This is a genomic window from Chryseobacterium sp. CFS15 (genome assembly GCF_031118795.1).
In the GTDB taxonomy this organism is placed as follows: Bacteria; Bacteroidota; Bacteroidia; order Flavobacteriales; family Weeksellaceae; genus Chryseobacterium; species Chryseobacterium indoltheticum.
Window position 1 is genome coordinate 173,015 of the sequence record NZ_JAVHYL010000004.1, and the last position, 57,671, is coordinate 230,685.

Annotated in this window: 56 protein-coding genes (2 of these 56 running past the window's edge); 32 read left to right on the forward strand and 24 right to left on the reverse strand. The window is 33.0% G+C overall.

All coding sequences use genetic code 11. From position 1 onward, the window contains the following. The 3 genes from OH814_RS07825 to OH814_RS07835 form a co-directional block, all read right to left on the reverse strand. Positions 1 to 937, reverse strand: the 5' portion of a protein-coding gene (locus OH814_RS07825; protein ID WP_308827799.1) for a TonB-dependent receptor plug domain-containing protein. It extends 1,265 nt beyond the left edge of the window; the window shows 937 of its 2,202 coding nt (coding positions 1-937); the start codon lies at positions 935 to 937; its stop codon lies beyond the left edge, outside the window. A gap of 65 nt (positions 938 to 1,002) precedes the next feature. Next, a complete protein-coding gene (locus OH814_RS07830; protein ID WP_308827800.1) occupies positions 1,003 to 3,828 on the reverse strand; it encodes a T9SS type A sorting domain-containing protein in 2,826 nt (941 codons plus the stop codon). 39 nt (positions 3,829 to 3,867) lie between these two features. Further along, positions 3,868 to 4,320 (reverse strand): hypothetical protein, encoded by a 453-nt coding sequence (locus tag OH814_RS07835; RefSeq protein WP_308827801.1) that lies wholly within the window; start codon positions 4,318 to 4,320, stop codon positions 3,868 to 3,870. Positions 4,321 to 4,809: 489 nt separating this feature from the next. Between OH814_RS07835 and OH814_RS07840 the strand changes: the two genes are divergently transcribed. From OH814_RS07840 to OH814_RS07890, 11 genes are all read left to right on the forward strand, one after another. Further along, positions 4,810 to 5,832: a LysM peptidoglycan-binding domain-containing protein gene (locus OH814_RS07840; RefSeq protein WP_308827802.1), complete on the forward strand. Its 1,023-nt coding sequence runs from the start codon at positions 4,810 to 4,812 to the stop codon at positions 5,830 to 5,832. 1 nt (position 5,833) lies between these two features. Then, positions 5,834 to 6,661, forward strand: a complete 828-nt coding sequence (locus tag OH814_RS07845; RefSeq protein ID WP_308827803.1) for a DUF4280 domain-containing protein — start codon at positions 5,834 to 5,836, stop codon at positions 6,659 to 6,661. A gap of 13 nt (positions 6,662 to 6,674) precedes the next feature. Then, positions 6,675 to 8,975 carry a hypothetical protein gene (locus OH814_RS07850; protein WP_308827804.1) on the forward strand — a complete coding sequence of 767 codons (2,301 nt, stop codon included), beginning with the start codon at positions 6,675 to 6,677 and terminating at the stop codon, positions 8,973 to 8,975. 7 nt (positions 8,976 to 8,982) lie between these two features. Continuing rightward, on the forward strand, positions 8,983 to 9,723 hold the full coding sequence (locus OH814_RS07855; protein ID WP_308827805.1) for a hypothetical protein: 741 nt from the start codon (positions 8,983 to 8,985) through the stop codon (positions 9,721 to 9,723). A gap of 5 nt (positions 9,724 to 9,728) precedes the next feature. Beyond that, positions 9,729 to 10,172 (forward strand): hypothetical protein, encoded by a 444-nt coding sequence (locus tag OH814_RS07860; RefSeq protein ID WP_279194434.1) that lies wholly within the window; start codon positions 9,729 to 9,731, stop codon positions 10,170 to 10,172. 2 nt (positions 10,173 to 10,174) lie between these two features. Beyond that, positions 10,175 to 10,309, forward strand: coding sequence for a hypothetical protein (locus OH814_RS07865; RefSeq protein ID WP_279194435.1), 135 nt, complete (start codon positions 10,175 to 10,177; stop codon positions 10,307 to 10,309). 34 nt (positions 10,310 to 10,343) lie between these two features. After that, positions 10,344 to 10,634 carry a hypothetical protein gene (locus OH814_RS07870; protein ID WP_279194436.1) on the forward strand — a complete coding sequence of 97 codons (291 nt, stop codon included), beginning with the start codon at positions 10,344 to 10,346 and terminating at the stop codon, positions 10,632 to 10,634. A gap of 39 nt (positions 10,635 to 10,673) precedes the next feature. Further along, complete coding sequence (locus tag OH814_RS07875) at positions 10,674 to 11,492, forward strand: hypothetical protein (RefSeq protein WP_279194438.1); 819 nt, start codon at positions 10,674 to 10,676, stop codon at positions 11,490 to 11,492. A 214-nt stretch (positions 11,493 to 11,706) separates the two neighbouring features. Next, positions 11,707 to 12,774 (forward strand): hypothetical protein, encoded by a 1,068-nt coding sequence (locus tag OH814_RS07880; protein ID WP_308827806.1) that lies wholly within the window; start codon positions 11,707 to 11,709, stop codon positions 12,772 to 12,774. 96 nt (positions 12,775 to 12,870) lie between these two features. Next, positions 12,871 to 14,079, forward strand: coding sequence for a hypothetical protein (locus OH814_RS07885; protein ID WP_308827807.1), 1,209 nt, complete (start codon positions 12,871 to 12,873; stop codon positions 14,077 to 14,079). A gap of 352 nt (positions 14,080 to 14,431) precedes the next feature. Next, positions 14,432 to 16,735, forward strand: coding sequence for a GAF domain-containing protein (locus OH814_RS07890; protein WP_308827808.1), 2,304 nt, complete (start codon positions 14,432 to 14,434; stop codon positions 16,733 to 16,735). A 1-nt stretch (position 16,736) separates the two neighbouring features. On the opposite strand, the gene OH814_RS07895 is transcribed toward OH814_RS07890, so the two are convergent. Then, the gene (locus tag OH814_RS07895) at positions 16,737 to 17,651 is read right to left on the reverse strand and encodes a bestrophin family ion channel (RefSeq protein WP_308827809.1); all 915 of its coding nucleotides are present in this window, start codon (positions 17,649 to 17,651) and stop codon (positions 16,737 to 16,739) included. Between the two features lie 19 nt (positions 17,652 to 17,670). Next, positions 17,671 to 18,843 (reverse strand): Pycsar system effector family protein, encoded by a 1,173-nt coding sequence (locus OH814_RS07900; RefSeq protein WP_115620340.1) that lies wholly within the window; start codon positions 18,841 to 18,843, stop codon positions 17,671 to 17,673. A 26-nt stretch (positions 18,844 to 18,869) separates the two neighbouring features. Between OH814_RS07900 and OH814_RS07905 the strand changes: the two genes are divergently transcribed. Continuing rightward, entirely contained in the window at positions 18,870 to 22,583 is a 3,714-nt protein-coding gene (locus OH814_RS07905) for a metallophosphoesterase (RefSeq protein ID WP_308827810.1), read from the forward strand. 76 nt (positions 22,584 to 22,659) lie between these two features. Here OH814_RS07905 and OH814_RS07910 read toward each other — a convergent pair whose 3' ends face one another. The 7 genes from OH814_RS07910 to ruvX all read right to left on the reverse strand — a co-directional run bounded on the left by OH814_RS07910 (position 22,660) and on the right by ruvX (position 28,067). Then, entirely contained in the window at positions 22,660 to 23,442 is a 783-nt protein-coding gene (locus tag OH814_RS07910) for a hypothetical protein (RefSeq protein WP_308827811.1), read from the reverse strand. Positions 23,443 to 23,483: 41 nt separating this feature from the next. Then, entirely contained in the window at positions 23,484 to 24,353 is an 870-nt protein-coding gene (locus OH814_RS07915; protein WP_308827812.1) for a hypothetical protein, read from the reverse strand. A 4-nt stretch (positions 24,354 to 24,357) separates the two neighbouring features. After that, the gene (locus OH814_RS07920) at positions 24,358 to 25,437 is read right to left on the reverse strand and encodes an FUSC family protein (protein ID WP_308827813.1); all 1,080 of its coding nucleotides are present in this window, start codon (positions 25,435 to 25,437) and stop codon (positions 24,358 to 24,360) included. Continuing rightward, entirely contained in the window at positions 25,438 to 26,205 is a 768-nt protein-coding gene (mazG, locus tag OH814_RS07925; protein WP_308827814.1) for a nucleoside triphosphate pyrophosphohydrolase, read from the reverse strand. Positions 26,206 to 26,450: 245 nt separating this feature from the next. After that, on the reverse strand, positions 26,451 to 27,014 hold the full coding sequence (locus OH814_RS07930; protein ID WP_076557737.1) for a DUF5606 domain-containing protein: 564 nt from the start codon (positions 27,012 to 27,014) through the stop codon (positions 26,451 to 26,453). Positions 27,015 to 27,081: 67 nt separating this feature from the next. Further along, the gene (def, locus tag OH814_RS07935; RefSeq protein WP_076557734.1) at positions 27,082 to 27,654 is read right to left on the reverse strand and encodes a peptide deformylase; all 573 of its coding nucleotides are present in this window, start codon (positions 27,652 to 27,654) and stop codon (positions 27,082 to 27,084) included. Continuing rightward, a complete protein-coding gene (gene ruvX, locus OH814_RS07940) occupies positions 27,651 to 28,067 on the reverse strand; it encodes a Holliday junction resolvase RuvX (protein ID WP_076557732.1) in 417 nt (138 codons plus the stop codon). The genes def and ruvX overlap by 4 nt, the downstream gene beginning before the upstream one ends. A 115-nt stretch (positions 28,068 to 28,182) precedes the next feature. On the opposite strand from ruvX, the gene OH814_RS07945 reads away from it, so the two are divergent. Further along, positions 28,183 to 28,659 carry a histidine phosphatase family protein gene (locus tag OH814_RS07945; RefSeq protein WP_076557729.1) on the forward strand — a complete coding sequence of 159 codons (477 nt, stop codon included), beginning with the start codon at positions 28,183 to 28,185 and terminating at the stop codon, positions 28,657 to 28,659. Between the two features lie 176 nt (positions 28,660 to 28,835). Here OH814_RS07945 and OH814_RS07950 read toward each other — a convergent pair whose 3' ends face one another. Then, positions 28,836 to 30,377 carry a serine hydrolase gene (locus tag OH814_RS07950; protein WP_308827815.1) on the reverse strand — a complete coding sequence of 514 codons (1,542 nt, stop codon included), beginning with the start codon at positions 30,375 to 30,377 and terminating at the stop codon, positions 28,836 to 28,838. Between the two features lie 80 nt (positions 30,378 to 30,457). Here OH814_RS07950 and OH814_RS07955 point away from each other — a divergent pair, with 80 nt between their 5' ends. The 4 genes from OH814_RS07955 (at position 30,458) to OH814_RS07970 (ending at position 32,927) form a co-directional block, all read left to right on the forward strand. Then, a complete protein-coding gene (locus OH814_RS07955; protein WP_115620349.1) occupies positions 30,458 to 30,955 on the forward strand; it encodes a metallophosphoesterase in 498 nt (165 codons plus the stop codon). 70 nt (positions 30,956 to 31,025) lie between these two features. Continuing rightward, positions 31,026 to 31,520, forward strand: coding sequence for a Smr/MutS family protein (locus OH814_RS07960; RefSeq protein ID WP_308827816.1), 495 nt, complete (start codon positions 31,026 to 31,028; stop codon positions 31,518 to 31,520). A gap of 18 nt (positions 31,521 to 31,538) precedes the next feature. Then, positions 31,539 to 32,255 (forward strand): DUF3822 family protein, encoded by a 717-nt coding sequence (locus OH814_RS07965; RefSeq protein ID WP_076557721.1) that lies wholly within the window; start codon positions 31,539 to 31,541, stop codon positions 32,253 to 32,255. A 72-nt stretch (positions 32,256 to 32,327) separates the two neighbouring features. Beyond that, a complete protein-coding gene (locus tag OH814_RS07970; protein WP_076557719.1) occupies positions 32,328 to 32,927 on the forward strand; it encodes an RsmD family RNA methyltransferase in 600 nt (199 codons plus the stop codon). Positions 32,928 to 32,958: 31 nt separating this feature from the next. Here the strand turns inward: OH814_RS07970 and murI are convergent, their stop codons facing one another. The 6 genes from murI to OH814_RS08000 all read right to left on the reverse strand — a co-directional run bounded on the left by murI (position 32,959) and on the right by OH814_RS08000 (position 39,778). Continuing rightward, positions 32,959 to 33,789 carry a glutamate racemase gene (gene murI / locus OH814_RS07975; RefSeq protein ID WP_076557718.1) on the reverse strand — a complete coding sequence of 277 codons (831 nt, stop codon included), beginning with the start codon at positions 33,787 to 33,789 and terminating at the stop codon, positions 32,959 to 32,961. A gap of 108 nt (positions 33,790 to 33,897) precedes the next feature. Then, a complete protein-coding gene (gene hemW, locus OH814_RS07980; RefSeq protein ID WP_123886120.1) occupies positions 33,898 to 35,022 on the reverse strand; it encodes a radical SAM family heme chaperone HemW in 1,125 nt (374 codons plus the stop codon). Further along, a complete protein-coding gene (locus OH814_RS07985; protein ID WP_123886121.1) occupies positions 35,019 to 36,497 on the reverse strand; it encodes a rhomboid family intramembrane serine protease in 1,479 nt (492 codons plus the stop codon). Before OH814_RS07985 ends, hemW begins: the two co-directional genes overlap by 4 nt. Positions 36,498 to 36,598: 101 nt before the next feature. Beyond that, positions 36,599 to 37,549, reverse strand: coding sequence for a PorP/SprF family type IX secretion system membrane protein (locus OH814_RS07990; protein WP_076557714.1), 951 nt, complete (start codon positions 37,547 to 37,549; stop codon positions 36,599 to 36,601). A gap of 51 nt (positions 37,550 to 37,600) precedes the next feature. Further along, positions 37,601 to 38,668, reverse strand: a complete 1,068-nt coding sequence (locus OH814_RS07995; protein WP_115620356.1) for an RluA family pseudouridine synthase — start codon at positions 38,666 to 38,668, stop codon at positions 37,601 to 37,603. Between the two features lie 72 nt (positions 38,669 to 38,740). Then, positions 38,741 to 39,778: a PASTA domain-containing protein gene (locus tag OH814_RS08000; protein WP_308827817.1), complete on the reverse strand. Its 1,038-nt coding sequence runs from the start codon at positions 39,776 to 39,778 to the stop codon at positions 38,741 to 38,743. Between the two features lie 153 nt (positions 39,779 to 39,931). Between OH814_RS08000 and OH814_RS08005 the strand changes: the two genes are divergently transcribed. The 5 genes from OH814_RS08005 (at position 39,932) to OH814_RS08025 (ending at position 43,074) form a co-directional block, all read left to right on the forward strand. Continuing rightward, a complete protein-coding gene (locus tag OH814_RS08005; protein ID WP_308827818.1) occupies positions 39,932 to 40,921 on the forward strand; it encodes a D-alanine--D-alanine ligase in 990 nt (329 codons plus the stop codon). Positions 40,922 to 40,993: 72 nt separating this feature from the next. Continuing rightward, positions 40,994 to 41,461 (forward strand): pantetheine-phosphate adenylyltransferase, encoded by a 468-nt coding sequence (gene coaD, locus OH814_RS08010; protein WP_115620359.1) that lies wholly within the window; start codon positions 40,994 to 40,996, stop codon positions 41,459 to 41,461. Positions 41,462 to 41,502: 41 nt separating this feature from the next. After that, a complete protein-coding gene (locus OH814_RS08015) occupies positions 41,503 to 41,859 on the forward strand; it encodes a four helix bundle protein (RefSeq protein ID WP_308827819.1) in 357 nt (118 codons plus the stop codon). A 44-nt stretch (positions 41,860 to 41,903) separates the two neighbouring features. Beyond that, complete coding sequence (locus tag OH814_RS08020) at positions 41,904 to 42,536, forward strand: trimeric intracellular cation channel family protein (RefSeq protein WP_076557704.1); 633 nt, start codon at positions 41,904 to 41,906, stop codon at positions 42,534 to 42,536. Positions 42,537 to 42,540: 4 nt separating this feature from the next. Continuing rightward, positions 42,541 to 43,074, forward strand: a complete 534-nt coding sequence (locus tag OH814_RS08025) for a hypothetical protein (protein WP_308827820.1) — start codon at positions 42,541 to 42,543, stop codon at positions 43,072 to 43,074. Positions 43,075 to 43,124: 50 nt separating this feature from the next. Here the strand turns inward: OH814_RS08025 and OH814_RS08030 are convergent, their stop codons facing one another. Further along, the gene (locus tag OH814_RS08030) at positions 43,125 to 43,691 is read right to left on the reverse strand and encodes a hypothetical protein (RefSeq protein ID WP_074231089.1); all 567 of its coding nucleotides are present in this window, start codon (positions 43,689 to 43,691) and stop codon (positions 43,125 to 43,127) included. Between the two features lie 111 nt (positions 43,692 to 43,802). After that, entirely contained in the window at positions 43,803 to 44,294 is a 492-nt protein-coding gene (locus tag OH814_RS08035; RefSeq protein WP_076557698.1) for a dihydrofolate reductase, read from the reverse strand. Between the two features lie 74 nt (positions 44,295 to 44,368). Between OH814_RS08035 and OH814_RS08040 the strand changes: the two genes are divergently transcribed. The 5 genes from OH814_RS08040 to OH814_RS08060 all read left to right on the forward strand — a co-directional run bounded on the left by OH814_RS08040 (position 44,369) and on the right by OH814_RS08060 (position 48,775). After that, positions 44,369 to 44,977 (forward strand): LemA family protein, encoded by a 609-nt coding sequence (locus OH814_RS08040; RefSeq protein WP_076557696.1) that lies wholly within the window; start codon positions 44,369 to 44,371, stop codon positions 44,975 to 44,977. Further along, positions 44,977 to 45,405 (forward strand): TPM domain-containing protein, encoded by a 429-nt coding sequence (locus OH814_RS08045; protein ID WP_174565086.1) that lies wholly within the window; start codon positions 44,977 to 44,979, stop codon positions 45,403 to 45,405. Before OH814_RS08040 ends, OH814_RS08045 begins: the two co-directional genes overlap by 1 nt. Then, a complete protein-coding gene (locus OH814_RS08050) occupies positions 45,386 to 46,189 on the forward strand; it encodes a TPM domain-containing protein (RefSeq protein WP_308827821.1) in 804 nt (267 codons plus the stop codon). Before OH814_RS08045 ends, OH814_RS08050 begins: the two co-directional genes overlap by 20 nt. 179 nt (positions 46,190 to 46,368) lie before the next feature. Then, on the forward strand, positions 46,369 to 46,890 hold the full coding sequence (locus tag OH814_RS08055) for an NAD(P)H-dependent oxidoreductase (RefSeq protein WP_076557690.1): 522 nt from the start codon (positions 46,369 to 46,371) through the stop codon (positions 46,888 to 46,890). A 1-nt stretch (position 46,891) separates the two neighbouring features. Then, positions 46,892 to 48,775 (forward strand): monovalent cation:proton antiporter-2 (CPA2) family protein, encoded by a 1,884-nt coding sequence (locus OH814_RS08060; protein WP_076557688.1) that lies wholly within the window; start codon positions 46,892 to 46,894, stop codon positions 48,773 to 48,775. 1 nt (position 48,776) lies between these two features. Here OH814_RS08060 and OH814_RS08065 read toward each other — a convergent pair whose 3' ends face one another. Further along, the gene (locus OH814_RS08065) at positions 48,777 to 49,586 is read right to left on the reverse strand and encodes a head GIN domain-containing protein (RefSeq protein WP_308827822.1); all 810 of its coding nucleotides are present in this window, start codon (positions 49,584 to 49,586) and stop codon (positions 48,777 to 48,779) included. 144 nt (positions 49,587 to 49,730) lie between these two features. On the opposite strand from OH814_RS08065, the gene OH814_RS08070 reads away from it, so the two are divergent. Together OH814_RS08070 and OH814_RS08075 are read left to right on the forward strand one after the other, a co-directional pair. Then, positions 49,731 to 51,872: a M3 family metallopeptidase gene (locus OH814_RS08070; RefSeq protein WP_308827824.1), complete on the forward strand. Its 2,142-nt coding sequence runs from the start codon at positions 49,731 to 49,733 to the stop codon at positions 51,870 to 51,872. Between the two features lie 162 nt (positions 51,873 to 52,034). Beyond that, on the forward strand, positions 52,035 to 52,412 hold the full coding sequence (locus OH814_RS08075; protein ID WP_076557677.1) for a YchJ family protein: 378 nt from the start codon (positions 52,035 to 52,037) through the stop codon (positions 52,410 to 52,412). 92 nt (positions 52,413 to 52,504) lie between these two features. On the opposite strand, the gene OH814_RS08080 is transcribed toward OH814_RS08075, so the two are convergent. Both OH814_RS08080 and OH814_RS08085 read right to left on the reverse strand, forming a co-directional pair. Next, on the reverse strand, positions 52,505 to 53,005 hold the full coding sequence (locus OH814_RS08080) for a peptidylprolyl isomerase (RefSeq protein ID WP_076557675.1): 501 nt from the start codon (positions 53,003 to 53,005) through the stop codon (positions 52,505 to 52,507). 104 nt (positions 53,006 to 53,109) lie between these two features. Continuing rightward, entirely contained in the window at positions 53,110 to 53,361 is a 252-nt protein-coding gene (locus tag OH814_RS08085; RefSeq protein ID WP_076557673.1) for a VF530 family DNA-binding protein, read from the reverse strand. Positions 53,362 to 53,479: 118 nt separating this feature from the next. Between OH814_RS08085 and OH814_RS08090 the strand changes: the two genes are divergently transcribed. The 3 genes from OH814_RS08090 to OH814_RS08100 all read left to right on the forward strand — a co-directional run. Beyond that, a complete protein-coding gene (locus tag OH814_RS08090) occupies positions 53,480 to 53,632 on the forward strand; it encodes a hypothetical protein (protein WP_308827825.1) in 153 nt (50 codons plus the stop codon). Next, the gene (locus tag OH814_RS08095) at positions 53,629 to 54,840 is read left to right on the forward strand and encodes an exonuclease SbcCD subunit D (RefSeq protein ID WP_308827826.1); all 1,212 of its coding nucleotides are present in this window, start codon (positions 53,629 to 53,631) and stop codon (positions 54,838 to 54,840) included. The genes OH814_RS08090 and OH814_RS08095 overlap by 4 nt, the downstream gene beginning before the upstream one ends. A gap of 157 nt (positions 54,841 to 54,997) precedes the next feature. Then, positions 54,998 to 57,671: the 5' portion of an AAA family ATPase gene (locus OH814_RS08100; protein WP_308827827.1), read on the forward strand. It continues 365 nt past the right edge of the window; 2,674 of the gene's 3,039 nt are visible here — the first part of the coding sequence; its start codon is at positions 54,998 to 55,000; its stop codon lies beyond the right edge, outside the window.

Consider the following 57,671-nt stretch of genomic DNA (forward strand, 5'->3'; position numbering starts at 1 on the left):
CGTACGCCCCAGCCGCAATTCTGTCGCCTGTAGTTCCTGTATAAAATACGGTGGTATTATTACTAAAATTTTCATTAATTTTCCAAATATGCCCTATTCCGACTCTGGAAGTGATAAATTTAGTTTTGGCTCCTCTTCTGATATAGGCAAAATTTCCGTTATCAATACCGTTGTAATAGTCGTCATAAGAAATCTGCCCCGAAACCTGCTCCAAAGAATTACCGTGAGAACCCAATAAAGTTATTTTTTGACTCTCGTTCAGTTTAAATTCGCCATTAATATTGTAAAAGTTTTTAATACTTTTTCCATGTGGGCGATACCCGTCGCTTCCAATATGGGTATAATTTGCCGTTATAGAGTGATTTTCTTCAACATTTGTTGCGGAAGTAGAAGTCTGGAATAATCCGAAAGAGCCCGTATTAAACTGCTCCGAAATGGAAGTTCCTTTCTGAGATTCTGGTTTGATATAAAATCTCACCGCACCTCCCGAACCTCCACCGTACAAAGTTGCAGCAGGACCTTTTATCACATCTACCTGATTGACTAGTCCAAAATTGACATCATCCAAAATTGTAACACCATCAGCTCCGGTAAGAGGAATGTTATTCAGGTACATTTTTATACCCCAGTTGTTGAATTTCTGGTCATTTCCATATCCCCTTATTATGATTCTTTGTCCGCCGAGCTGAGTTCTTTTTTCTACCTGAACGCCCGCCATAGTATTTAAGCTTTGCTCAATAAATGCAGGATTATTACGATTACTTTCATATTCTGAAATGATCTCTGTAGATTGTGCATGTTTCTTAAATTCTTCACGCTCTTTTATTATTTTTAATCTTGCCTTAATGATTACTTCATCGATTTCTTTTTCATTTTCCTGCGCATTCACAAATCCCATTAACCCCAATGAGAAGAGAATTATGTATTTTTTTTTCATCAATTTATTATAAAAACAAAAGGTAAAGAATACCTTACCTTTTGTTTTTTTTTAAGTTTAAATATTTATTTTCTTATGATAACAGAAGTGTAAACTATGTTTCCATTTTGTATAGCCTTCAATACATAATCACCTTTGATAAGATTTTCTATATTAAATTCTTCATCAGATTTAATATTCTTTTTTGTAATGACTAATTTGCCTGAAACATCAAATATCTCTATATCAACAGGTTTTCCGTTAGCTAGTTTTACATGAAGCGGACCTCTGGTAGGATTTGGATAAACTTGGTTTGCAACAGAATTTTGCTGAGTTTCATTGGTCGCTAAAGTTGTATTGTCTATCTTGGTTGTGAATGCTCCTCTTCCATAAGTTACAGCCAAAATCGTTTTATCTGACGCACGATAATCAAAATGATTAACTTTAAATTTACCCAAACCATCAGAATACAATGCCCATGTAGGTGAAGTCGCTTGAAAATTAGCCGTTCCCCAGACACCAAAATAAGTTCCTAAAATTACCTCATTATTATCTTCAGGGTTCATAAAAATAGCTTTTACCGGAATATCGGGAAGGTTACCTTCTTTAGAAACCCAGGTTGTTCCCCCGTCGATACTGTAAAATACACTTGTTTTATTGAAATTGGAAACAGTTACAATAATTTCGCTTTCTGAGGCTCCTAATTTGATATCAGAAATATATCCTCCAAAATCAAAATTAATTTGTGAAGTACTGTGTGTTGCATTTGCATTGGTAACTTTGAATAACTTCCCAGACGACAAACCAATAAAGAGCGTAGAGCTTGCAGTAGTATAAGGTGATACAAAGATATCCGTGGCAAATTCTCCTGCTGTTACGGCTGCAATTGTCAACTGGGTTCGAGTAAGGCTTAAAGGTACACTTGCAAGACCACTTATTCTATTCAATATAATAGATGTCGAAGATGATGAATTTGCATTGGTATAAGCAATATCAAGATTTCTATCTACTGCAAGAGGGTTTATAAATTGTCCGGCATTTCTTTGAGTACTCGAAGACAACAGATTATATGCCCCTTGTGCATTAAAAATGATATGATTGTTATAAACATAAGATGCTATATGATATAAACCTTGATCATCATAGGCTGTATAAGCACCATCTCCACCATAAACTTCCGAAGACGTATAAAAATTATTTGCCAAAGGAACGCCTGACAGTCTTCTTGTGCCATTATCCTGTGCGCCAAGTATCATATTTTCATTTGTAAATGTAGCGGTTGGGTTTAAAGTACCATGATAAAATTGAGTAATATTAAGACGTTTATTTCGTACCCCGATTGCCGAATTATTGGCAAGGTTATTTTTATCTGCCGCAAAGAAAATACCTCCATCGTTACCCATTACAAACTGATTAAGATTTTTAGGGTTAAAAACCAGTGCATGTTGATCTGCATGTACTCTAGCAATGTTGGCAGCATTCAGTGAATTATTATTAGACCACTTTGTGTACTGTGTCCACGTTGCCCCTCCATCCGTACTTTTATATGAATCTATACCTCCTACATAAACGTGCTCATCATTTTGAGGATCCGTTTCAATTACTAGATCGTAAAATGCTTGTCCTCTTGTAAAATCATTATCCGGTTGCCCAGTATCTATAGGATTTGGCAAGGTAATTCCTGACCCAGCAACATCTGTAGAAATCCATGTTGTACCACCGTCTACTGTTTTTATAATTCTTACCGGTTCTGCATTTGTTGCCCCTTGCAACAGAGCATAAGCTTTTAAAGGATTGGTATTGGAAACCTCTACCATAACTCTTGAATTTTTATTACCAACATCATAAACATTTGTGAAAGTGGCTCCATGGTCAGTTGATTTAAAAATTTTGCCACCAGAGCTAGATGAGCCGACAAAACTTGGTCTGGTTGATACCCAGATTGAATTATCTGTACCTACTTCTATATCCTGAATATCATACCCTTGAGTAGTGGTTGAAAGTAAAGTATTTAATAATGTGAAATTTGTGCCATCAGTAGATTTATATAATCCGGCTTCATATACACCAGCAAACGCAACATTCCCAGACATATCTCCTAAATTAGTTCCCGCAACACCAGCATAGACTTCTGAAACTCCATTATTATTTACCACTTGTATGTCGGGTACATTGTAAATCCCTTTTTTTACACCATTGGATGCATATCCATTTTCTATATTGAATATTTGTTGCCATGTTGCACCTCCGTCGGTTGTTTTCCAAATTCCTAATCCACTAAAATCTCCAGTCTCTACCTCCCCTGTTCCTACATAAAAAATCTGTGAATTGTTGGGATCTGAGGTAATGCAAGATACAGTAGTGTTAGACCAAAAACCATCTACTAATGTCCATTCAGAAGTAGCGTTTGTAATATCATTATTATACCATAACCCACCTGAAACACCGCCAGCCCAAACTTTTTTACCTGTAACATCATTAGGATCAAACATGATTCCCCTTACTCTTCCTCCAACTTCATAAGGGCCTCTTTCTACCCATAGACTGTTAATGTTTTTACTGGAGTATTGACTATTAACTCCATTAAACATTTTTAATTTTTTTTCGGGTCTATATGTACCCGACTCAACTCTTTTATCAAGTTCAACATAATTTTGATTGCTTACTTGACCGGTTTCCGGATCCATTGTGGCAATAAAGTCTTGTAGATAATATTCATCAGGTGGTTTCTGATTATGTTTTTTAGCAAATTGAACATTTTTTTTGAAAGCTTGTGTAGCATCTTTAATATGTTTCAGATACTTTTCATTTGCTTTTGAGTTCTTGATTTCTTCTTTTTTTGTCACTTCTTGTGCGTTTAAAAGAAAAGAGGTTCCTATAAGACCTACAGAAAGAAATAATTTTAACATCATATTAGTGTTTTTATTGTTATTTATTGTTACTGTTTCATTTTATTCAGGTAATTTCTCATTTTTTAATAAAATTTTATTATTATTATTTTCATTATTGTTTAATTTTATTTTTTGTTTTAGTTCTCTTTTATTTTTTATATTTTCTGAAACTAAATAGGCATTACTGTAGTCTGAAATTTTGTTTGCATCCTGATTTTGAATTTCACCATCAATGCCTATGGTTACTCTTGAAGATTCAGGAAAATATATGCCTTTCAAATACACATTACCATTTCTATGTTCTTGTACTAATGGTATTTTAACATTTTCCATTAAAAGATACTTAGGCTGTATTCTTGAATTGCTTTTTATAACAATATTAAAATTTTCTGATCTTGCTCCTTTTACTCCACCAAGAATTGTGGTATGAGTTGCTTCAATTAATCTATGATGTTGAGCAGAGCAAGAGTTGCTAAAAAAAAATATTACTAAAATATAGCTTATAACTTTCATATTATATAATTTCCTCACATTCAGTTTGTTAAAGTACAAAAAAATATTACATTACCAAATTTTAATTTAAAAAAACATTTTTTAAATTAATAAATAGGAATATACAAACAGTTATTTTCCTTTCTTTTCTACAATCTATCCCATTTGTTATGACAACTATCCTTCGGATACTACATTCGTAACCTCTACTTTTTCGGATCTGATAACTACAGATAAAAGAGCTTCCAGGATCAGTACTAACGGTAACTTACAATATTGTCGCAGTATTTATTATTGCTTCGATCATTGCACTGGGTATCTTCCCGGATTTATTTGCAAAACAATTCAGATTGTAATCTGAATCAAACATATTTTAAAATTTAAACCTTTCAATTTATTGGAAGGTTTTTTTTGTATTAAAAATAAAACAATCATCATTTGTCGTATAATTACTACAAAATATTCAATTAAATCTTATTAACTTTAAATAGATGAAAAACACAAACACAAATGATAACGAATTTTATAAAATACAAAGTTCGTCCGGATGACAGCCTGAGCTCCATTGCCGCCCGAATACATATTTCTGAAAATGATTTAAAAGCATTCCACAATCAAAACTGTGGAAAAATGAATAAACTATTTGTAAACAATCTAAAAGGTATTGAGTTTATTCTAATTCCAACCCATTTCATTTCCGAAGAAAAGCAGAAACTTCAACAACAAAAATTACTGCCACCACCGAATTATTTTCTGAAATTCCATTTTGACATGTATTCTGTTGAAGAGTATTTTGAGCAATCTGAAAATAAAAATTTAAAGTTTAATTACAAGATCAATCTCAACATTAAAGAAGAGAAAGAAAATTTCATAGCGGAAATTCATGTCAAGAATTTAGCAAAAAACAACGCAACGCCGGATGACAAAGTTTCTTCCCTTGCTTTGGATTGTATGAAAAGCCTCTATCCTATTTTATATAAAACTTCATTAAATGGCAAAATAGAATCTTTCAGTAAGCATCAACGCTTAATCGAAAAATTTAAGGAAAAGCGAAATGATATTGAAGATTTTTATGTTGGAGAAATTTCTCAAAAATATCTCAATACGTTTGAAAAAGATATATCTGATGAAGATTATTTTTTCAGGCAGATGCAATCTAATTTATTGTATCAGGTTTTATTTCCAAACTTAGAATGGTTCCACAAAAAATCTCCTTGGAAAGAAAAATTTTATATTCAGATCAATTCATTTCCGTTAGAATTCAGTTTTCAGACTGAACAATTATTTGAAGATTCTGAACTTGTTGAAACTAAAATGACAGGAACTCTTTCAGAAAACTGTAGCCTTAGAGAACTTCTTAAGGGAATTAGGATTGAAGATGAAGACATTCAAAACAATATCAATGCTGAAATTATAATTCAATACTTCACTTATAAAACGACAAAACAATTACGTGAAATAAAATCTTCTGTCAATATTTGGCATCAAAACCAATTATTTCAAAAACATCAATTACAAATAACACAAAATTAAGATGAAAACCTACCAATCACAACCCAATGATTCTTTTGCAGGAATTGCCAAAAAGTTTAAAATAAAAGATGAAAATTTTCTGAAAACATTTCATAATCTGAATTGTCCGCAGAGTGAAACAATAAAAGATGAAATTCCCGCAGGAACCACACTTTTGATACCCGAAGATCCTCAATTTTTTAATGATGAAAATCAAAACATTGATGAAATAAATACAATGAATAATGAAAGTGGATCTGAACCGGTTCCCGGTGAAGACACGATGGATGAAAAGTCTGAACAAAATGTATCAACAGTTGAAGACAGTAAAAAAGAAGAAAAGAAAGAGCAAAAAAGTAAAAGCAACTCTTCGGAACACGATGGAAAATATTTTGTTATTCCCAGAGGAAAAGCCATTTGTGACAAAGGAACTCAATTTCCCGGTTTCAAAGTAACAAGTCATCAAAAACACTATTGGAATGATGAAAACGGAGAACCCGATTATCTTGCCGTCACTGAAGACGACGTAATGTTTAACCCAGCCGCAACGCCTTTTGGAAACTGCTCGGTAAAAAACGGAAATCCATGCGCATTTGCACCTTCAGGAAAATGGACAAAAACCTACGACAAGGTAAAAGTAATGGGTAAATGCTGCGTAACGGAATTGTCGGAGCTCATGTGTGCCACCGGAGGAAAAATCACAGTTTTAAAGCACGGACAAGAATCTGAATTAGGAAAAAGCAACGTCAATAATGCTGACCCAAAAGAGCAGCATGTATATAATCCTGTTGTGGATTTTGAGGAATTTAAGGAGGAAATAAACGGAGATGATCCTTTTGAAGTGGAATAATAAATAGTAAGCTATGAAAATTATAAAAGGAAGCGCAAATCCTAAAGCAGAAGAAAAAAACTTTTACCAGCTATCAGATTTTATATATAATTTAGAAAACCCTCTTTTTGGAAAAAAGGAGAACGAGAAATATATATGGACATTATTTAAGAAGGTTAAAAATAACTGGAAGCAAGTTTCAGGAAACATAAAGTACGGTGAAAAAGTGCCTTATACTTTTGGTGAAAAAGTAGTAGGTATTCCTTTTAAAATTGAAGTTCATATAGAAAGGAAAAACTTGTTTAATAAAAATGAAAAAGTTCTCGCAGCAACCTTAATTGTAACTCCAAAAACAAAAAATGAATCTACTATTGGAAGAGTAATTTTATTAAACAGAGAAAAAGCAAATGTTAACACAGCAAAATTTAATGAAAGTTTAACTGCAGAGGCAAGAACTTCGAATCTCGTAGGAAAAGAAATAACTTTCTATCTTTGGGAAGAAGGCGCAACAGAATATAAAAAATATCAGAAACCTAAAACTGCACAGGTAGACAAATATGGAATCGCAAAAGTAAAGTTTATTCTTTCCGACTATGCCACACCACAAACATGGATGAGCTTTTTTACAGGTGATGATGCTGTTACAAAAAAGTTTTTTGTAACTGCATCTTATCAACTCAAAGAGGTCACTAATAAAACACCGGTTACTGTTACTGACCAACAACAACCTGAAACAAAAAAGAAGCAAAGCGGACCGATTGAGAAACTTACTGAGATTGTTCTTATAGGAGTGGAGAAAACGGCTGAGCTTTTTGATGATAAAACGAAAACACCAACGAGCATAGGTAAAGCGGCGAAGCAAGAGTCACCAAGTAATTGTGTTTGTAAAGAACAATATAAAGATTTGATCTGGGGTGGAAAAGTAAGTTGTGAGTTTAGAAAAAAAGTTGTGCAAATTTGTGCAGAGCTTTGGGGAGAAAGCCGAAAATTGGAAATGGCTAATGGTTTAATGGCAGTGATGAAAGTAGAAACTTGGGGAAGTTTTAAAGCACATCATCGAGAAGGCTTTAAATCAGCTAATGACAACTCCAAAGATCTGACAATAAGTAGCTTCCATAAAGATAGTGGCTCTAAATCTTCTCGTGCGGTTGGATTAATTCAGTTTACTCAGGATGCATTAGAGGGAATGAACGAATTTCCTAAATCTACTCCAGCAACGAAAGGAACACAACCAAGGTATGATGCTTTAAATAGGTTGAAACTAAGTTATGCTCAAATGGGAGAAATTAGGCAACTTGATAAAGTGAAAAAATATTTTGAACCTGCTAAGAGCAAAATAAAAACTCCAGAAGATATTTATCTGCACGTTTTTGCACCTAAAGGAGTTGGGCAAAAAGATGATTTTTTATTATACGCAAAAGATACAATCGAGTATAAAAATAACAATAGCGTTGATAAAGATAACAATGGAATTCAGCGAAAAGAAATCTTGGCAAGATTCTATGAAAGTAAAAATGAAGGAATAAAAAACAAAACTTCTAATTTTTCGTGTGGTATAGATGATAAAAAGGACGATATAAAAGCTACAGGTATTGTTACATACCATATATATGCAGATGGAAAAATAGAAAAACATATTCCAAAAAAAATAAAATCAGGCTATGAGCAAAAATATAAATATATCTTCCATGATAAAGAAAATAAAGAACATGAAATTTGCATTGTAGATTTTATTTTTGCAAACAAAAGAAATAATGGAATAACTATCTCGTCAATACCAAAAGGATATACCAAAACATATTCATATCCAAGAGGTGGAAACGCACAAACTGCATATGTTTATCCAAATGGTGATATTTGTGTTGAAGGAACAAGGTACGGATTTAAAAAATACCCTAAAGGAAGTGGAAAAGTTGAATTAGTAAGAATGAAAGACGGTCTTAGTTATAATAATGGTAATGTCAAAATTTATTATTCATTTAAAAGTTCTCAAAGAAAATACTGTAATCCAGAAAGTTATGCCGGTTTAATAGGAGCGTTGGCAACATTAGGTAGGGCAGATGTTCTGTGTACAGGTATGTGTTTTGAAGATGCTACTAGTTACCCTAGTGTGACACATCCTAATGGAGATAGTGCCGATACTGCATATTATTCAGCTTTAGCAGTAGAACAAAAAAAAGTAAATGCTTTTAAACATTTTAATTTCAAAAATATTTATCGTGGAAAAACAGGTTGGTATCCTAATTTAATTGGAACTAAATATTCAAAGGGACATGAAGATCATTTGCATGCAGGTGACTTTGATTCCAATATCGTAAAAACTATAAAAGAATAAGAAAATTATGAAAAATCTAATATTTTATTTATTTATTTTAATGTGCTTTTCTTGTAAAAAAAATGATTTAAAACAAGCCATTAATGAGCCTTTATTGAGTTTAAATGAAAATAATCAAGAAAAGAAAAATACAGAAATAGTATTAAAGCTACCACTCGGTGAGAAAAAAATAATTGAATACAATTTTCCAAAAGAATGGAATAATCTGGAAGGAATTGATGATACTAACCCTGATTTTTCAATAGAGAAAATCTCAAAAAAAGGATATGATTCTATATTTTATTTTATTGAAAAAAGCACAGACGATTTATATAATTCTTTGAACTATAATAAGAAACAGGGTATTGATGTTTCTAAAAAAGAAGTTGAAATTTTATTAAAACTTTATGATAGTTCAGTAGTATTAGATTCAGTTTATTATGTTGGAACTATATCTAAAACTCCAAACTATACTCTTAAACTATATAAAAATGGAGATAAATATAAATCAATGTTAGGAAGCGAAAATGAAAAGTCTTCTTTTAATTATTTGTGCTTGACAACATTTAATAATCAGGATGTTCTTATTGATTCTAAAATTATTTATTATAATAATTACGATGATATTCAAAGCTATAAAAGATTCTTTTATATCAATGAAAATTTCAAAATATATTTAAGCGATTTTACTGTAAATGAATTAAATACGGAAATTCTCAGCAAAACCAACATCGAAATTGATGAAAAAGGATTCTTTAATAAAAAATGACAAGAATGAAAATAAATAAAATTATTCTTATAAGTTGTTTGTTTTTCATACTCTCCTGTAAAAACCACGATACAACTCCAAAAGAAAAACCAATATTTCAAACGTTTAAATATAAAGAAACTCCTTCCAAGTATCTTGGAAAGTTTTCAGTTTATACTGAAACCGAAGCTACTACTACAGGAATGGCATCTATATCATATTACTTTACAATCAAAAAAAATGAAGCTATTTTAGAAACAAATACTTACCATGAACCCATTCGCTGTAATGGAAAATATAAAATCATTGATAAAGCTGATTACATCGAACTCTATTATGATGGAGAAGAATTAAACTGTAAATCTGAATACCCAGATTTTGAAATAAAAAAAGACAAAGAGATTTTTTTTATTAAAGGGGTTGGCAATGAAGCCGCATCAATTGATTGGCAGAAGCTTACAAAAGTATGAATATGAAATATTGTATAATGGGAATCTTTTTACAAAAGAATTCAAAACAGATGAAGAAAATACAATATTCACAAAAGAAGAACATTTTAAATTATCAAATGATGGATAATAATAAAGCAGAACTCGACAATAATTAAAGAACATAAAAGTAGTATTGCAAAAAAAAATATATTGAAAGAGGTTGACGTTATTGGAGCATACAAAATTTATGCTCCAGCAGTTAGTAATTCTAATGGCGAGGAAATTTCTTTAGGATATTTTATTACAATAAAATCTTTAACTAAAGCTATTTTAAGCATTGATGCAAAATATTCTGAAGATTATGGTTGTGAAGGTGAGTACAGACTAACGAATAATGAAAATGTCATACATGCTAAAGGCAAGTGCGACCAAAATAGCGTAGACGATTTTTATCTTAAATATGAGAATGGAAAATATTCATTAAAAGAAAACGATTCATAAATCAAGATTGGCAAGAAATTATGAAAGAATAAGAAAATTATGAAAAATCTAATATTTTATCTATTTATTTTAATGTGTTTTTCTTGTAAAAAAAATGATTTAAAACAAGCTACTAATGAGTCTTTAGCGAACTTAAACGAAAATAATCAAAAAAAGAAAAATACAGAAAACTTAAAAAAAACTATAAAAAGAGACACTCTTATTCCTCTAACGAATAATGTGAAATTATACTTTCATCAATTTGATGAAACTCAAAAACTTTGGAAAATTCCGAAGCTCATTAAAAATGATAAAGACACGATAAACATAAAAAATTGGGATAATGAATGGGGCAGTGAATTAGATATTAGATTATCTCCTAATAAAAGATACATGGTATTAGATGCAATCATAAAAGGTTTTTTAAACAATAATAAAGAAGAACTATATGAAAATTATACCTGTCAGCTTATTGATATTTACAAATCAAAGGATTTAGATTCTTTTCAAGAAGATTGCGGAGGCGAATGGAATAAGAATAATGAATGGATTTCAAATGAAGAAGTTATATTCACTGGTAAAAATACAACCACAAGTAATTTATTTGTTGCTCACGATTGTTTAAATTCAAGATTCTCTATCGAAATAATTGATATTCACAGTATTCTTACTTTCAAAATATTTGATAAAACAAAAATTATTTTAAAAGGTATTATAAATATTAATAAGAAAGAAACTCCAAATACAATTAACTTAGGAAAAATTGGTGGTATCTATTATGGAGACAGCATTGTAATTCAGAATGATGGTAATTCGATAAACGAGTATAATCATTTTATACAATGCAATCAAAAATATTTAACGTTTGTGAGAGATTAGTGATTCCATTTATCACGAAAAATATACTCTGAAAAAGTATTTATAGCAACTTCGGAAACAAATGCAAACCTCATCTACATTTTGAAGTTTCAAATGTTGGTTCAGCTCCAGGATTAAATGGTAAATGCAATCCTTCCGTTTATTTTAAATTCAAAACAGAAGAAGAACTATCTAAACCAGAAATAGATTATCAAAATAAATTAAAAGAGAAAGAATGGAACTAATAAAAAAAATATTGTTTTGCTTGTTTTTATCATTTCTAATGTCATGTGACGGACAAAATAAAGAAACAAGTAATGAAAGAAAAGTAAATCAAACGGACAGTATACAAAAAGAAAATGAAACTTTTATACTACAAAAACAGCTTTCAAAAAATAAAGATAATTTTAAGTATTTTTTTCCTGAATTCGTTTATCAGTTGATACCTACGGAAAGTTCACTTTTTGATTTATCAATAAATGAAAATGTTTATAAAATAGATTTGCTTTTAGATAGTGCATCAATAAATATTTGGGACTTGAAAAAATCAAAAAACCATCTCATCTTGATAGAAGGTAATGATTATTATGGTTCAGTTTTTTATGTATATTACTATCATAATAATGTTTTAACTTACTATGGAACTTTTAATCACATTGCAAAAGAAATTGAAAAAAGCAATGGAGAAAAAGTTTTCAGTATTGATTTAAAAGGAGAGACTTTAAATATTTCTTTATCTCAGAATAATAAAAATTCTAAATACAATTTGCAGCCAATTAAAGACATTTCACTGCTAAGCATTAAGGATACAGTGAATACCTCTGAACTAAAAAAAGAATGGAAGAAAGAAAATTTTGAAATTATCAAAGAAAAAACAGCAGATATAAATCTAGATGGGTTAGAGGATGAAATTTATGTTTTATGGAATGCAACGAAAAAAACTTTTCCAATATATATTATTTTACAGAAAAACAACAGTTCTGTAGACAAAGTCATTATGAATGAAAATATATTGTCTCCAGTTTTAAGAAATTCTACAGGAACAGGTTTAATTGATATAGTTTGTAAAAATGGTTACATAACATTTGAAGAAAATATATCTGAGGGAAGTCCTTCTCAAAACAAGTATATCACTTTTTTTTACAATAAAAATGATGCTCATATTTATTTACATAAATATGGTATAATTGCAATGTATGATGATGATTCTAAAGATTGGGAAAAAACTTACACCTCAAAAAATTTCGGGAAAATTAATTTCGTAAATTATAATAATGTTGATATTATGAGTAAGTTAAAATAAAATTTCAATATAGCTTATCTTACAAGAATTTTATTTGTTTTAATGCGGTTTTTTCAAAAAAAGCATTCCATTACAATATGCATTTAATATAAATATATGAAAAAAGCGATCTTCTTTTTAATGTTGCTTGTTATTTTTGGCTGCAAAAAAAAATCTGCAGAAAATAACAATATAAAAAATCAAAACGGAAATAAAGAATACATATTTAATTATCATGAAATTACAGAACGCATAGAACAAAACAATGATTTTTATAAGCTTGAAGATTACCTAATACCAATTTCTAAAAATCAGTTTATTAAAGATTCTATTCTTTATAAAAACGACTTATTAGATAATAAAATTGTATTTGAAAATGGAATCCTGAAAACTTCTTTTGGCAAGATAAAATTTATTGTAAATAAAAATATAGATTCTGATTCATTTGTAGATTATTCGTATATAGGATTTAATAAAAAAAAACATTTCCACGTTATTAATATTAAACTTTATGATGGTGAATTAACTTTGTTAATGAATGACGAAAATTATAATTATAAAATTATCAATAATACCCCATTATTTTCAAAAAATAACGACTATGCTATTACCTATAAAGATAATGAAGGTTTATCATCTTCTTTAGATCTATACAAAATAGAAAATGGTTCTTTAAATAAGTTCTACATATTTTCATCTGAAGACAATATCATTGAAAGCGCTGTTTGGAGTGCTGACAACAATATAATAATTAAAGCAAAACCTTTAAATAACGATTCTTATAAATTTTACAAAATCGATATTAACAATTTAAAAACTCAAAGGCAAAAAGCATATGTTAATAAAAATTTTAAAAATGATTATGTTTTAGATAGTGCTTTAGTGATATCCCCTCTGAATGAATACAAAATAATTGCCTTAGAAAAAACAGAAAAAAAGAATATTGAAAATGTGCAACACAATTCTTTACCAATAATTATACAAAAGAAAGATGGGGGAATATTTAAAGATTATGTAATAAATGATCAACTAACTTTCAAATATCATGATAATTGTCCAGCAGATGGATTTCAACGGTTAGTTTCTAAAAATAATTATTTCACCATTGAACAAACATATTGTAAAGATTTTATGTTTGTTCAGTCCTATGTAACATTTAAGATTGAAAATGAAAAAATAGTACTTTATAAATACGGCGAAGAATATACAGAAAGAAGTAATCCTGAAAAAAATATAAATAGTATTACCAAAACCTCAAAAGATTTTGGCATTGTAAAATTTGAAGATGTAACGGAAGATTTCCTTATTAAGTTAATGCAAAAATAAAAGAGTTAAAACCTAATGATATCAAAAGAAGTTTAGGGAAATTTACCACAACCAATATCAGGAAAAAAGGAATCAGTAATTTTACGTTTAGAGAAAAAGCAGTCGATTTCCCCGTTGCGCAAAGTCTCCCGACTTTAAGCATATAAAAATAAACCCAGCTCAATTGAAGTGGGTTTTGTATTAAAAAAATCCTATTTTGTATATGGAAACAAAAACTTTATAAGATTATCAACACAACCATAAAAATATCTATCACAACAAAAAAGCCGGTCTTTTATACAAATTTAAACACCAATAACACCCAATTCCCTCATAGTTTTCATACCTTTACCTCCACAATTTTTCTTACATTTTGGCAAATCTTTACAAGAAAGAAAGTCCGTTTCAGGTTTTTATATCGTTCAAAAAATATTTGGATGTGTTGGAGCACATTCGGTATAACGATCGGTTAGAATATCGAGCCAATTATGCAGAATCTTTAATTGAGAAAACTAAAAATTTTAAAGAATTAAGAGATGGTTTTCAGGATCTTTCGGTGTTTGAAAAACACAAAGACCTCATCAGACTTTTGTTGGCAGACCTCTTCCCTACCGGTTTGACGAGAAATGAAATAAAAGCCGCAGGAATTCCGCTCACCAATCTTACGTTCAATTATACCGAAAGATTTCAGAATATTTTAAATGACGCCGGAAAAGATTTTGAAATCGAGTTCAGAGACATCAGCGATGACGAATATTACGTCTTTTGCTGTTGCCTGATTTTGCAGACTTACCTTAAAAAAGATATTAAAGTTACCATACCGTTTTATTATGACATTCCCGATAAACAGGGAATTATGAAGCATTATAAAATTACAGTTAACTCAGATTTTAGTGATGTTTATCCAGCTGAAGGGACTAAGATTCCGCCCGATGATGTTTTGGATATCCTGCTTGAAAATTTAGATGATATACAGCTTTGGAAAAAATACTTTCAGCCGGAATCATGGATTTTAAAGGGTTTCAGCATTATCTCTCTCATCGATTGTACTTCGGAAGTGGCATTATCTGATCTGAAGTCGAGCATGATTAAAATTGATCTCGAAAATCCTTCACCTGATGAGAATTTAAAGGAAATATTTAAGTCTTATTTTGATGTTCCCGATCTCAATTTTGGGTTGATGCTGTTTAATACAAAAAACAAAAGGCTCGAAAAATTGCCTATTTATGAAAACGTTTTCACCAATTATCTTCTCGATTTTTGGATCAACACATTTGACGAAGAAGTAAGGAAAACGGCTTTTGAAAACATCAGTTACAATTCAAAACCTGTCGTGGTTTCGAACGTTGATAAGCTTGATGATGAGATTAAGAAACTGCCTTCTTTCAGTATTTTAAAAGACAATAACATCAATAGCTTCATGGTCATTCCTATTATGAAAGACAATGAATTATTAGCAATGATGGAGTTTACTTCGCCGATAGCCAATAGTTTGAATGGCTTAAAACTCAAAAAACTCGAGTTTGTTGCCGACATGATTATTTTCTCGCTAAGCAGGTTTTCTTATGAAAGGAATAATCAGATTGAAGCTATTATTCAGCGTGAATATACAACGATTCATGACAGCGTCATCTGGAAATTCAGAAGTGAAGCAGAACGTTACTTCAATGCTTATTTGGCAAAAAAAATATATACTTTAAAAGAGATTTCATTTAAAAATCTCACTCCATTGTTTAGTTTTTCAGACATTCGTTCTTCATCAGACAAGCGTTTTAATCTGATGCTGGAAGATCTTAATCAGCAAATAGACGGACTTCATGAAGTCATGATAATCCTAAATTCATTAGAAGCTGAAAAATATTCGTTGGCATTGGATGTTTTTGAAAACGAACTGAATAATGAAATAAAAGCAGATACAGAACAGCGTTTCCAAAGACTTTTACGGGACGAAATTCACCCTTACCTGCAAGGTCAGCTTGAAGTGAAAAGTGATGAAAATATCAAAGATAAAATCAAAAATTATCTCAGTCAGGTTTTTACACAGAATGATCTTTTTTATGCCAACAGAAAAAATTTAGATGATTCTATTACGCTTCTCAACCGTAAACTGGCTGATATTTTAGACCAGAAACAAGTGGCTGCTCAGGAAATTTTCCCGCATTACTTTGAAAGGTTTAAGTCGGATGGTGTTGAGCACAATCTGTATATTGGCCCCAGTATCGCACCAGAATTACCTTATTCTCTGAAAGTCGTTCACGAGTTGAGATATTGGCAGCTGGAAACACTTTGTAAGATGGAACATGAGTTCGGATTGTTCAAAAAAGATCTTCCGGTTCCGCTCGATATTGCTTCACTTATTTTTGTGTACAATGAAAAAGTAGACATCCGTTTCCGAATGGATGAGAAACGTTTTGACGTTGACGGCGCATTTAATTCTAATTTTGAGATCATCAAAAAAAGACTGGAAAAAGCCCATATCAAAGATTCTACCGAAAGAATTACCTGTCCCGGAAAAATTACCATCGTCTATTTCGGATTGGAAAATCAACGTGAATATTTACAATACATCAACAGACTTCAAAAACAAAATATTTTAAAATCTGATGTTGAACTTTTAAGAGTTGAAGATCTACAGGGAATTACAGGGTTGCTTGCCATGAGAGTTTCTTTAGCTTAGATCAATCTACAAAATAGGAATCAGGCTTTTTTAGTTCTCCTTGCGGAATTTCTGCCTGCTCAAAAATAGAAAATTCAATCGTTCTGCAAATACTGTTTAGCGCCAAATCATTTTCTTCCTCACCAAAAGGCTCACCAATTTCCTGAATAATTGCGTCTAAAGCAATAAAAGTATAGCTGATCAGCAAAACAATCAACGGCATCATCCAATCTAAGCTGTCGAGCAATCCGAAAGGCAGCCAAAAACAGTATAAATAAACGGTACGATGCAGCAAAACACTGTAAGCAAATGGAAGCGGCGTATTGTAAATTCTCTCACAACCCCCGGAAATATTAGAAAACTGATTCAGCTGATGATTCATAGAAGTCAAAACAATCGTATCTATATTTCCTTTTTTATTTTGCTCATTCAGCCAATCTGAAATAAAGCCCAAAATAATATTAGGAATAAATTTCTTACCCTGAATCTGACGAAACTGCTCTTCAGAAAGTAAATGTTGAATAGGTTTTGTTTCAGTTTTATCTCTTAATTGATAATTTAAAGACCAGCAAAATGCAGAAATAAGCTTTACAATTTCTTGTTTTTCTTCCTTTGAAACATTCGGTATAAAAGATAGAATCTGTCGGGTTAAAGATCGGGTTTCAATGACCAGTAAACCCCAAAGTTTTCTTCCTTCCCAGAATCGGTCATAACTTGCGGTATTGCAAAAGCCCATGAAAATAGCTAAAGCCAAACCTATCAATGTAAAAACAGTAGGATTGAGCTTTACTTTGTAATCGTAAATCTTCCCATTAAAATAATAGACCGCAACAGAAAAAATAGTAATAATGAAAAGCTGGGCAAGTATTTTCTTTAGTACAGAGCCTTTCCATATAAATAACATTTTCAGCCAGTGTGTACGCTGTCTTACAATCATGTTTTATACAGTTTTTTAATTAAAGCGAAAGAAATGCGTATGCGAAAGACAGTACGGAAATCACAATTCCTGCCATAAAAATCTTATACGTAATCGAAAGAAGTTTGTATTTTCTGTCTAAAACTTTCCCGAGGTAATAGAGATCTTTCACCATAGAATCGTAGATATAATCTCTGTCTTTGATGAGATCATGCATAGAATTCAGATAATGATTAAATTCCATTTGATGAAAATTTCCGAAAAACAAGAGATTTACTTTACGGTCTTTGATATCCTGATCGGTAAAAGTAGTTTTCGTCACATTGGGTTTTGTAGAAAGAATGGCGAAAATAATGGTCAGTACACTCGATATCAACAAGAAAAAAGTTGGGATGATAAGATGGGTGTTTTTGGGTGCATCCAATTTTGGAACCAATACAGACAAACATACCGAAATAATAATCGCATTTACTGAAAGTAAAATATTGGCTTTGCTGTCTGCAATATCGCTTAATCTTGTATGATTATTCAATGTCACTCTGAAGAGCGTATCTACACTTCTATCTGATTTTTGGTCTTTATCCTTTTTTGAATCTGAATTTTCTTTTTTGGGTTTCTCTTCTTTATCAATCTTCTTTTCCAATTTTTTTACATTTTTCAGTTTAAGCGGCTCCCAGTTTTCTTTAGCATAATCTGTAAAATACCGGTGCTTGTTTTTAAGAAAATCTACATTCATCTCATTCCATTCATCATTTGAAAAACACATTCCTCCCGTTAGTTCCCATTCTTTACGCAAAGCTTCTGCAGAATCATTATAAAACGGACTTGCAAAATGACTGAAGTCTGCATCTTTCATGATCATTTCTAAAAGACCCTCAGGCTGATGATGTTTTTCGGTAGAAAGAATAAGCCTGGAAACTTCATCAATATACTCGTCAGAAAAATTATCTTTCTTAAGAAAATCTTTCATAATAACAGAACTTCTTTGCTCGTGACCTTCAGCATTACAATCGGTAAAACCTACATCATGAAACCACAATGCAAGCAACACTTTTTCTCTGTCGACTTCAGGTAAATTGGTGTGCTTTATGATTTCATCTGCTTTCTGAACAGCGTATGTGGTATGAATAAAATTATGATAAAAATATACAGAAGATAACTTATCTTTGAATAAGTTTTCAACATAATTTTTAGCTTTGTCTAAGATGCTCATCACAGAATTTTTCTTAATGTAAATGTATGAATTTATCCTTTAAATCTTATTTAAAAAAAACATCGCCGGCAGCAAAAATGTTTCTGCTTTCAGGGCTTCTTTTATCTTGTGCTACCTACAACGTAAAAAAGGGTAAAAACTTACATGAGGTGCCACAATCTGAAGTAAAAAAAGATAATGATTTTCAGATTTTTCTTGTTGGTGATGCCGGAAATGCAGAAGAAATTCAGGCGCAGCAAACATTGAATTTTCTTAAAAACAAAATAGATTCTGCCAACAGCAACTCGATGCTGATATTTTTAGGTGACAACATTTATCCTTTAGGAATGCCTAAAGAAAGCGACAAAGGCTATCCTCTTGCAAAAGAAAAAATGGAAAACCAGCTGGCAATAACCAAAAATTTTAAAGGTAAAACTTTAGTTATTCCCGGAAATCATGATTGGTATCACGGCTTGGATGGTTTAAAAGCACAGGAAGAGTTCGTGAAAGCGTATCTGAACGATAAAAAATCTTTTTTGCCTAAAAATTCATGTCCGATTGATGATATTAATTTAACGAAAGACATTAAGCTGATCATCATCGATTCTGAATGGGCATTAATTAATTGGGACAAATATCCAGGAATCAACAAAGGTTGTGAAATCAAAACCAGAGACGATCTTTATACAGAATTCAAAGATTTAATTACAAAAAATCAGGATAAAAGAATTATTGTTGCGCTTCATCATCCGGTAATCAGTTCTGGCGTTCATGCCGGATTTAATTCTGCAAAATCTCATCTTTCAGCATTTAACGGAAAAGTTCCTATTCCGGGAGTTGCCACTGTACTTACGACATTGAGGAGTACTTCCGGAGCGAGCATGGAAGACATCAACAACAGCCATTATGCAGATTTTGCCAACAGAATTAAAAGTATTGTTCAGGATAAAGAAAATGTAATTTTCGTTTCGGGGCATGATCATAATCTGCAGTATCATGCAGACAATAATATCAGACAAATCATCAGCGGAGCCGGTTCAAAAACAGATCCTGCCACGATTGTCAATAAAACTGATTTTTCTTACGGCGGAAGTGGTTTTGCTGTTTTAAATCTCAGAAAAGATTTGAGTTCCGATGTAGAATATTTTTCAACAAAAAATAATGAGCTCAAAAAACTAACACAGATTTCAGTAATTCCTCAGCCTAAAGTATTTGAAAATAATTTCCCAAGTTCGCTTCCTGCAACATACACCACAACTATTTATGCTGATAAACTGACTAAAAAAGGGAAAATTTACCGTTGGCTTTGGGGAGATCATTACCGAAAATATTATGCTCTTCCAATCGAAGCAAAAACGAAAGATCTTTCGGATATGAATCCCGGTTATTCTCCTTTCAGAGAAGGTGGCGGAAATCAGTCGAACAGTCTCCGTCTGAAAACCAATGACGGGCAAGAGTTTGTAATGCGCGGAGTACAAAAAAGTGCTGTCCGCTTTCTGAACGCACAAGCTTTTAAGAAAAACGATTTCGGAAACGAATTAAATAATACTTTCCCTGAAAGATTCTTACTCGATTTTTACACGACCAATCATCCTTTCACCGGGTTTGCCGTAAACAATATGATCGATAAGCTGGGTATTTTTCACAGCAATCCAGAATTATATTATATCCCGAAACAAAAATCTTTGGGTCGCTACAACAAAAATTATGGTGATGAACTATACATGATTGAAGAACGTTTTTCTTCTGATCCTAAAACTTTGCAGTCGCTTGATAATGCTTCAGATATTGTTTCTACGTCGGATGTTTTGAAAAACATGCGGAAGGACAGCAAATATTCTGTTGATCAGGATTTATACATCAGAGCAAGGATTTTTGATATGCTGATCGGCGATTGGGACAGACATGAAGATCAATGGAAATGGGCAGAATATAAAACAGGAAATAAGGTCATTTACAAACCGATCCCAAGAGACAGAGATCAGGCTTTCAGTAATTATGATGGCGCTGCATTTACTTTTATTATGAACATCCCGATGATTCGTCACATGAAATCTTTTAAAGATGAAATAAAAAATGTGCGTTGGGTGAATATGGAGCCTTATCCTTTAGATTTGATTTTCTTGAAAGGTTCTACCGAGCAAAACTGGAGCGAGCAGGCAAAATACATCCAGACACACCTTACAGATGCAGATATTGATGTTGCTTTTAAAAACCTTCCGAAAGAAGTTCAGGATGAAACAATTGCCGATATACAGAGAAAACTGAAACTAAGAAAAGAAAAAATCGAAGATAATGCAGTTGAATACTATCACATCCTGCAGGAAAAAGTTCCGTTGGTGGGAACTTTAGACAAAGACAAATTTGTAATCGTAAAGAATGAAAATTCTGTTGATGTAAAACAGTTTAAAATTAATAAAGATAAAACTGAAGAATTGGTTTTTGAAAAATCTTACGACGGAAAAAAGACAAAAGAACTTTGGATCTACGGATTGGATGATGATGATATCTATGAAGTATCAGGTGACGGAAAATCTAAAACAAACATCCGTCTAATTGGTGGTTATAATCATGATGTTTACAGTGTATCCAATGGAAGAAACGTAAAGATCTATGATTTTAAATCTCAGAAAAACACGTACGAAACCAAAGGAGCTGCAAAACACATCAGTGATGATTACGACACCAATACATACAACTGGAAGCATCCGAAATACAACTTCTTTGCGGGTTATCCTATGGCCAATTATAATCCTGATGATGGTGTGATTTTGGGAATTGTAGCCAATTATACAGTCAACAATTTTATTCGTGACCGCTTTACTCAGAAACATAGTTTAAGTGCCAATTATTATACTTTAACAGGTGGATTTAATGTTGGTTATAAAGGAATCTTCAAAAAAGCAATCGCAGGATGGGATGCCGGAATTGATGCAACCTACACGACTCCATTTTTTGCGAGGACTTTCTTTGGTTTGGGCAATGAAACGGTGTATGAAAAAGATGAAGTGAGTAAAGATTTCAACAGAGTACGAATTTCTCAGTTTAAATTTGCTCCTTCCATCTCAAAAACAAGCTGGCTGAATCTGAAACATCAGTTCCAGTTGAATTTTGAGCATTCACAAGTACAGTTCAATGAAGATCGTTTTATCGCTGCTTCTCCGGAAGTTAATCGTGAAGTTTTTAACGGGCAACAATTTGCGGGAGCTAATTATACCTTCAGTTTTAAGAACTTTGATAATAACGCTTTCCCAACTTTAGGTTTAGAAATGATTTTAAATGCAGGCTGGAAAGCCAATCTTTCAGAATTCAATCAAAATTTTGCATCTTTTAAAGGAACTTTAAACCTGTTTCGCAGAATCGATAAACAAGGAAAATTTGTTTTTGCCAACTCTTCCAATGCAATGATTATCAACAATAATAATTTTGAGTTTTATCAGGCTGCAGCCATCGGTGGAAACAATGCAATGCGCGCTTACAGAAACGAAAGATTTGCAGGGAAATCATATTTTGTAAACAATTCTGAGATCCGTTGGGATTTTGGCCGTGTGAAAAACAATATCGTTCCTGTGAATATGGGAATTTTAGTAGGCTATGACGTAGGAAGAGTGTGGGTTGATAATGAACAATCAGACAAATGGCATCAAGGAGTCGGTGGCGGATTTTGGATGAATATTCTCGAAACTTTTTCCGCAAGAATCGATTACTTTACCGGTGAAGATGGCGGCAGAATTTCTGGTGGTGTTGGTTTGAGCTTCTAAAAGAAATTTTATTTTAGTATGCTAGCTTAAATTTATCATAAACAAAATCCGCAGAGAATTTCTGCGGATTTTGTTTTTATAACGGGTGATAAAGTTTGACCTGACCATCTGAATCATACTGATACGTCCATTCATTATTTCCATTCCCAGGTAAAGATTGAGGATTTTCTAAGTTCTGAATTATATAATTTGTTTTTCTATAATTATTACTTGATAGACTCTTTTCGTAAAAGTTATCATTTAATAAATAGAGTTTTTTAAAAGGATTTTTAGAATTATCAAAATTTGAATACGTTGTCGTAGTTAAGGTTTTATCTAACCCACCAGCTTTCTCTAACTTTTCACTTTTGATTAAGTTATTATTTGAGTCAAAAAAATACGTATAATATGTTTCAAAAGTATAAGTTTTAGAATATACTTTTATTTTCCCAGATTCATAAGTAAAATTTTTAACCGTAATTAATTCATTAAACTGATTGTATAATTCGGCTTTTTTGGGTTTATCATTTTCCATTGTATAAACAATAGTAGGATAAGTATCATTTGAATATTTTACTTCTGTTTGATTATTATTATATGACAAAGTAGTAAATGAGTCTGGATAAAAACTATCCGGTAACCATATGTTTTCTGACTTTACGAATTTACCAGTCATTCTGACTAGTTTCCCATTTTGATAATTAAAGGTATAATACCACGATGGCTGAAGTGATGCCAATTTAGGAAACTCAATGTAATGCACAAATGCTTTATTTGGTTCTAAATCTGTTGAAAGTTGCTGATTCTCCAGCATATCATTCGAATTTGTACTACAAGAAATTATTCCTAAAACGAATAAAAAATAAAAAAGTTTTTTCATGGTTAATTTTAAAGCCTACAAAAATAGTTTTTATTTAAAAATTACAAACTAAATTTATACACATTTCCACCTTCTTTTTTATCCTTTTCATCAGCAATCAGCAAGGTTTTATCATCAACAAAAACCACAGCTTCTTTTTGTGAATTGTGATTTAAAGGCACTTTCTGAATTTTAGCTGAATTAAAATCATTTGCCGTAAACCCTGAAAGTACGTGAATATTTTTATGCGTTAAAAGCACAATTTCATTTTTGGAATTAATTGCAGCCGATGTTATGGCAGCATCACTGTAACCTCCTTCAAGCTTCAGTTTTCCGACTAATTTTGCTTCAAAGTCGCCTTCTTTATTTGGAATCTGGAAAACAAGAAATTTTCCGTCAAAACCTTTGCTTCTGTTCTTTGTAAACAAATAAAAACTTCCGTCTTTCTCTACAAAAGCTTCGCAATCGTACAGCAAATTAGATTTTTTGGGAGGAAATTCAGTCTGTCCTTCATAATGAAATTTAGTCGTCTGAATGACCTTTGTAGATTTCTGAGAATCATTTTTTAAATCTAATTTTAAGATGGAAAGATTTTGTCTGTCGTTCTCATTATTTCCAAAATCTCCAATGTAAATATTTCCGGCTGCATCTTTTGTAATATCTTCCCAATCGTTATTTTCTACATTTTCTACAAGCACATCAGTAACCAACTCACCTTGTCGGTTGAGCCCATAAACTACATTTTTATTTCCTGCATCTTCAATCGCCCAAATGGTTTTCTGATCTTGAGAAAGGGCAATTCCTGAAACTTCTTTCAGTTTTTTGGGTAGTGAAAATTCTGTTTTCAAATCTTCCTGCGATTTTGTTACTGAATCCTGAGCTTTCGGATTGCAGCTCATTAACATAAAAGCAAATACAACGAGAATGCGCATAGTTTTATTTTTTTAATTTTTTAAACTGAAAAAAAGAATATCTGATATTTTTCTCCAATTGATTGATGATTTGCTGGTGATGCAGAAAAAAACCCGCAGCCAATCCCATCAGACTTCCGATAATGGTGTCGAGCAATCTTGCCTGCATCAGATTTTCAACCTCATGATGAACGGTACTTCCTACTTCTATTAAAAGTAAGGTAAGCGGCGTAATAAAGATAACGGCAAAACCATAGTTTCTTACAATCATCAATTCAACTACGAATTGTAAAACTACAATAATTCCTATCATTACAATTTTTTCGGGATCAAAAAGCAGAATCAGCCATGCTAAACCCAAACCAATGAAAGTTCCGAAAATACGGTGCATATTTCTCTGACGCACATGTTCAAAATTTCGTCCTTGAATAATAGCAACGGTAGAAATGGAGATCCAATATGTATTTTGAAATTTTAAAAGATGACCGACAATTAAAGTCAGCATCATAATTAAGCCTATAATTGTACTTTCAACAAATTTCGTATATCTTTTCTTCTTAAAAACTCTTCTTGGAACATTGACCACTTCACTTTTTTCAACAAAAACTGAATAAAGAAAAGCCAATGAACAAGATAAAATTGCTCCCATTGTGACCAAACCAACTCTTAAAGGAATCATTTCCAAATCAAACTGATACGTACTTGCCATCGCCGCCAACATAATAAAGAAAAAATTTCCAGGTGGTGGAATTTTAAAATAAGAAGTGATAAAATGTGACAGAAAAGAGACAATCCCGACAGATAATGCCGCTGTATAAATATTAAAACTAAAAAAAAGACTGATCGTAAAGGAAAATATAATTCCGAAAGCACAAACCGCCAAATGAATCATTCGCTGACTGATTGGTGCTGTAGTAAAATACAATATCGTCAACGCTCCCAAACTCGAAAGACTTCCGTAATTTGGTTTTCCGGAAAACCAGCCTAACAAAAGCGGAATACCAATGCACAATGCAGCAAGAAACGGGAAATGCCATTTTCGCTCGGTTTTCTTCATTTCAATAAGATATTGAAACCGGTTTCTGACAGGATGTTCGACTTTCATTTATTCAAAACGTTTTGCTTTTTCCCAGAGAACATCCATTTCTTCCAAAGTTATATCAGCTAATTTTAAATTTGCCTCAGCTGCAAGCTGTTCCATTTTCTGAAATCTTGAAATAAATTTCAGATTGGTTCTTTCTAAAGCCGAATCAGGGTTTAGACCTGAAATTCTTGCATAATTAATCAATGAAAAAAATACATCTCCCAATTCCTGTTCTTTTTTATTTGAATCTGTTTCTGCATGAAACTCATTGATTTCTTCATCTACTTTTTTCCAGGCATCTTCAGCATCAGGAAATTCAAAGCCAATTCCTTTTACTTTGTCCTGAATTCTGTAGGCTTTCACCATACTTGGTAAACCTTTGGGAACGCCGCCCAAAATAGATTTATTGCCTTCTTTCAGCTTCAGTTTTTCCCAATTCTGCTTTACTTCTTCTTCATCCTTCACTTCGGTATCGCCATAAATATGTGGATGGCGGAAAATGAGTTTTTCGTTTAACGAATTGATGACATCAGCGATATCAAAGCTTTCTTTTTCTGATCCTATTTTAGCGTAAAAAACCAGATGCAGAAGTACATCGCCGAGCTCTTTTTTAATTTCGGTTAAATCTTCCTGCAAAAGCGCATCAGAAAGTTCGTATGTTTCTTCTAACGTCAGATGACGAAGCGTTTGAAGTGTCTGTTTCTGATCCCACGGACATTTTTCACGAAGATCATCCATAATATCTAAAAGTCTTCCGAAAGCTTCGAGTTTTTCCTGTCTGGTATTCATAATTTAAAAATTCAAAAGTCTTACAAATTTAATTATAATAAAGCTTCTTTACTGTCTATTCAAAATAAAAATCAATTTATTTCCCCGACCCTAAAAGGAGTAAATTGATTTGTATGCACTCCGTTGAAATATAAATTTCTTCCTCCCTTTAGGGTTGGGGAAGAAGAAATTTTGCAAATTATTAATTCTAACAAAAAAACCTCATCATTGCTGACAAGGTTTTGTATTAATAAAGATAAACTAAATTATCCCATTTTTCTGTGTGTACTTTTCGTAGCTGCTTTAGCTCCTGTACTTGCTTTTACTTTTGGAGTTGCAGGCTTATCTGCTTTTGGAGCCGCTTTTTTCGGAGCCGCTTTGTCAGCAGTGATATCACCTTCAGCGCTTTCACCTTCTACAGTTTCCGGTTCTGCTTTTACAAAGCTTTCAGGAGTGATGTATCCAGCTTTGTGAAGGATATTGTACCACTGAGCCAATTTCTTAATATCAGAATTGTAAACTCTTTCTGTATCGTAGTTTGGAAGAGATGCAACCATAAACTCAGCCAATTCAGCTTCTGAAGATTTGTGACTGATCGTCTCTTTGTAATCGTAGTTTTTAGCAATATTTTCAAAAACCTCAAACAAAGGAACCTCTTTATCAAAAGTAAACATTGCGATATTATCTAGCAAGCTTACCTGACTAGAATTACCGATACTCACTTTCTTTTTGGTAGTAACTTCTTCAATGATGAATCCGTTTTTCAACTGCGACACCAATTTGTAAAGACCTGGTTTCCCAGAGATTGAAATTATTTTTTCTAACAGCATAATTTTATTTTTTTAATTTCAGTAAAAGCTATAACGCTTTTTATAATAATATATTTCTTAGTTTAAATTATTTTGGAAATCTCATTTTGTAGCTTATAGATACTTCTCCTTGAGTGATTTTTGTAAGTTTTCCTTTTACCAGCTTTTTCTTCAAGGCACTTAAGTGATCAGTGAAAAGAGTTCCTTCAATATGATCATATTCGTGCTGAATTACGCGGGCTCTAATATCGGAAAAAGTTTCGGTATGCTTTACAAAATTTTCGTCATAATATTCAATCAGAATTGTGCTTTTTCTTTTCACATCTTCTCTTACATCAGGAATAGAAAGACAGCCTTCGTTAAACTTCCATTCTTCGCCAGATTCTTCAAGAATTTGAGCATTGATGAAGACTTTTTTAAAGTCTTTCAGCTCTTCGGCAATATCTTCGTAATCTTCATCTTCAGCCAAAGGCGTCACGTCTACGATAAATATTCTTATATCTAAACCGATCTGCGGTGCAGCCAAACCGATACCGTTTGCACTGTACATCGTTTCAAACATATTATCGATCAATTCCTGCAGATCCGGATAATTTTTGTCTATCTCTTTTCCCGTTTTTCTTAAAACAGGATCTCCAAAAGCTCTTATTGGTAAAATCATCTTGTTTTTTGTTCTAAAAAATTCTGCAATATGATGGTTGCACTTACTTTATCTATTAATCCTTTTTGTTGTCTCTGCTTTTTACTTTTTCCGCTTTGCGAAATAAAAAACGAAGCCATTTTTGAGGTAAATCTTTCATCAAGACGATGAACTTCAATCTGCGGAAATTCTTTTTTAAAGTTTTCTATAAACCCTAAAATATCTGTTTCTACTTCTGAAATATTACCCTTCAAGTCTACAGGAAGACCTACCACAATTGCTTCCACACTATTCTCAACGGTATATTTTTTTAAAAAATCCATCAGAAAACGTGTTTCCACAGTATCAAGACCACTTGCAATAATCTTCATATCGTCGGTTGCTGCAACGCCACAACGGGCTTTACCGTAGTCTATAGCAATGATCTGTCCCATAAGTCTGCAAATTTAAGAAATTTTACTCATTTTATTCCTAACACAGTTTTTTTTATAAATCATGTTTTTTATACGTTAATTTTTGTTTAATTTTATCTTACTCAAACTCAATACAATGAAGAAACTTATCCTCGTAAGACATGCAAAAAGTGACTGGCCCGAAGAAACCAGCGACTTCGACAGACCTTTGGCAGATAAAGGTTTGCTGGATGCTTTAAAGATGTCTAAATTTTTAAAAAATAATGATATCGTAATAGATTATTTTGTTTCCAGCCCTGCAGTAAGAGCTTTGGCTACCTGCAAAATTTTTAATCAAACCTATAATTCAACTTTTGTAACAGACGAAAAACTATATAATCCTTCTGAAAATAATTTTCAGTCGGTCATCTATGATTTAAATAATGATGTGAATTCGGTTGCGTTTTTCTCACACAATAATGGTATTTCCAACTTTGCCAATTCTATTTCTGAGGATATTTTTCATTTCCCGACTTGTGGTGTTGCAGGATTTCAAATTGAATGTGATTCTTGGGCACAGTTTGATGGAGCCGATAAGAAACTACTTTTCTTTTACGAACCCGGGAAAATTTAATTAATCATAAACACGTAAAATTTCATCCTTTGGAAGGGCGAAAGAATTTTTGACGAGGAGGGTTTGAAAATATGAGCTTAAGTTTCAGCTAAAGCCCATTTAATTTTAGAAACAGAAAAACGGGCTAAAGCCCGTTTCTATTGATAAAAAATCACTATTTTAATTCTTAAAAACCATTACTTTCTTCTCAAATCAAGATCATCAAAATCAAAACTGAAATCTGTAATATCTGAAATTGCTTTCATTTTTGCAGATTCTGCTTTTCCGGTTTCATCATAACTGAAAATAATGTATGCATCGGCATCATAACTTCTGTCATCCCATTTGATAATAAAGGTATTATTTGAAAAAGGAAGCAATTCACCTTTCAGTCTTGGAGAGTTTTTACAAGAAATTCTGTAAGTATTCCCCTGCTGAGCAATTTCCACATCGCCAAACCATTGATCATTATATCTTCCGACAAACTGTTCTGCTTTTGGATGTAGGTTTTTATCTTTTTTGAAAGCATCAGATTTTGCGAAAGCTTCTTTTTTCTGTTTATTATATTCTGCTTCTACCTTCTGTATTCTATCGGCATAGTTTTTCAGCCAGTTTCTGTCGGCAATTCCTAAATAAGAATCTTTCACCGTGTTTGTAATCGTGTTGAAAGCTACTCCGGATTGCTGATTCGTTAAAACTACAATTCCCAATTTCATGTCCGGAATCAAAGTAAACTGAGTTACCGTTCCAATCAATCCGCCGGTATGCTGTACTTGTTTATGACCTTTCACATCACTTAAAAACCAACCTAAACCATATCCGTAAAAGCTCGTATCGTAAGGATTTTTCATTGCAACTTTATCAGGAATCTGCAAACTCCAAAGCTGCTGAACGTTTTTATCTGAAACTAATTTTTTACCATCTTTAGTAGTGAAATTATTCAGAAGAAATTCTGCCCAAGTCGTCATATCTTTAATGTTACTCATAATTCCGCCAGCGGCATTTCCTGTCTCGTTCCAATCATGAGGAACGGCAATGGCCTTTCCATCAACAGGAGCATGAGCATCAATTTTATTAGCAACTGTTTTTGCTCTGTTGTAACTTCCGAAACTTGAAGTCATGCCAACCGGTTTCATGATTTTTTGTTCGATAAAATCGGCCCAACTTAATCCTGAAACTCGGTGAATCACTTCTCCGGCAACAATAAACATGATATTATTGTAATCTAAAGTTGTACGGAAAGGGTTTTCAGGTTTTAAATACCTTACATTATGTATAATATCATTCACCGTAAGATTTCCGCCTTCCGGAAAAAACATCAAATCACCCTGTCCCAAACCTAAACCGGCTCTGTGAGTCACCAAATCCTTGATCGTTACATTTTGAGAGACGTACGGATCGTACATTTGAAATTCAGGAATATATTTTGAAACTTTATCATCCCAATTTAGTTTTCCTTCATCTGCTAAAATCGCCAAAGCAGTACATGTAAAAGCTTTAGAATTGGATGCAATTCCCACCAAAGTATTGTCATCCATTGGTTGTTTTGTTGTTAACGAACGTAGCCCAAAACCTTTTGAATAAATTATTTTTCCGTCTTTGATGACACCGACCGACATCCCCGGAACATCGAAGGTTTTTAAAGTATTTTGAATAAGTTCGTCTAATTTTTTTTCTTCAACCTGTGCAAAAGAGATGAAAGAAACTAAAAGAAAGAATAAAGAGAAGTTGTGCTTCATTATTTTAAAATTTTCTCAAATTTAAACAATTCAGTATAATTAAGTAAATTTGAAATCTCAAAAAAAGTTTACGTTAAACAATGACCAAAATTTTACTCCTCTCCGATTCTCATTCCTATATTGATGATCGAATTTTAGATTATGCAAAACAAGCTGATGAAATCTGGCATTGTGGAGATTTTGGAAGCTTTGAGATTATTGAGCAACTCGAGAAAATAAAGCCTTTAAAAGGAGTTTACGGAAATATCGACGGGGCAAAAATCCGCTCTGAATTTCCTGAAGTAAACCGTTTTTTTTGTGAAAATGTAGAAGTTTTAATGATTCATATTGGTGGTTATCCCGGAAAATATACTCCTTTAGCCAAAAAAGAAATTTCAGAAAAAGCTCCGAAATTATTTATTTCTGGGCATTCTCATATTTTAAAGGCAATGTATGATGATAAATATAAATTGCTGCATCTAAATCCGGGAGCTTGCGGAAAACAAGGTTGGCATAAAATGAGAACGATGATGCAGTTTGTAATTGATGGTGAAGAAATAAAGGATCTGGCGATTATTGAGTTGGGTCCAAAGGTTTAGAGTTAGTTAGTTAGTTAGTTAAAATTAAAAAAATAAAAGATTGCTTCGTTCCTTGCGATGAAAGATAATTATGAAAATTGGCAATAAAGTTTCGGTAGTGGATGAAGATTTAAGCGGAGTGATTACTTCGGTGAATGGAAATATTGTGGTTTTTAAAGACGAATATGGTTTTACCTATCAATATCCGAAAGAAAAGCTGGTTCCGAAAGACGCTGAAATTTATGAAAATATTAAAATCATAAAAAAAACTGAACCCAGAAAAGTAATTTCTAAAAAGCATGATAAAAGTCCATTAATTCTTGATTTACATTTTCAGAATCTGGTAAAGAATCCGCATGATTATGACAGTTTTGAAAGACTGTTTCTGCAAAAGGAAAAATTAATTCAAATCATTAATTTTTGCCGCAAAAATCATTTAAAAAGACTTGAAATTGTCCACGGCATTGGCGATGGTGTACTTCAAAATTTGGTTTGGGACGTACTTGAAAGCCAGCCCAATCTTGATTTTTACAATAAAGAAATACTTCATCATCAATCGGGTGCGGTAATGGTAGAATTTCACTAAATTTGCAACAATTGTAATATGAACGTACTAAATTTACTTTTTACCAAAGACGGGTTGATCTACCAAATCATCAAAAACAAAAGTGTTTTGGAGGAAAAGTCTTATTTCGTAAACGAAGAATCGCCAAAGAATTTTATTTCAGCAAAGCTGGAAGATGCATTGCTAAAACAGAGATATGACGAAATTTCTGTAGTTTCTGCACTGAATCATTTTACTTTAATGCCTGAAGGTTTTGAAGATCACGATTCGGGATATGATCTTATTGCCTTCAATGCGCCTGTTGACAAAGAAAATGAAGAACTGATGCTTTCTGTAAACAAAAAGTTTAAGCTACAGTTTTATTATACTTTTCCGAAAGAATTTTATAATAAAATAAAAGATCTTTCAGTTCCGGTAAAATTTAATTTTTCGGGAGAGAAATTTTTAAATTCGATCAACAATAAGAATAATAAAGAAATTCACATCAATCTTTATCATAACCAATGTGAGTTTTTTGCGATTTCAAATAAAAAAATCATCCTTTATAATAACTTGGATGTCAATTCGGAAGTAGACTTTCTTTATTTTGTGATGTTTACGTTAAGTAAAATCGGTTTTGGAATAAACGAAACCTATTTTTATGTGTATGGTGAAACCACAGAGAATGAAACATTCATTTCAGAACTTCAGAAGTTTGTAAAAAATCTGAAAGTTGTCTATGATAATGTTCCGAACAAGAATTTTATCCTTAATTAGGTTACAGGATGCAGTTTTTAGGATTTAGTTTCTACTGCTACCTTTCACCTATCATCTAAAATCTAACAAAAAATGTACAGAATAATTGCCGGTAAATGGAAAGCAAAAAAAATAGCAGCTCCCAAAAACTTTGATGTAAGACCAACCACCGATTTTGCTAAAGAAGCCCTTTTCAGCATTTTGGAGAACACTTACGATATGCAGTCGATTTCCGTTCTTGATCTTTTTGCAGGAATTGGCTCCATTACTTTTGAATTTGCGTCAAGAGGTTGCCAGGATGTGACTTCGGTTGAAATGAACCCGAAACATACGTCTTTTATTAATGCTACCGCTTCAGAATTAGATATGAGCCTGCAGGTAAATACGCAAAGAGGTGATGTGTTTGACTGGCTTAAAAAGTTCAGGAATAATAAATCTTACGAAATCGTTTTTGCTGATGCGCCTTTTGAAACTGAGGAAAAAAAGTATCACGAATTGCTTTCTTTGGTTCTAAAAAATAAATATCTGAAGCCTAACGGAATTTTAATTGTTGAACATCAAAGCAGATTAAAGCTTGATCATCCGAATTATAAATTCACCAGAAAATACGGGAATGTGAGCTTCAGTTTTTACGAACCTTATCAGGAAACTGAAATCGAGACACAAGCTGAAAATAGCGACATTGCAGAATAAAAAAAAGACTCATCATGAGTCTTTTTTCGTTTTATAATACTTTCAATTCTAAATCGATCGTCTTACCAAAGAATTTCTTGGAGATTTTTTCGAAATTTTTGGTAATATCCGAAAGGTAAAATTTGTAATTCGGCTTTGGATTATTATCATTCAAAAGATGATATTTATCTAAAATAATCGTCAAATGATTGGCTACAATATTTGGAGAATCAATTACACGAACGCGGTTTCCGTAATATTGCTTGATCTCATCGATCAAAAGCGGATAGTGGGTACAGCCGAGAATCAATGTTTCAATATTTTTCAATTTGGCATTACTCAGATAATTGTAAATGATAGAATGCGTAATCGGATGATTTTTGAAACCTTCTTCAATCGCAGGAACCAAAAGCGGAGTCGCCAGTTCATCCACTTTAATAAACTTATTATGTTTACGGATGCTCTTCTTATACAAACCCGAATTCACCGTTGCTTTCGTTGCGATAACCCCAACATTATTATGAATTTCGTACGCCACTTTTTCGGCAACAGGATTGATAACGTCAATCACAGGAACTTTCCCTGCAACTGAATTCATAACATCCTGCAATGCATTTGCCGTAGCCGTATTACAGGCAATTACAATCGCTTTGCAGTTTTGTTCTAAAAGGAAATTAGAAATTTTCGTAGAATATTCTATAATCGCTTCTTTTGATTTTTCACCGTAAGGAAGATGCTTAGTATCCCCAAAATAAATAAGATCTTCATGGGGAAGAAGTCTTTTTATTTCTTTGGCAACCGTCAAACCTCCCACTCCACTATCAAAAATACCGATAGGCTGCTTTGGCGAAAGATGCGAATAATCTTGTTTTTTAGTTTTCAAACGATGTGAAATTTGGTACAAAAATAGTGAAATTGTCGGATGTTGGAAGACGGATGTTGGAAGTTTTTCACAAACAAGCCTTCCATCTTCTAGCTTCTGACTTTCAGCCTAGATAATAAATAAATCAGAAGCAATTCCGTCTGCCATAAACCAATGTTTTTCAGGAATTTTAAGGTGATTATTTTCAATTTTTAAAATTCCTTCCTCTATTTTATGCTGAATTTCTTTATTAAATTTATCTAAGATATTAGGTAAAAATTTTTGATTTAAACTTGTTAAATCTACACCCCAAATCGTCCTTAAACCAATCATAATCATCTCATTGAACTGATCTTGCTGTGAAAGAATTTCGGTTTCTTTGGCTAAAATATTTGAATTTAATTTTTTGATGTATTGTTGATTATTGGCTACGTTCCAGCTTCGTACATCATTTCCGTTGTAAGAATGTGCGGAAGGGCCAATTCCCAAATATTCCTGATATTTCCAGTATGCAGAATTGTGTCTTGAATAAAATCCTTCTTTTGCAAAATTGGAGACTTCATAATGATTAAAACCATGATCTTTCAGAAAATCAATCATGTAATAAAACTCACGATTCTGCTCTTCTTCTTTGGGATTTGAAACTTTTCCTTTCAAAATCCAGTTTTCTAAAGCTGTTTTTGGCTCAACCGTTAAAGCATAAGACGAAATATGTGGAATTTCAAGTGCAATGGTTTTATTTAAATTTTCCTTCCAGATTTCCAGATTGGAAGTTGGCGAACCGTAAATTAAATCGACACTCAAATTTTCAAAGCCAAAATCCTGCGCTCTTTTAATAGAACCTTCTGCTTCGGAGGCATTATGTGCACGATTCATCAGTTTCAGATCTTCATCAAAAAAACTTTGCGTTCCGATAGACAAACGATTAACAGGAGAATTTGCTAATCCTTTTAGAAATTGAGAATTTAAATCATCAGGATTGGCTTCCAGAGTAATCTCGATATCATTATTAAAACTGAAATATTTTAAAACTTCATCAATTAAAGACTTTATTTCATCTGCCGAAAGTACAGAAGGAGTTCCGCCACCAAAATAGAGAGACTTTAAATTTTTATTCTGAAGCTCGTCTTTTCTAAGGAAAATTTCCTTTTTCATCGCATCCAACATTTCATCTTTAAAATTCAAAGAAGTGGAAAAATGAAAATTGCAATAGCTGCATTTCTGTTTGCAGAAAGGGATGTGAATGTAAATCATTTATTTTTTAAAAACAACCAAGATAATAAAGCTCCAAATAAAAAACCAGAAATATGCGCAATATTATCTGAATTTGTAATTAATCCAAAAAGTAAATTTAATAACAGATATCCAAATGTAATAAATATAACAGACTTATTTTCTTTGAAACCGTCAATTATCCCTGCACCAAACAATGCCCCGATAATTCCAAATATTGCACCAGAAGCTCCCAATCCCACATAATTATTATGAAAATATAATGTTGCTATAGTTGATAAAAAACCTGAAATAAAATATATAACAGCCAATCTTTTTTCTCCAAAAATTTCTTTAGTAAAGATTGCAGCTATAGCCAACGTAAACATATTGTAAACAATATGCGGTAAACTGCCATGCATAAACATTCCACTTAAAAATCGCCAAATTTCTCCTTGACCTATTTTCTCACTACTTACTGCGCCGTAAAGAACTAAATCTTCTGTTCTAGGATAAAATATGTCTACCTGCAACAGTCCTAAGACTACATAATAAATAATATTCAAATTAATTATGGTAGGTAAAAAATAGCTTCCTTTTTTGGGAATCAGAAAATTCAAAATTGATAAAAACTCATCATTTTTCTTTTTATATTCTACTTCTTTATAAGGTATAAAAATTAAAGAAAAAAGCATGATGAGCAATCCACCTCCCAAAATTTTTAAATATAAATACAAAAAAGAGTTTGCATTTTTAGACTTATTTATAACAGGTTTTAAAATAAGTGCAGACTTGTCATGATTACCAATTAACTTATCAAAAGTTTCTTTTTCATCAGATTCGAAGAGCTTTTCAAAATTATGTTCTTTGGAAAAATCCTTTTTTGTGAAATAATGAAGAGTATTTTGAATAAACTTTTTCGATGCAGCCTCTTTTTTTTGATTTGATAAACTATAACTGATTGTTGAATCTTTAATTTCAGAATACCAGACTTTAGAAATATTTTTAACCGAACCAGAATCTTTAAAAATAGGAGCGATAAAGAAAATTTGCATTTGTAGCTTGTCTCCATTTCTACCAACTATTTTTGTTTGAAAATCACCTTTACCTTGGCTCTCATCAACATATAATTTATTAATTTTATAATTAGAAATACTACGATCAAATTTAATTTCTGATACTTCCTTAATATTAATACTCTTATAAAAATGCTTAGTGAAAAAATTCTGGGAAATTATCATTAAAAAGAGAATTAAAATCCATGATATCAATATATATATAAAATTATCTTTTTCTTTATTTTTAAACTGCAATACTAAAAATTTCTTCCGTATTAAGATTACTGAAAAGACAGAAATAAAAAATGGAATAATAAATTCCCAAGTAATAATCTTTATATCTATCTCTAACTTTAATTCTATAATATATCTAAGAAAAAAACATATCAGAGTTGATATTAGAATTGCCAATAATAAAGCAGGCAAAATACTTTTAACTTTCTTAAAGTAGTTTTTCATCTTTTGTATTTAAAGAGATAGCACCAATTCTATTTGAATTGGTGCTATAAAACTTATTATCGGATTACAAAAACCCAATGATTAATATCAAATTAAATTGATTAATATCTAAATCCTCTATGATTAATAAAGTTATCGAAGTTATAACCAAGACCCAGCATAAAGCTGTTTCCTCCATACGTCTGGATATCAGACATTCCAAGATTGTATGTAGCACCAATCATAAATTTATTGAATCTTACTTTTACGATAGGTGAAACACTTAATTCCTGATTATCAAATCTGTTTTGAACCGCTCTGTAGCTTACCCCAAAAGAGAATGCATTGATGTCATTAGAGAATGTAGCCATCAGGTTGAAGTCTGTCATTCTTGTAGAATTGGTATTTAAGTTAACCAAAACTGATGGAGATATTGCAATATTGTCTGCGATATTCCAATCGTATCCTAAGTTTAAGAAAAACTTGATTGGTGAAGGCTCGTAGTTGTTTACGATAGATTCGTCATTGCTTAATGCAATATCGTTTACCGAAACACCCCCGAAAATTCCTCTATACGTAGCTGCTAAACCGAAGTTTGCATATGCCATAAAGATATTACTTTCATTACCTTGCAACAATGGGTCGTAACCGTCTTCAGTATTAATTTTAGAATAATCAAAATTCATATTATAAAAATTAACACTTGTACCAAAAGAAAACTGATCTTTTCTCTCTCCTTCACTGCTAAGTGGGATAAAATAAGATGCACCTGCAGTAATACCTCCAGCTGAAATAGGTCCATTACTATCTCTAAAAACGGAAAGACCCGCTCCTACTCTGTCAAAAATATTAGCATTGATCCCCACAGACTGTACGTTGGGAGACTCGCTAAATTTTGAAAATTGTTGTTGATAGTTTAGGTTAAGCTGTACGTAGTCTGTTTTACCGTATTGAGCAGGGTTGAACAGGAACTCACCATCCAAAAGATATTGTTGATAGTATGGTAGTGATTCTTGTGCTTTGTATGCATTCGACAAAAGAGCTAAACATACGATAGCATATAGTTTTCTCATAACAAATCTTGATTTCAATTCAACAAATATAAAAAAAATCTCAATATATTTTTAGTTTTCTAAATAATTTCTCCATTTTTTTACAGCATCCGCCATATCTTGAGGCATTGGGCTCTCAAAATACAATTCCGTTTTGGAAGTTGGATGTATAAATCCTAAAGTGTGTGCATGAAGAGCATGTCTTGGTAAAACATCGAAAACATTTTTTATAAAGTGCTTATACTTAGGAAGATTCACTCCTCTCAAGGCGATATTCCCTTCATATCTTTCGTCATTAAACAAAGTATGACCGATATGTTTGAAATGTGCTCGGATCTGATGCGTTCTTCCTGTTTCAAGTTTACATTCTACCCAGGTCATATATTTGAAACGTTCTAAAACTTTATAATGTGTAACGGCGTGCTTTCCCTGGCTTCCGTCAACATATGTGTACATCTGCATTCTATTTTTGGGATGCCTCCCGATGTGCCCCGTAATGGTACCTTCATCGTCCTTCACATTTCCCCAGACAAATGCCCAATACAGACGCTTGGTTTTTCTTTCGAAAAATTGCTTGGCAAGGAAGCTCAATGCATATTCATTTTTGGCAATTACCAAAAGTCCAGATGTATCTTTATCGATTCTGTGAACCAAACCTACTCTGTCTAAATCTGATTTCTGTCCATTTTTCTGAAAATGAAAGGCTAAAGCATTTACCAAGGTTTTGTCCCAGTTTCCAAATCCAGGATGTACCACCATTCCCGGTTCTTTGTCTACAACAACCAAATCGTCATCTTCGTATACAATATTAATAGGAATATCCTGCGGAACAATGAAGTTTTCACGGGGCGGATGAGTAAGTAAAACAGAAATCTGATCTCCTGGTTTTACTCTATAATTCTGCTTTACAGGATTTCCGTTAACTACGACATTTCCGGCACGGCAAGTCTGCGAAATTTTATTTCTGGAAGAATTTTGTCTGAAATTAAATAAAAATTTATCTATTCTTAAAGGTTCCTGGTTACCATCAACCGTAATATTAAGATGCTCGTACAGACCTTTATTTTCATCATCAATGTCAACACTGTTATTGGCATCTAAAAATTCTTCGTCTAAAAAATCCTCGTTATCTTCTGTCATTGCTTTATCTATATAAAAGGCTTCAACATAATTAAAGTTGAAGCCTTTTTTTATTTTAAATTAAAAATCAATTTATATAATTACCTTTTTAGCTTTAGGCTTTTCTGTTGCAGGAGTTGTCGTTGGTGCAGCAGGTTTTGGTTTATCTCCAGTAGTTGTAGGTTTTGCTGAAGTTCCAGTTGGTTTTGCCGTCTCAGTTTTAGGAGCTTCCTTTTTCTGAGGCGCCGGAGTTGGAACCGGATCATTGATTGGCGGCGGATCCTGGAAGTTTGGAACCTCATCATATCTTACCGGTGGCAAAGTAGTATCTACTCTCATACGGTAAGTAGAATTAAGTATTTCTATTTTCCCACGCAGCTCGGCCGGTGTTTTTTTACTGGCCCAGAGATCGATCTGCATGCCCTGATCTCGCGCATCTCCGGATGCCGGATCTTGATAATATACAATATCTGAATCATCATTTCCTCCATCTTCATGGTCTACAAGACCTACTTCAAAAAGATTTCTTGCAATTACTGATTTTGCTTCTTTCACCGTTAATCCTACAAGATTTGGAATGGCAATATTTCGCATAGGGCCAGATCCTACCACAACGTCAATTACAGAGAATCTTGGGATCTTAGTTCCTGGTTTTATAGAATTTCCTTTAAATAAAATTCTTAAAACAGCATCTTTCTGAATGCTTGGTTCGTAAATAGTATCTGAAACCTTAAGACCTACCTGCTCCAATCTCTGGAAAGCCAATCCCGAATATTTATTAATAACATCAGGAACCGCAACCGGAGCCCAGCTTTTAGGATTTACCATGAGCTGAATAGCTCTTCCATCTTTCACACGAGATCCAGGAGAAGGATAAACCTTCAGAACCTGAAGCGGTCTGTATTTAGGGTTATAAGCTGCACTATCGACTTCATAGTCGAGTCCTGTATCTTCTAATATTTTTACTGCGTCATGAACAGATTTATTAATGACATTAGGAACAGGAATTTCCTGCCCATGATTGGTGTGATACTCCAACCAACGGAAAGTAAGCCATACCAATCCTATAAAAATACCGATGGCTACTAATAAATTCAGTAAAACTTTCCAGTTGAAAAGTGATTTAAGCATACTTAAAAATACTTTAATAATAACGACAAAGATAATTAATAATTTTATAATGAAGTTTTTATTTAGCAGATTTCATTTTTGTTTCAAAAAAATAAGAATTCATTTATTTCAATATATAAATTGTTTAAATTTGCCCTTATTGATAATATGCATATGAGCAAAAAACACGTTGCCGTAGTTATGGGAGGCTATTCTGACGAATATAAAGTTTCTCTGAAAAGTGGCCAGTTAATATATGATTCCTTAGACAGAGATCTATATGATGTCTATAAAGTGATTATTCTGAAAGATGAATGGTATTTTCTGGATGAAAATGAGAATAAAAAACCCATCAACAAAGGTGATTTCTCGGTTACTTTAGATCGTAATGAAGTGTTAAAATTTGATGCTTGCTTCAATATTATCCATGGAACACCCGGCGAAAACGGAATTCTTCAGGCTTATTGGGACGCTATCGGACAAAAATATACCGGTTGCGATTTCTATCAAAGTGCGTTGACGTTCAATAAAAAAGATACGTTAGCCGTTCTCTCAAAATATGGAATACCTTCTGCAAAAAGTGTTTATTTAAGAAAAGGAGAACATATTAATGTTGATGAAATTATTGATAATCTAAGTCTTCCTGTATTTGTAAAACCTAATCAATCAGGATCTTCATTGGGTATTTCTAAAGTAAAAGAAAAATCTGAACTGATTGCTGCAACCGAAATTGCTTTTAAAGAAGATGATGAAATTTTAATCGAAAGCTTCCTAGACGGAATGGAAGTTTCTGTTGGAGTTATTGATTTTAAAGGTGAAACCATCGTTTTAGGAATTACAGAAATTGTTCCTACAAACGAATTTTTCGACTATGAAGCTAAATATGAAGGTGCTTCAGAAGAAATTACTCCTGCAAGAATTGATGCAGAAACCACAAAAAGAGTAGAAGAAATTGCAAAAAGAGCTTACAATTCTCTTGGAATGAGTGGTTTTTCGAGAAGTGAATTTATTTTAATGGACGGAATTCCTTATATGCTTGAAATGAATACCAATCCAGGATTTTCTCCAGCAAGTATTCTTCCGCAACAGGCAAAAATTTACGGGATTTCAATAAAAGACCTCTGTGGAAATGAGGTTGAAAAAGCTTTACAAAAGAGAAACTAGATATTAGAAGTTAGAGATTAGAGTAAAAACAACTCATAATTGATAACCCATAACTTATAACTTTATTTGCGCATGAAAATTGCTGTTTTTCCGGGATCTTTTGACCCGATTACTTTAGGCCATTATGATATTATCGAAAGAGCAGCGGCGCTTTTCGACAAAGTAATTATCGCCATTGGTCAAAATTCTCAAAAGAAATATATGTTTCCTATTGAAAAAAGAATGGAATTCATACAAAATTCTGTCGCCGAATTTCCCAATGTGGAAGTTGATTATTTTGAAGGCTTAACGGTTGATTATTGTTTTGAAAAAAATGCTCAATTTATTTTAAGAGGCCTAAGAAATCCTGCCGACTTTGAATTTGAAAAAGCAATTGCCCACACCAATCGTACCTTAGCCCACAAAAAACTGGAAACCGTTTTCCTATTGACCTCATCTGGAAAATCATTCATCAGCAGCAGCATCGTAAGAGAAATCATCAACCACGGTGGTGAATATGAACTTTTGGTTCCTGAAGCGGTAAGAGTTGAACATAAGTAATGAATAATTGGCAATGAGTAATTTTAAATACAGTTAAATTGATGGATTTTAATCAAATCTTTAGAGATAGAACAAAAATATTTTCAATATCAATTATAAAATTGCTTTCACCATTATCTTATTCGGATGCTCTTTCAATCATTAGAAAACAGATCATAAGATCTTCTACTTCTGTTGCTGCAAATTACAGAGCTGTTTCACGGGCAAGATCTGACAAAGAAAGGTTTGCAAAAATCTGTATTGTGGTCGAAGAAATAGATGAGACCCAACTTTGGCTGGAAATTATTGAAGAACTTGAGTATGTAGATTCAGAAAAATTATTTGTTATAAAATCAGAATGTGAAGAATTAGTCAAAGTAATGACAACCTATAAATTTAAATTATCGCAAAATATTTAAGCGTAATCAATTACTCATTACCTATTATTTATCACCCATAATCAATGCACGAACAAATCAATTTTGCAATAGAAATCCTTGGTACGATATCATTTTCGATGTCGGGAAGTTTTGCAGCGATGCAGAAAAGACTAGATCCGTTCGGAGTTTTGATTATTGCCTTCGTTACTTCAGTTGGTGGCGGAACAGTAAGAGATTTGCTGCTCGACATTCCTGTTTTTTGGATGCACGATCTTCTGATGTGTGGCGTGATTTTGATAACCTCTATTTTTTCGATGATCTTTAAATCGATTGAGAAAAATTTTAAAGTAACTTTATTTATCTTCGACAGTTTCGGACTGGGATTATTTACCATCATCGGTGTTCAGAAAGGATTAAACGCAGACATTCATCCTTTAATATGCATCGGACTTGGAACCATCACCGGCTGTTTCGGTGGTATAATCCGGGATATTTTACTCAATAGAATTCCTTTAATTTTCAGAAAAGAAATTTACGCAAGCGCCTGTATTATTGGCGGAGCAATATTTTTGATACTCAACACTTTTACCGATCTTTCTTATACCATTATTCAGATTTTCACTATTTTATTGATTGTTGCCATTAGAACATTCGCAGTAAAATACCACTGGCAAATGCCCAAATTTTACGGTTACAATAATGATGCTGAAATGTAAGATTGTGAAAAAAGCATTCCTTCTATTAGCTTTATCCATATTATTTTCTTGTAAAAATGAAAGTAAATTTGATCTGGAAAAAGATCTTTATCAATTTTCAGAAAAAATGGAAAATGGAGACACTTTGGAGGTTAACGTTGATCATTCTGCCTGTATGTTTGCTGCATATGAGAGATATAATTTCGTAAAAGAAAATGACACTTTACATTTAGAAACCCATTCGGAAATAAGCTCATTTGAAAAGAAACAACAAACTTTACCCACAATCATTTATCCTTTTAAACCCAACAATTCTCTTTCTTTTGAAAATTATTTTAAATATTTAAAAAAAGAAAATAGAGCTAAACGGGAATATGGTTCACCCTTAGTAACCGTTTATTATCCTAATAAAAATCAAAGACAATATTTCAATGATGACGGCTTAGATGATAAGTTCAAAAAGCTGGATAAACTTCTCTCAATTAGAGAAAAAATTTATCCTAATGATAAATTCTTCGAATTCCCAGAACCTCCTCCTCCACCTCCGTCCAGAAAATAAAAAATGCACTAAATTTAATTAGTGCATTTTTTATTTATTTTTATCTGCTATTAAAACTTTCCTCTATTCCTCATGTTAGGATTATGCATATGCTTTTGCATCGTTGGCATTTTCAACTGATCTTTCAGCATTTTGATCTGATCGGCCATCATCCCTGCCGAGTCTAATCTTTTTGCTTCTTCCAAAAGTTTTTGTCCTTCCTGTCTTCTGCCTTTAGAAATCGCTCCGGCTGCCAAATTAAGCGTTGCCATTGCGCGGTCATGTTTCATATTCAAACCATAATCCAAAGCTTTTTTCATCAAAGGCTCCACTTGCGTAGGATGTTCCTGTGCTAAAACCAAACCTTGTAAATAATGGTAATATCCGTATTGATTTTTATGAAGTTCAGTTTTATAATCTTTAATATTATTTAAAAACTTTGAAGCTTTAATCATGTCTTGTTTTCTCAATTGCCAAAAAGCTAAAAGGATATTTTCGTTCTTAAAAAATAAGAAGATCGGCAATGCAGCCAACAGGAAAATTACAATTCCCCAGCCTAAATTTCTTGTAAAAAACATCATATAAAGACCTCCGATAATCAGAAGTGCCGCAACTATGATTTTTATGTACTTATTCATTATTAAATTTTAGAAGTGCAAAGATAGGAAATTTGGTTGTTAGTTTTTAGTTGATAGGGAATGGTTTCTAATTAAATTTCCACACATTAAAAAACGATCAGCCAACAACTATTAACCATTAACCTTTTCATACGTCTGAAAACAGAAATCGTATTGATTTTTTTCGTCTTTTTCGTGGCAGGTTTCTTCAGTTTTTTTCCAGATTTTGTCGTTGATTTTTGGAAAATAAGTATCAGCTTCAAGATTTGCTTTTACTAAAGTTACTTCAAGGCGGTCTGCAATTTCCATGGTTTGTTCGTAGACATTTCCGCCTCCGATGATGAAGATGTTTTCATCTATTTTTTTTGCAAATTTCACCGCTTCTTTAATGCTTCCAACAATTAAAATCCCTTCCTGAAACCAGTTTTTCTTTCTTGAAACAACAATATTGGTACGGTTGGGGAGTGCTTTTCCTATACTTTCGTACGTTTTTCTCCCCATAATAATCGGGTGTCCCGAAGTTAAGTCTTTAAAATGTTTTAAATCTTTGGGAAGATGCCACAATAACTGATTACCAGAACCAATCTCGTTTTTCTCTCCCATTGCCACCACAATTGTTGTCATTCAATAAATTTTCTGCAAAATTAGCACTTAATTTGTATATTTGGTTAGCACAAAAAATAATTAAAAATTAAACTATGAAAAATAAAGGTTGCTTGAGCGCCGGAACCATCGGCATTGCTCTTCTTATCATCGTTGGAGTACTTTTTTTCTGGGGAAAAAACGGATATAATAATTTTGTAGCACAGGAACAAAAAGTTGATGCAAAATGGTCTAACGTACAAACGGTATATCAGAAAAGGGCCAACTTAATTCCCAATCTTGAAAGAACAGTAAAATCATATTCAAAATTTGAGCAGGAAACATTAACGAAAGTTGTGGAAGCCCGTTCAAAAGCAACTTCTATTAATATCAATCCTACCAATTTAACGGAAGAAGATATGGCAAGATTCCAGGCTGCACAAGGTGAACTTTCCGGAGCATTGAGCCGATTAATGGCCGTGGTAGAATCTTACCCAAATCTGAAAGCAGATCAGCAGTACATCAATTTCCAGAGAGAATATATTGCCATAGAAAACAGCATCAGAACAGAAACCGTGTATTACAACGATGCTGCGAGAGATTATAATATTTCGATTAAGCAGTTTCCTAATAATATTCTGGCAAATTTCACCAATTTCAAAGAAAAACCTTTATTTAAAGCACAAGCCGGAGCTGAAAATGCACCAAGTGTATTTACTGAATAATGAATCGTTTTTTAACAGATCAGCAGATTACTTCTCTTGTAGAAGCCATTCAATCGGCAGAGCAACATTCTACCGGAGAAATCCGTGTGCATATTGATTCTACGACAAACGATCAGATTGCACAAACCGCTTTTGAGGTATTTAAAGAATTATGTAAAGATAAAACCGCCGAAAAAAATGCAGTACTTTTTCATGTCAATTTTGAGAAAAAATACTTAACGATCATCGGCGATTCTGGAATTCACGAAAAAGTACATCAATCGTATTGGGATCATCTGCATGATTATATCACGTCAGAATTTTCAAAAGGTCATTTTTATCAGGCTTTAAAAAGCGGAATTCTGGAAACCGGCTTAGAATTAAAAAAACATTTTCCAATAAAAGGAGAAAATCACAACGAATTACCCAATGAGATTACATTCTCTTAAAATATTTTTCACATTCATCTTAGTCTGCTGTTATGGTTTTTTATCAGCACAGTACTCTATTCCCGAAAAACCTGCAGTTTTATACCCTGTTTATGACGAGGCAAATTTACTTACAGCGCAAGAAAAGAATGAACTGAATAACAAACTCATCAAATTCGCAGATTCTACCTCAACAGAAATTGAAATTATTATCATTCCATCCACTAAAGGTGAAGATGTGAACTATTTAGCAACGATGTTTGGTGAAAAATGGGGAATTGGCCAGAAAGATGTAGACAACGGAGTTGTTTTTTTGATTGCTAAAGACGACCGAACGATGTCAATTCAGCAAGGAAGAGCGGTGGAACAATATTTAACCGCTTCAGTTGCCGGGCAGATTTTAGATTACATCGTTACGCCCAATTTCAGACAGGGAAAATGGTATGAAGGCATCAATGGAGGCACTAATGCTATCATGGAGGCGGTTCAGGGAAAATTCAAACCGATTGCTAACAAGAATAAATCAGGAGATATAAGTGTTACAAAATTACTCATTATTGCCTTCGTTATTTTTATTATCCTCGCTATCTTTTTCGGAAACCGAGGCGGCGGAAACGATGACGACGGCGACATTATTCTAAGTCGCAGAGGACGAAGAAATTATCCCGGCGGATTTTTTCCATTCCCTTTTCCAGGAAGTTTTGGCGGCGGATTCGGTGGCGGAAGCTCTCGAGGCGGCGGCGGTTTTGGAGGATTCGGTGGTGGCGGAAGTTTTGGCGGTGGCGGAGCTTCTGGTGGATGGTAAAAATAAAATATGAAACTTCGGTTACATGGAACTTTTCTTATCATTATCAACTCCAAACATGGAAAATAATTTTAATTCTATTCTTTAATTCTCTTTTTTCTCCATTAAAATTCAATTAAACTTATCATAATTATTCATATTTCTCTCAATTTTCATTATTTTTACTGAAAACGGGTTCTATGAAGAAAACGCTGGTGGTTTTTGCCCATCCTTATTTGGAACATTCTACCTCAAATGTGGAGTTAATCAATTTCTACGTTCGTCATCAACATTTTACACTTCGTGATCTGTACGAAGAATATCCCGATTTTCATATTGCAGCTTTCAGAGAACGAAAAAGACTGCAGCAATATGACCGTTTTATTTTTCAGTTTCCGATCATTTGGTTCGGAATTCCTCCTTTACTAAAATTATGGATTGATGAGGTTTTCGACAGAAACTGGATTAAAGAAGGCGAAAATAATCCTCTCGAAAACAAAGAAGTATACATCGTTGTGACAACGGGCGGAAAAGAAAGATCTTTTTCAAAAGAAGGAACGTACAAATATACCATCGATGAATTGATCAGCAGTCTAGTCGTTTCACTGAATGTTTTTAATGCCAATATCAAAGACATTACCGTCGTCTATGAAGCCAATAAATTGTCAAAAAAAGAAATTATTTTACAGAAAAAGAAATTTGTCGAAACCCTAAATCAATAATATGGAATCTACCTTAGCGATGAACACCTTACTCTTTTTGGGCGTTGCCATTATCATGGTTCCGCTGGCAAGAAAATTAGGGTTAAGCTCGGTGATTGGCTATATTTTAGGCGGAATTATCATCGGACCGTATGTTTTGAGACTGACCGGACATGATGTTAACAATATAATGCACGCGAGTGAATTTGGAGTTATCATGCTTCTTTTTTTGGTAGGATTAGAACTGGAACCGCGGAAATTCTGGGAAATGCGGAAGAAAATCGTTGGGCTCGGTCTTACGCAGATGGCTCTTACTATTTCAATACTTTTCCTGATCTTTTTTTTGGCTGGCTGGAAAATTGACAAAGCAGTTACCATTGCCATGTGTTTTGCATTATCGTCAACTGCAATTGTTTTACAGACTCTACAGGAAAAAAATAATCTTAAAACTACAGCTGGCGAAGCTTCCTTTTCAACACTTTTATTTCAGGATATTGCTGTCATCCCTATTTTGGCGATTTTACCTGTCATCGCCAATTACAAAGCGCGGCATCATGATAATGAAGTTCAGATCTTAATTCAGAAACTTCCGGAATGGCTTCAGGCAGGAACCGTAATTTTTGGTGTAGTAATTTTAATTTTATTGGGAAGATATGTTTTCGTCCCCTTTTTAAGATACGTCTCAAAAGCAGGAATGACGGAATTATTAACTGCCTCTTCCCTATTTCTGGTGATAGGAGTTTCAGAATTAATGGTTGCTATCGGATTATCCCCGGCTTTAGGAGCATTTTTAGCAGGCGTTATGTTGGCAAACAGCGAGTTCCGTCATGAATTGGAAGCCCATATCGATCCTTTCAAAGGCCTTCTTCTCGCCGTATTTTTTGTCAGCGTTGGCTCTACGATGAATTTTAATGTGATTGCTCAGGATCCTGTTTTCATTTTCAGTACTGTTTTTGTCGTTTTAGCGGTGAAATTCTTTGTACTTTTTGCAATCGGAAAGTTCTTTAAAATTGATACTCCACAAAGTTTATTTTATGCTTTTGCCCTTTCCCAGGTTGGAGAATTTGCTTTTGTACTCATAAATTACGCTTCAGATCTTTATCTTTTTGATGCAAAAATGAATGCTCAAATGATGGCAGTAACTGCAATCACGATGTGTATTACACCAATTCTTTTAATTATTAATGACAGGCTGATTACTCCGAAGTTCATCAAAAAGATTCCTGAAGTAAAGTCAGATTTTGATATTCGTGACCGTAATATTTCACAGAAAAAAATCATCATTGTCGGTTTCGGTCATTTTGGAAGCACCGTCGGAAGACTTTTGAAAGCCAATAAAATATCAGCGACCGTTCTCGACAGAGATTCAGACAGAGTAAAATTATTGAGAAGTTACGGTTTTAAAGTCTATTACGGAGATGCAACAAGAATTCCCGTTTTGAGAGCGGCCGGAATTGAAGAAGCCGAAATTCTGGTTTTGTGTCTTGATGATCCCGATGACAATAGATTTGTAGCTGATTTGGTTCGTGAGCAATATCCTGATGTGAAAATATTTGTCCGCGCTAAAAACAGAATCGACGCGTACGCTTATCTAGACAACGGAATAGATAATATTTACCGTGAAACATTAGGCACCGCTGTTGATATGGCCATTGATGTTTTACATGAAACCGGAATGCGAAAATATGCAGCAAGACGTCTTGGACAAAGATTTATGGCAATCGATAAGGCATCAATCCGAAAATTGGCAAAATCAAAAGATGACGAAGATATACGTCTTTTTACCACAAAAGAAATCCTCCAGCGAGAGGAGGATTTATTGGCTTATGATAATTTAAATTTTGAAAACAAAGACTGGGAAACCTCATCAACAGATGAAGACGAGGATGAAGAAACCCCACAATAAATTATTGCAGATCTACGCTTCCCCCACTGCTTTCTTCTTTGCTTACAGTAGTTACATTTCCTTTTTTGATACCTTTCACACTTCCGCCCGAAGATGCGTGGCCTTCAAATTTTGAGGAAACAGTAATTTCTATACTTGCACCACTTGAAGATTCAGCTTTCACATTCTCTGCAACCACATCTCTTGCAGAAATACCGCTTCCTGAAGATGAAGTAAGATTTGCATTTTTAGCTTTCCCTGAAATTGTAACATCTGCTGCGGAAGAAGCTTCAACACTAAGATTTACCGCCCAGATTTGCCCTTTGAAAGTAGCGCTGCTTCCCGCATCAATCTCCATATCATTGGCTTCAAGTTTCCCTGAAATATGAGCTGCACTAGAAATTTCGATATCTGTTTTCTCCTGCGTGAACTGGTCTCTAACGACAATTATTGCTGCAGAGTTGGCCTCAAGTTTTTTAAAATCTTTAGCATAAATTTTTGCTTTCACATTATTGGTATTCATCACACGAACTCCTGTTTTATAGTGAATATGAAGCTCACCGCCACTGTTATCTACCAAAACTTCATCAATAATATTTGCAGGTGCAGAAATTACCACTCGTTCAACATCAGATTTAATAATTTCAGCTTCAATCGCTTGAGAAACTTCAATTTCATTAAAATCTCCTTTAAATTCTTTTTGTTTTAAAGATCCGTGATCTTTATTGGTAACGTCTGGTAACCAAGTTGATTTCCCTTCTCTGTTCTCATTTTTCTTGCAAGAAGAGACAATCAGTAGTCCCGAAAAAAGTAAAATTGCTGTGTATTTCATGTTTTAATGTTTAGAAGTTTAGTTTTTAATATCTTTATACTTTAATAACAACTAAATTATAAAATCTCTTACAATTGACAATAAAAACAATTTTTAAAATCAAAAGAGATTCTATATAACCTTTAAAATAATAAACATTTGCCCATGAAAAATATTTCATCAGTATTGTTAATTTCTGCCTTGGCATTCAATTATTCTTGTACCACAATGAAAACAAACGACATAAAACAGGAAATGCCTGTTCCGGACGCATCACTTTCTTCCAATCCTTTTATGAAGAAAAGCAAACTTCAGTATGAAGCTCCCGAGTTTGATAAAATTAAAAATGAACATTTCAAACCGGCATTTGAATTTGGATTAAAACAACACGATGCTGAAATTCTGAAAATCGCAAACAATAGCGAAGCTGCAACTTTTGAAAACACCATTGTTGCATTAGAAAAAAGCGGTGAAGTTTTGAAAAGAACAGTTATCACATTTTCAAACCTAACAAGTGCGAATACAAATCCTACTTTACAGGCTTTGGATGAAGAATATGCGCCAATTTTCGCAGCACATTCTGATAAAATGTTCCTCAATGAAAATCTTTACAAAAGAATAAAATCAATCACAGAAAACGGATTAGATTCTGAAAGCAAAAGATTATTACAATTCTACAAACAAAATTTTGAAATCGCAGGAGCTAATCTTTCTGCGGCTGACAAAGAAAAATTAAAGCAGGTCAATCAGGAATTGGCATCACTTTCCACTCAATATTCAAATAAATTATTGGAAGCGAGAAAGCAAGGTGGCGTCTTCTTTTCTGATGCTAAAGAATTAGACGGTCTTTCAACAGATGAAATTGAAGCTGCTGCAAGCGACGCAAAAAATGCAGGACAACCCGGAAAATATCTTTTAGCTTTACAGAACACCACGCAACAGCCCCTTTTGCAAAATCTGAAAAACAGAGCAACAAGAGAAAAATTATTCAAAGCATCGTGGCAAAGAGCTGAAAAAGGTGATGCAAACGATACTCGTGAAACCATTGAAAAATTAGCAAAATTAAGACTTAAAAAAGCTCAGATTTTAGGCAAAAAAAGTTTTTCAGAATGGAAATTGCAGGATCAGATGGCCAAAAACCCTGAAGCTGCTGTAAAATTGATGAATCAAATTGCAACTCCGGCTGTAGAAACGGCAAGACGTGAAGCAAAAGACATTCAAGATTTGATCGATCAGCAAAAAGGAGGTTTCAAAGTAGAACCTTGGGACTGGAATTTTTATGCTGAACAAGTAAGAAAAGCAAAATTTGATTTAGATGAAAATCAGATTAAACCTTATTTTGAAATCACAACCGTTCTAGAAAAAGGAGTTTTCTTCGCTGCCGAAAAATTCTATGGATTAACGTTTAAGAAAAGAACAGATCTTCCGGTTTATCATCCAGATGTTGTAACCTACGAAGTTTTCGATCATGACGGAAAATCTATCGCAATCTACTATCTTGATTTCTACACAAGAGATTCTAAAAGCGGTGGAGCTTGGATGAGCAACTACGTTGAACAATCGTATTTATTAGGAACAAAACCTGTCATTGTAAACTGTTATAATTATCAGAAACCGGCTCCGGGAAAACCTTCGTCAATTAGTTATGATGATGTTTCAACGATTTTCCATGAGTTTGGTCACTCTATCCACGGAATGTTTGCAAGCCAGAAATATCCATCCCTTTCAGGAACCAGTGTACCGAGAGATTTTGTGGAATTCCCTTCTCAGATTAACGAACACTGGGCTTTAGATCCTGTTGTTTTGAAAAACTATGCCCTTCATTACGAAACCAAACAACCTATTCCACAGGCTTTGGTTGATAAAATTAAGAAAGCGTCAACTTTTAATCAGGGTTATATGACGACCGAATTGGTTTCTGCTGCTGCTTTAGATATGGATTGGCATTCGGTAACGAGCGAAAATCAATTGCTTCCTGTTTTAGATTTTGAAAAACAGTCTTTAGCTAGCCACGGATTTACTTTGGCAACTGTACCTCCGAGATATCACACTCCATATTTTGCACACATTTGGGGTGGCGGTTATTCTGCAGGATATTACGCTTATTTATGGTCTGAAACTTTGGACAATGACGCTTGGGAATGGATTAAAAATAATGGTGGTCTTACAAGAGAAAACGGAGACCGTTTCAGAAAATATATTCTTTCTGTAGGAAATTCTGTAGATCTGAATCAGGCATTCAGAGATTTTACAGGGCATGATCCGGATATTAAGCCGTTTTTGAGAAACAGAGGTTTTATTAAATAAAATTAGAAAAGCATTCATTGATTTGGATGCTTTTTTTATGTAAATAGAAGGTGTGGAACTTTATAAATGAAACAACTTTAATTCTCGCAAATTTTGCTGACTGAATGATTTAATATAATTCAAAAAACTTTTGCGATTTTTGTAGCTTAAAAAAAATAAAAAATGATCTGTCCTTGCTGCTCAGGAAAACCATACGAAGAATGTTGCAAACCTTACCATACCGGAGAAAAGTACGCTCCAACAGCTGAAGCTTTGATGCGCTCGAGATTTTCTGCATTTGCTATTCCCAATGGAAAATATTTAATGGAAACAACTTCTCCCGGCAAAAGGCAATTCCACAATACAAAAGATTTACAGGAGTGGGGCGAAATCAACGAATGGACGAAGTTGGAAATTGTGAATAAACCATCGATGAATAAAGTAGAATTCAAAGCATATTATACTGATGAAGACGGGCAAAAACAAATGCATCACGAATTATCAACATTTAAAACGATACAAAACCGCTGGTTTTATGTGAGTGGAGAGTTTTTAGATTAACCAAAAAACTTTTGCGTTAAAAAGCTCTTCCTATTTTAATCAAAAAAAATGTCCGAAAAAATCGGACATTTCATATTGTATGTAAATATTTTTTAGTGAGCCTCGTTTCCGTCAATTCCATGAGCGTGACCGTGAGACAACTCCTCTTCTGTTGCAGGACGAGTATTTAAAATTTCCACCTGGAAATCTAAAACTTTCCCAGCCATTGGGTGATTAAGATCTGCCACAACCACTTCCGGAGTAACTTCTACTACAAAAGCCTGAAAATTGTTCCCTTGGTTATCAGATAAAGGCAAAATAGCTCCGATCGGTGGAACTCCAGATTCTGCAAACATATCGATTGGCAATTGTGCGATAGCATCGTCTTGCTTTTCGCCATAAGCTTCTTCCGGCTGAATTACAAAAGCAGCTTTATCACCAGCTTTCAATCCAAGGATATTTTGTTCAAATTTTGGGATCATCATTCCCATACCGTATAAAAATGTAAGCGGATTTTCTGCAGTTGTTTCTTCTACAAGGATTTTGCTTCCATCCTCTTCGATAGTGTGAAGAATGTACTTTACAGCTACCACATGATTGTTATCAATAGTCATATTTCTTTTTTTGCGTGATTTTTTTCACGATTAAACGGCACAAAGATACTGTTTTTGAAATGATTGATTAAGGAAATGCATGTAAAGAAAGAATCTTAAACATACTACTTCCTGTTTTTTGATTCCGCCTTCTTTTTCTGTCTTAAAACATACAAATACAAACTCTCTACTTTTGCTCTTGCCCAATCTGTCTTTCTCAAAAACTTCAATGAAGAATTAATGCTTGGATTATCTGTAAAGCATTTGATATTGATTTGTTTCCCCAATTCCTCAAAACCCTGATAATATTCTACCAGCTCTTCAAGAATGGCATCCAGACGTTTTCCGTGTAAAGGATCTTTTGATTTTTCTTCCATAACGCAGTAAAATTAAATATTTTATCAGACTTAATACTAAAATTGTTTATACTCTTAATCTTTAGTATTTTTGATGAAGGTATTTCTCACTTATAAAAATCACTCATTCCGAAAAAACATGAGCAAGAATAACGAAGCGAACAGGAAAAAAAATAAAAAGCAAATCGATCAGAAAAAGCGCAAAATACAAAATGCGGAAGCAGAAAGAAAAGCACGTTTGAAACAAATTCGAGAAGATTTTAAAGCAAGAGAAGCTGATAATACATTATGAAAATCCTCCACACCGCCGATTGGCATTTGGGTAAACGTCTCGACCGTTTTTCTAGATTAGAAGAACAGGTTTTGGTGATGAATGAAATTGTTCAGATTGCAGATGAACAAAATGTGGATCTGGTTTTGGTTGCCGGAGATTTGTTTGATAACTTCAATCCGAGTGTTGAAGCGACAGAACTTTTTTATAAAACTTTAAAACGGTTATCATTAAACGGAAAACGTCCGGTTATCGCAATTTCCGGAAATCACGATTCGCCAAGTTTAATTGACGCACCCGATCCTTTAGCGCGCGAATGCGGAATTATTTTGATCGGACATCCAAAAGCTAAAATTAATCCTTTTGAACTTGAACATTTTAAAATTTCAAATTCAGCCGAAGGATTTATTGAACTGGAATTTAAAAATCAAAATTTCCCTGTTCGGATTTTGCACACGCCTTATGCCAATGAAATTCGTTTGAAAGAATATTTTGGTGAAAACAAAGAAGAAGAGCTCAACAGAGTTATAGCCGAAAACTGGAAAAAAACTGCCGATGAATTTTGCGATCAAAATGGCATCAATCTTTTAATGGCGCATTTGTATATGAATAAAAAAGGCGCTCCGATTTTGGAAGAACCGGAAGGCGAAAAACCTATCAAAATTGGAAATGCAGATCTGATTTTTTCAGATATTATTCCATCTCAAATTCAATATACGGCTTTAGGACATTTGCATGGTTTTCAAAATATCGGAACTGATGAAAAACCTGTTGTTTACTCATCTTCGCCGTTATGTTACAGCTTTAGCGAAGCCGGACAGACGAAATATGTTTCCATTATTGATGCAGAACCTAATAAAAAAGTTTCATTTGAAAAAATCGCTTTACAAAACGGAAAATGTTTAGTTAGAAAGACTTTTGATTGCATCGAGAAAACGATTGAATGGCTGAATGAAAATCCAAATACATTAATTGAACTCATTTTGGAAAGCGAAACTTTTCTAAAAGCTGAAGAAAGAAAACTCATCTATCGATCTCACAACGGAATTATACATCTCATTCCAAAAGTGAAAAATCAGGATTTTAATGAAAACCAATTGAGTGAAATTAACCTGAATCAGGATATTCAAACTTTATTCAATGATTATTTTAAATCTAAAAATGGCGGTCAGGAAGCCAATGAAGAGCTCCTTAATTTGTTTAACGAAATTGCTTCAAATAATTCATAATTTTTTAACCGCAAAAGAGACAAAAGATTTTAATTCTTTATGAGATGTTCAAAAGTTCCCAAAACTAAGTTTCATACATTTTGTTGACTTTTGGCTCACTTATTTCAATATTTTCTTTTGTCTCTTTTGAGGTTAAATAAAAAATATATTCATAAAAATGATTCCAATTCAATTGACTTTAGAAGGTCTTTATTCTTATCAGGAACGTCAGAAAATCGATTTTGAAAACCTTACGCAAGCCGGGCTTTTCGGCATTTTTGGTTCAGTTGGTTCCGGGAAATCATCTATTTTGGAAGCCATTTCATTTGCTTTGTACGGCGAAACGGAGCGTCTCAACTCCAGAGACAAGCGTGCTTACAATATGATGAATTTGAAATCTAATAAATCTTACATTGAGTTTGATTTCATCAATTTTGAAAACAAAAAATTCCGTGCTACAAGAGAGTTTAAACGTAATTCTAAAAATTTTGAAGATGTAAAAACTCCAACCGTCACTTTCTACGAATGGAAAAATGAAAACTGGATTCCGCTAGAACATTCTAAAGCTGAAAAACTAATTGGTTTGAGTTATGCCAATTTTAAGCGAACCATCATTATTCCGCAAGGTCAGTTTAAAGAATTTCTGGAATTGGGAGCGACAGACAGGACCAATATGATGAAGGAAATCTTCAGCCTTCAACGTTTTGATTTACAAAACAATGTTTCAATTTTAAATGCTAAAAACAGATCTGAACTCGACCAGTTGGAAGGTCAGCTAAAAGGTTTTGAAGAAGTGAATGAAGAGCAGATTTCAGCTCAAAAGGAACATTTAAAACTGGAACAGCAGAAATTTGATGAGGTAAATAAAACATTCAAAAAAACAGAAGAAAAGTATCTAAAACTAAAAGGTCTGAAAGAAGATTTTGAAGTTTTTAGTCATAAAAAAACTGAGTTTGAAAAACTGAATCAGCAGAAAACTGAAATCGATATTTTAGAAGCAAAAACTGAATTATTCGACAAAATTTTCAGAATCTTCACGCCACTGATTTCCGAAAAAAATAAGCTTGCAAAAGAAATTTCAGATCAACAGAAACATAAAGAAGACCAACTTAAAATTGTACAGGAAACTGAAATTCGGTTTGAAGATGTAAAAAATAAACTTTCTGCGATTCAACCCAAATATGAAGCATTGAATCAGTCTAAAATTCAAGAAAATGATTTGGGTTTGATTTTACAAATGCAGAGATTTTCTGGAGAAATTGAAACCTTAAAAGAACGAACAAAAAAAGGTTCGGAAAAAGTAAAAGAAGTTGAAGGGAATCAGAAATTAATTCAGCAAAAAGTTGAAGAATTTTCTAAAAATGCAGAACTTTTAAAACCTAAAAAATTAGATTCCAGTTTATTATTACATGTCGGAAATTGGTTTTCTGAAAATAAAAAATTAACCGAAACCAAGCAAATACAATCTGAAAAGACCAATATTAAAAAAGCTGAAATTACCAGAATCTCTGAGGAATTAAAACCTTTCAACATCAATCCTGAAACTTTTAGAAATGATTTTAAAACTCAGATTGAAAATTTAGAAAATCAGAAAAAAGTACTCTCTGACAAACGGAATCAATTGGAAGTTCAGCAAAAACTAGCTCATTTTGCTAACGAATTGCACGACGGAGAATCGTGTCCGCTTTGTGGTGCTTTAGAACATCCGAATATTGTAGAATTTGATGATGTGAATTCTGAATTAAACGAAATTCAAAAACAGATTGAGCAAATTGAAATTCAAAAAGATCAGATTCAAAAACAATCTTTAGAAATAGAAAAAATTCTTGACCGCAAAAAGATTTTCGAGGAACAATTAAAATCGGAAGAAGAGAGTTTAAAGCAGATTCAAATCAACATTGAAGAGCATCTAAAAAACTTTAATTGGAAAGAATTTAATTCAGAAAATCAAAATGATTTTGAAGAAAAACGACAGCAATCTTTTACTATTGAAAAACAGATCGATGAACTCAATCTGCAAATCGGTCTGGAACAAAAAAATCTGGAGAAAGAGCGAGAAAATCTTGATAATTACAATAAAGCTTTAGAAAAATTCAAACTTGATGAAGCGAAAAAAGAAGAACAAATCAAAACCAATGAAGCCAATTTAAAAGTTCTACAATGGGTTGATTACGAGAAAAAACCAATCGCTGTAACCGAAGAAATCTACAATAAATTATCACAATCGAATCGTGAAACTGAAGAGAATTATCAAAAATTAAATAAGGAAAAAGAAGAAATTTCGCCAAAATTAGCTGAACAAAAAACAATCGCCAATCAGTTGGAAAAACGAATCTCTGAACTTGAAAAAGAAATTTCAGAAAATGAAAATCTGATTAAAAAAGCTTTATCAGAAAAGAAATTCAGCACTTTAGAAGAAATTCAGAAAATTCTTATTCAGGAAATTAATGTTTCGGAAACAAGAAATAAAATTCAGGAATTCAGAATTACTTTTGAGATTTTAAAAAACAGCATACTTGAACTTGAAGCCAAACTGAAAGATCTCTCTTTCGATCGGGAAGAATTTTCAACCCTTGAAAATCAGCTCAAAAGCTTTGAAAATGATTTGAAAATCGCCAATGATTCTGTCGTAAAAATTGCCACCGAAATTGAAAGACTGGAAAAAGAATTTAAGAAAAAAGAAAATCTTTTAAAAGATTTAGCCAGCCTTCAAAAACGTGGCGAAAATCTGAAAATCATGACCAATCTCTTTAAAGGAGCTGGTTTTGTGCAGTATATTTCATCTATTTATCTTCGTCAATTGTGTGATCATGCGAATGTACGTTTTCATCGAATGACTCGAAACCAATTGA

Coding starts and splice junctions, on each gene's coding strand:
- OH814_RS07830 (WP_308827800.1), bottom strand. CDS start 3,828: ATGATGTTAAAATTATTTCTTTCTGTAGGTCTTATAGGAACCTCTTTT.
- OH814_RS07835 (WP_308827801.1), bottom strand. CDS start 4,320: ATGAAAGTTATAAGCTATATTTTAGTAATATTTTTTTTTAGCAACTCT.
- OH814_RS07840 (WP_308827802.1), top strand. CDS start 4,810: ATGATAACGAATTTTATAAAATACAAAGTTCGTCCGGATGACAGCCTG.
- OH814_RS07845 (WP_308827803.1), top strand. CDS start 5,834: ATGAAAACCTACCAATCACAACCCAATGATTCTTTTGCAGGAATTGCC.
- OH814_RS07850 (WP_308827804.1), top strand. CDS start 6,675: ATGAAAATTATAAAAGGAAGCGCAAATCCTAAAGCAGAAGAAAAAAAC.
- OH814_RS07855 (WP_308827805.1), top strand. CDS start 8,983: ATGAAAAATCTAATATTTTATTTATTTATTTTAATGTGCTTTTCTTGT.
- OH814_RS07860 (WP_279194434.1), top strand. CDS start 9,729: ATGAAAATAAATAAAATTATTCTTATAAGTTGTTTGTTTTTCATACTC.
- OH814_RS07865 (WP_279194435.1), top strand. CDS start 10,175: ATGAAATATTGTATAATGGGAATCTTTTTACAAAAGAATTCAAAACAG.
- OH814_RS07875 (WP_279194438.1), top strand. CDS start 10,674: ATGAAAAATCTAATATTTTATCTATTTATTTTAATGTGTTTTTCTTGT.
- OH814_RS07880 (WP_308827806.1), top strand. CDS start 11,707: ATGGAACTAATAAAAAAAATATTGTTTTGCTTGTTTTTATCATTTCTA.
- OH814_RS07885 (WP_308827807.1), top strand. CDS start 12,871: ATGAAAAAAGCGATCTTCTTTTTAATGTTGCTTGTTATTTTTGGCTGC.
- OH814_RS07895 (WP_308827809.1), bottom strand. CDS start 17,651: ATGATTGTAAGACAGCGTACACACTGGCTGAAAATGTTATTTATATGG.
- OH814_RS07900 (WP_115620340.1), bottom strand. CDS start 18,843: ATGAGCATCTTAGACAAAGCTAAAAATTATGTTGAAAACTTATTCAAA.
- OH814_RS07905 (WP_308827810.1), top strand. CDS start 18,870: ATGAATTTATCCTTTAAATCTTATTTAAAAAAAACATCGCCGGCAGCA.
- OH814_RS07910 (WP_308827811.1), bottom strand. CDS start 23,442: ATGAAAAAACTTTTTTATTTTTTATTCGTTTTAGGAATAATTTCTTGT.
- OH814_RS07915 (WP_308827812.1), bottom strand. CDS start 24,353: ATGCGCATTCTCGTTGTATTTGCTTTTATGTTAATGAGCTGCAATCCG.
- OH814_RS07920 (WP_308827813.1), bottom strand. CDS start 25,437: ATGAAAGTCGAACATCCTGTCAGAAACCGGTTTCAATATCTTATTGAA.
- mazG (WP_308827814.1), bottom strand. CDS start 26,205: ATGAATACCAGACAGGAAAAACTCGAAGCTTTCGGAAGACTTTTAGAT.
- OH814_RS07930 (WP_076557737.1), bottom strand. CDS start 27,014: ATGCTGTTAGAAAAAATAATTTCAATCTCTGGGAAACCAGGTCTTTAC.
- def (WP_076557734.1), bottom strand. CDS start 27,654: ATGATTTTACCAATAAGAGCTTTTGGAGATCCTGTTTTAAGAAAAACG.
- ruvX (WP_076557732.1), bottom strand. CDS start 28,067: ATGGGACAGATCATTGCTATAGACTACGGTAAAGCCCGTTGTGGCGTT.
- OH814_RS07945 (WP_076557729.1), top strand. CDS start 28,183: ATGAAGAAACTTATCCTCGTAAGACATGCAAAAAGTGACTGGCCCGAA.
- OH814_RS07950 (WP_308827815.1), bottom strand. CDS start 30,377: ATGAAGCACAACTTCTCTTTATTCTTTCTTTTAGTTTCTTTCATCTCT.
- OH814_RS07955 (WP_115620349.1), top strand. CDS start 30,458: ATGACCAAAATTTTACTCCTCTCCGATTCTCATTCCTATATTGATGAT.
- OH814_RS07960 (WP_308827816.1), top strand. CDS start 31,026: ATGAAAATTGGCAATAAAGTTTCGGTAGTGGATGAAGATTTAAGCGGA.
- OH814_RS07965 (WP_076557721.1), top strand. CDS start 31,539: ATGAACGTACTAAATTTACTTTTTACCAAAGACGGGTTGATCTACCAA.
- OH814_RS07970 (WP_076557719.1), top strand. CDS start 32,328: ATGTACAGAATAATTGCCGGTAAATGGAAAGCAAAAAAAATAGCAGCT.
- hemW (WP_123886120.1), bottom strand. CDS start 35,022: ATGATTTACATTCACATCCCTTTCTGCAAACAGAAATGCAGCTATTGC.
- OH814_RS07985 (WP_123886121.1), bottom strand. CDS start 36,497: ATGAAAAACTACTTTAAGAAAGTTAAAAGTATTTTGCCTGCTTTATTA.
- OH814_RS07990 (WP_076557714.1), bottom strand. CDS start 37,549: ATGAGAAAACTATATGCTATCGTATGTTTAGCTCTTTTGTCGAATGCA.
- OH814_RS07995 (WP_115620356.1), bottom strand. CDS start 38,668: ATGACAGAAGATAACGAGGATTTTTTAGACGAAGAATTTTTAGATGCC.
- OH814_RS08000 (WP_308827817.1), bottom strand. CDS start 39,778: ATGCTTAAATCACTTTTCAACTGGAAAGTTTTACTGAATTTATTAGTA.
- OH814_RS08005 (WP_308827818.1), top strand. CDS start 39,932: ATGAGCAAAAAACACGTTGCCGTAGTTATGGGAGGCTATTCTGACGAA.
- coaD (WP_115620359.1), top strand. CDS start 40,994: ATGAAAATTGCTGTTTTTCCGGGATCTTTTGACCCGATTACTTTAGGC.
- OH814_RS08015 (WP_308827819.1), top strand. CDS start 41,503: ATGGATTTTAATCAAATCTTTAGAGATAGAACAAAAATATTTTCAATA.
- OH814_RS08020 (WP_076557704.1), top strand. CDS start 41,904: ATGCACGAACAAATCAATTTTGCAATAGAAATCCTTGGTACGATATCA.
- OH814_RS08030 (WP_074231089.1), bottom strand. CDS start 43,691: ATGAATAAGTACATAAAAATCATAGTTGCGGCACTTCTGATTATCGGA.
- OH814_RS08035 (WP_076557698.1), bottom strand. CDS start 44,294: ATGACAACAATTGTGGTGGCAATGGGAGAGAAAAACGAGATTGGTTCT.
- OH814_RS08040 (WP_076557696.1), top strand. CDS start 44,369: ATGAAAAATAAAGGTTGCTTGAGCGCCGGAACCATCGGCATTGCTCTT.
- OH814_RS08045 (WP_174565086.1), top strand. CDS start 44,977: ATGAATCGTTTTTTAACAGATCAGCAGATTACTTCTCTTGTAGAAGCC.
- OH814_RS08050 (WP_308827821.1), top strand. CDS start 45,386: ATGAGATTACATTCTCTTAAAATATTTTTCACATTCATCTTAGTCTGC.
- OH814_RS08055 (WP_076557690.1), top strand. CDS start 46,369: ATGAAGAAAACGCTGGTGGTTTTTGCCCATCCTTATTTGGAACATTCT.
- OH814_RS08060 (WP_076557688.1), top strand. CDS start 46,892: ATGGAATCTACCTTAGCGATGAACACCTTACTCTTTTTGGGCGTTGCC.
- OH814_RS08065 (WP_308827822.1), bottom strand. CDS start 49,586: ATGAAATACACAGCAATTTTACTTTTTTCGGGACTACTGATTGTCTCT.
- OH814_RS08070 (WP_308827824.1), top strand. CDS start 49,731: ATGAAAAATATTTCATCAGTATTGTTAATTTCTGCCTTGGCATTCAAT.
- OH814_RS08075 (WP_076557677.1), top strand. CDS start 52,035: ATGATCTGTCCTTGCTGCTCAGGAAAACCATACGAAGAATGTTGCAAA.
- OH814_RS08080 (WP_076557675.1), bottom strand. CDS start 53,005: ATGACTATTGATAACAATCATGTGGTAGCTGTAAAGTACATTCTTCAC.
- OH814_RS08085 (WP_076557673.1), bottom strand. CDS start 53,361: ATGGAAGAAAAATCAAAAGATCCTTTACACGGAAAACGTCTGGATGCC.
- OH814_RS08090 (WP_308827825.1), top strand. CDS start 53,480: ATGAGCAAGAATAACGAAGCGAACAGGAAAAAAAATAAAAAGCAAATC.
- OH814_RS08095 (WP_308827826.1), top strand. CDS start 53,629: ATGAAAATCCTCCACACCGCCGATTGGCATTTGGGTAAACGTCTCGAC.